Source organism: Streptomyces sp. JK94 (assembly GCF_053613315.1).
Genome location: NZ_JBSICH010000048.1, coordinates 1 through 56,744, shown reverse-complemented (window position 1 = coordinate 56,744; position 56,744 = coordinate 1). Strand labels below are relative to the sequence as shown.

Genomic DNA, 56,744 nt, shown 5'->3' with positions numbered 1-56,744 from the left:
ACCACCGCTCCCCCCCGACGGGCGGGCTGGACACCCTGGCCGGGCCGGTCGCCGCCGACCTCGCCGCGGCCCCCGGCGGGCGGCTCACGACGGTGGTCGGGCGGCTGGCCGCCGGGCTGGCCGCGCGGATGCGCGCGGGCGCGCCCCCGGTCAGCGTCGTGTCCTGCGACAACATGGCGGACAACGGCGCCGTGCTGGGCCGCGTGGTCCGCGATTTCGTCCGTGCCTCGGCCTGGCCGGACCGCGCGGGAATCCTGGACCGGATGGCGGAAGCCGTCCGCTTCCCCGCGACGGTCGTGGACCGGATCGTGCCCGCGACGAGCGAGGCCGACCGGGCGGCGGCCGACGCCGCGCTCCACGTGCGCGACACCCTCCCCGTGACCGGTGAGCCCTACCGGCAGTGGGTGCTGGAGGACTCCTTCGCCGCGCCCCGGCCACGCTGGGAACTGGACGGCGCCCTGTTCGTCCCGGACGTCACGCCCTACCAGCTCACCAAGCTCCGGCTGCTCAACGGCTCCCACTCGGCCCTGGCCCACCTCGGTGCGGCCGCGGGACTCACCACGATCGCCGAGACCATGGCGACCGCCTGGGGCGAGCGTCTCGTACGGGCGTTGTGCGCGGAGATCGCGCCCACCCTCCCGGCGGGCGGCCCCGATCCGGCCGCGTACGCCGACGACCTGGTCGGACGTTTCCGCAATCCCGCCATGCACCACCTGCTGCGGCAGATCGGCACCGACGGATCGCTGAAGATCACGGAGCGCTGGCTGCCGGCCCTGCGCGAACTGCGGGCACGCGGGACGAGCACCCCGGTCCTCGAACTCGCCCTCGCCGCCTGGGTGCACGGCACCGGCACGGCCGACGCGCCCGCCGATCCCGCCGCCGAGGCGCTCTTTGCCTGCTGGCGGCCCACGGCACACCCCGCCGGGACCGTACGGGCGCTGCTGCGCGTGATCGGCGCGGCGGATCTGGCGGACGACGACACGCTCACCGCCGCCGTCGCGCACCGGCTCACCGCCCTGCGCGCCGGACGCGTCGAGGTCTAGCACCCCGCCGGAACCCACCGCACCCGCTCCCCACCAGGACCCACCGTCCCGCTCCCGGTCCGCCGCATCCGAGGCCCCCTCGGTTCCCCGGTTCCCCGAACAACGGAGTTCACGATGAAGGACAGCGTCATAGCCGCTCAGCAGACGCCATCCGCCCAGCGCACCACACGCGATCTCACCCGGGCGGCCGTCTCGGGCTGGCTCGGCACGGCCATGGAGTTCATGGACTTCCAGCTCTACTCGCTGGCCGCCGCGATCGTCTTCAACAAGATCTTCTTCCCGGACGTCAGCCCGGCCGTCGGGCTGATCGCCGCGATGGCCACCTACGGCGTCGGGTACGTCGCCCGGCTCGCCGGCGCCGTCTACTTCGGGCGGATGGGCGACCGGCTCGGCCGGAAGAAGGTCCTGTACCTCACCATCCTGCTGATGGGTGCCTCCACCACCCTCATCGGCGTCCTGCCCACGTACGCCACCATCGGCATCCTCGCGCCGGTGCTCCTGGTCGTGCTGCGCCTGGTCCAGGGCTTCGGCGCGGGCGCCGAGATCGCCGGGGCCACCGTGATGCTGGCCGAGTACGCGCCCGCGCACAGGCGCGGTCTCATCTCCTCGCTGGTGTCGCTCGGCACGAACTCCGGGACGCTCGCCGCCTCCGGTCTGTGGGCCATCCTGCTCGCCGTACTCAGCGAGGAGCAACTGCTCTCCTGGGGCTGGCGGCTGCCCTTCCTGCTGAGCTTCGGACTGATGATCTTCGCGGTCTGGCTGCGCCGGAGCCTCAAGGAGAGCCCGGTCTTCGAGGAGCGGCCCGACGTGGTCGACGGAGTGGCCCTGCACCGCGACGAGGTCGAGTCCGCGATCGCCGCGGCGGACGAGCACGAGGGCGGCGTCCTGGCCGCCGGTGTCCGCCAGCGCAAGGGCAGGGCCTTCTTCCTCGCGCTGGGGCTGCGCTTCGGGCAGGCGGGCAACTCCGGGCTGATCCAGACCTTCCTGGTCGGCTACATCGCCACCAACCTGGCGGTCGGCCGGTCCGTCCCGACGGACGCGATCCTGTACGGCTCGCTGGCGGGGTTCGCCACCGTGCCGTTGATCGGCCTGCTCGGTGACCGGTTCGGGCGCCGCGCGGTGTACCTGGCGCTGTCGCTGCTGACCGTCGTCCTGGCCTTCCCGGTGATGCTCCTGATCACCTCCGGCTCCACCTCGGGCGTGATGATCGGCATGGTCCTCGGCCTGAACGTCGGCGTCCTCGGCCTGTTCTCGCTGGAAAGCGTCACGATGGCCGAACTCTTCGGCTCCCGCACCCGGTTCACCCAGCTCGCCCTCGCCAAGGAGATCGGCGGCATCCTCGCCACGGCGATCGGCCCGGTCCTCGCGGCCACCCTCACGGCCGTCACCGGCAGCTGGTGGCCCATCGCGGCGATGCTCGTCGTCTACTCGCTCATCACCTTCGTCAGCGCGTTCCTCGCGCCCGAGACACGCGGACGCGACCTGGTCCGGCTGGAGGACGCCGTATGAGGGCGGTCGTGGTGCACGGTCCCGGCGACGTACGCGTCGAGGAACGGCCCCGGCCGGTGCCGGGCGCGGGCGAGGTGCTGCTGGCCCTGGAGTGGGGCGGGATCTGCGGATCCGACATCGCCTACTGGAAGAAGGGCGCGTCCGGCACCGCCGCGCTGGCGCATCCCCTCGTGCTCGGGCACGAGTTCGCGGGCCGGATCGCCGCGCTCGGCGCCGGGGTCACCGGTCTGGGCGAAGGGCAGCCGGTCACCGTGCACCCGGCGCAACCGGTCGGTGACACCGTCCTTCCCGAGCGGATCGCCGGACGGACCAACCTCTGCCCGCACCGCTACTTCGGCTCGGCGGCCTTCACCCCGCACACCGACGGAGGGTTCAGCGAGTACCGGACCGTCCCCGCGGCCCAGATCCGGCCGCTGCCGGACGGCGTCGGCACCGAACAGGGCGCTCTCGCCGAACCGCTGGCCGTCGCCCTGCACGCCGTCGGCCGGGCGCCCGAACTGCGCGGCCGCACCGTCCTGGTCAACGGCTGCGGACCGATCGGCTCCCTGGTCGTCGCCGCCGCGCGGTACCGCGGTGCGGGCCGGGTCGTCGCCGCCGACCTGGCGCCGTCCTCCCTCGCCGTCGCCCGCGCCATGGGCGCCGACCAGACGTGCGACCTCGCCGCCGGCGAGGGGCTGCCCGAGGACGTGGAGGTGGTCTTCGAGGCGTCCGGAGCCCCGGCCGCGCTCGGACCGGTGCTGCGGGCCACGGCCCGCGGGGGCACGCTCGTCCAGGTGGGCAACCTGCCCGGTACGGCCGCAGCCGCCGCTCTCGGAGACCTGGTGACCCGGGAGATCACCTGGATCGGTTCCTACCGCTTCGTCGAGGAGATCGACGACGCGCTGCACGCCCTGGGGAACGGCCTGGACCTGACCCCGCTGATCACGCACCGCTTCCCGCTGGACCGGGCGGAGGAGGCGCTCGCCGTCGCCGCCGACCCGGGAAGCGGGAGCAGCAAGGTCATGCTGCGTCTGGGCACCGACGGCACCACCGGGCCCACCGGGCCCACCGGCGTGTGACGCGGGGCGGGGCTCCCGGTCCGAAGCCCCGCCCCGCACCACGCCGGACACCACCCCGCCGTACCCGCCCCCGCTGCACCACGTGTGCAGGCCCGCCCCCGTACCGTCCGCGAGGAGAAGCCCGTGCCCCTGCCGTCCCCTCCCCACGCCGCCGACGGCCGGGAACCGCCGGCCGACATCGTGTGCGTCGGCGAGACGATGGCCGTCCTCAGCCCGCCGGACGCCCGCCCGCTCGCCGAGCAGTCCGCGCTCACCCTGGCCATCGGCGGCGCCGAGTCCAACGTCGCCTGCGCACTGGCCGGGCTCGGGCACCGCGCCGCCTGGCTCAGCCGCCTCGGCGACGACCCCTTCGCCCGCCGCATCCTGGCCGAACTCACCGCGCGGGGCGTGGACGTGAGCGCCGTCGAGACCGATCCGGACCGGCCCACCGGCGTCTACTTCAAGGACCCGGCTCCCCACCGCACCCGCACGCACTACTACCGCGGCGGCTCGGCCGCGTCCCGGATGGGGCCGGAACTGGCCCGGCGGTCCGCGCTCCGCCGGGCGCGCGTCGTGCACGTGTCGGGCGTCGCCGCGGCCCTCTCCGACAGCTGCGCCGCCCTGCTGGACGCGCTGGTCCTGGGGCGCGAGGACGGCGTCACGCGCGCTCCTCTCGTCTCCTTCGACGTGAACCACCGCCCCGCGCTCTGGCGCGGCGGCAGCACGCACGCCGCGCGGAGTCTGCTGGCGCTCGCCCGCGGCGCGGACATCGTCTTCACCGGACGGGACGAGGCCGAGGAACTGTGGGGCACCGCCCGCCCGGACGACATCGCGGCACTGCTCGGGCCCGCGCCCGTCGTGGTCGTGAAGGACGCCGAGCACGGAGCGACCTCGTACGCCCGCGGGGTGCGGACGTTCGTGCCCTCGCTGCCCACCGAGGTGGTCGAACCGGTCGGCGCGGGTGACGCGTTCGCGGCCGGTTACCTGGCCGGCGTCCTGGAGGACCGCGACGAGCGCTCACGGCTGCGCCTGGGCCATCTGGCGGCCGCCGCCGCGCTGCGGACCAGGGACGACGTTCCCGTCATGCCGCCGCGCACGGAGACCGACCGGTTCCTCGCCCTGGACGACGGCGCCTGGTCCGCGACGGCGCCCCGCTGAGCCCTTGCCCTCGAAGCCGGCCGGCCGCAGGACTGGCGCACCGGTCCTTCGAGGTGCTCTGCGCGGGAAGCGGGCAGGGCCCGCCGGCGGCGCCGGTCACCAGGTGGTGCCGGCGGGCTCCTCGATGGTGGCGTTGATGCGGTTGAAGAAGTTGGTGAGGCCGATCATCAGGATGATCGCGGAAAGCTGCTCCTCGTCGAAGTGGTCCGCGGCCTCGTTCCACACCTCGTCGGGGACGGCCTTGCCGCAGCGGTCGGCGATCCGGGTGGCGGCCTCGGTCAGGGCCAGGGCCGCGCGCTCCTCGTCGGTGAAGAACGGTGCCTCGCGCCAGGCGGCCACGGCATGCAGACGTTCGTCGCTCTCTCCGTGCTTCTTCGCGGCCGTCACGCCGGCGAACACGCAGGCGCTGCAGCCGTTGATCTGGCTGGCCCGCAGATGGACCAGTTCCAGGACCTGCGGGGCGGCGCCCCCCTGGTACATGGCCTTGTAGATGTTCTGGATGCCCTTCATCGCGTCCGGCAGGACCAGGGCGGGGCTCTTCATCCGGGCACTGGTGGTGGTCGTGGCGTTCATCTGATGCTCTCCCGGTGATCCGTTAGCGTCTGTCACTGGACCGACGGATCCGGACGCGGGGGTGTGACAGGTGAGCGAGAACTTTTTTCTGGCCGACCGTTTCGAGGCCGAGCGGCCCGGGCTGCGGGCAGTGGCCTACCGGATGCTGGGCTCGCTCGCCGAGGCGGAGGACGCCGTCCAGGAGACGTGGCTGAAGCTCGACCGCACCGACGTGAGCGACGTGAAGAACCTCGGGGCCTGGCTCACCACGGTCGTGGGCCGGACCTGCCTGGACATGCTGCGCTCGCGTACCTCGCGACGCGAGGATCCGCTGCCCGAACAGGACGGGTCGGTCCGGCTGCCGGACCCGGTGGTCACCGCGCTGGCCCGGGTCGACCCCGAGCAGGAGGTCCTGATCGCGGACTCGGTGGGCATCGCCCTCATGATCGTCCTGGACACCCTCTCCCCGGACGAACGGCTCGCCTTCGTCCTCCACGACATGTTCGACGTGCCCTTCGACGACATCGCCCCCACCCTCGGCCGGACCGTGGTCGCCACCCGGCAGCTCGCCAGCCGCGCTCGCCGCCGGGTGCAGGACGCCACCCCGACGGCCGACACCGACAACGCCCGCAAACGCGACGTCGTGGACGCCTTTCTGACCGCTTCCCGCGGTGGCGACTTCGAGGCGCTCCTGGCCGTCCTCCACCCCGACGTGGTCGCGCGTTCCGACGGCGGCACGCTCGTGCCGAGCATCCTGCGGCGCGGCGCGAACGACGTGGCGTCCCAGGCGGTCGTCCTCGCCCGCTTCGCGGCGGAGGCCCGTCTGGTGCTGGTCAACGGCACGCCCGGCGTCGTCTCGTTCGCCGGGGGCCGGCCCTTGTCCGTCATGTCGTTCACCATCCGGGACGGCCGCATCACCGGGTTCGACGTTCTCACCGACCCCGACCGCCTGACCGCACTCGGGCTGACCGTCTGACCGCGTGGCCGCGTGGCCGCGTGGCTCCCTGGCCGCGTGGCCGACGCAGGCCGCTCCGGGGTGCACGTCCTCACGCGGACGACGAGGCACCGGCCAGCCCCGTACCGAGAAGGACGTACGCGGCGAGAGCCAGGAGGGGGATGTGCCCGCCCGCGCGGTCGATGTCGTCGATGAAGTACCCGGAGAGTGCCACCCAGGCCAGCCCGCCGCCGGCCGGCAGCACGGTGGTGCGGGCCTCCCCCATCGCCCGCATGCCGGCCCACAGCAGAAGGGGCATCAGAGCCCAGGAGGCAGCCGTGGTGAGCAGGAACTCGAAGGCGCCGGAGAGCATCGTGTCCCCGCCCGCGGCCGTGCTGTCGCGGGCCCACGCGTAGCCGGCGGACATGAGGGTGTGGCAGGCCGCGGTGGCCGCGGTGACGGTCAGGGCCCCTTTGGCACGTCGTGCGTGTCGCATGGCGGGCGTCCTCGCTCTTCGCAGGGGGCAGGCGCGGGCGCGGAGGCGTCCCGGCCCGCGAAGGGGGCGGACGACGGCCGCGGGCGGCCCGTCCTTCGGGTCCGGGAATCGTCACGGGCCCCCGCCGGGCGGCGGCCGGGCCGGCCGCCTCCGTGGGCTTTGGCGCAGGGCCGGCTGGACGCGCTCCGTTGAGGCGGGGGGGCGTCGTGGGGGCGGGGGCGGCGAGGAAGGGGCCGGCGCCCCGGCGGAGCCGGGCAACCGTTCAGTGCGGCGGCGGTTGGGGGTCCAGGGCGTTGTCGACCGTGCAGCCGCCCTCTCCGGGCATCCGCTGGATCCGGGGCGGCACCCACACGTCGGTGGCGCCGGGTTCCACGCGGGCGAGGAGGCACTCCTGCGCGTCGAAGCCGTCGCCCTTCACCGACAGGAGAACGCCGACCCGCCCGCCGTCCGCCTTCACCTCGGTACGGATCACTGGATGCAGGCTCAGGGCGGCGAGCGCACGGCGCACCTCGGTCTCGTCCACCCGGCCGCCCTCAGGCACCCGGGGAAGTTGCGTGCCGAGTTCCCCGAACGGCAGCCGGGGCGGTTCGGGCGGCGGGGCGAAGGTCGGCGGAGGGCCGTCCGGGCAGTCCACGTCACGGGGGTCCTCACGCCCCTTCGCCTTGGGCGAGACCCGCACCGCGAAACAGCGCCGCACGACGATCTCCTGGAGATCGAACCATGCGTTGTACGCCGAGCCGGATGTGCGGACGACCACGTCGACGCCGTCCCCGTCGTGTGTCGAGGTGCCCGTCACCCGCAGCACCTCCACCCCGTCGATGCCGGAAGCAGAGCGTCCGACCTCTTCCGCCGTACGCGGACGCTGGCTGTGGAGCCGCTCGCCCGCCCTCCTGGCCACCTCCCGTGCGGCGTCCGTCGCCTCGCCATCGGAGGACTGCACCAGCCCGCAGCCGGCGGTGAACAGCAACAGTGGGGCGAGCAGCAGGAGTCGGCGCATGTGTCCACCCTTCCGGCGCCGCGCCGCGGCGGGCAGCCGCTCACATACTCAGACCGGTGCAGGTGAGCGTACTCAGGCCGGTGCGGTGATCAGCCGGGGGCCGCGTGAGGTGACAGCCGAGGCTGCGTGAGTGACGGCCGGGCCGTAGGGGGTGGCGGCCGGGGCGCCGGCAGCAGCGTCCGCAGTGCGGTCACGGGCCGCCGGCGGCCCCGTGCGACAGGCGGCGGGGCCCCGGGGCTGCGGGAAGACTCTTTCCTCAGGCCGCTGCTTCCGCCTCAAGGGCCGCGTCCCCCACCCCGGCCCCGGCTCGCGCCCGGTGCGCCTCGGCCGTGGGGGCCGTTGCCGTTGCCACAGCGGCGACGGCGACGGCGGGGCGTGCGTCACGCCGGCCGCGGCCGGCCAGCCGGCACCCCGTACAGTCCGGATGGCCTTGCGCAGCGGATGCGTCCCGCACGCGCCAGCTCCGCTCGGACAGGGGTCTGGGCCCGCTCGCCTTTCCCCACCCGGCCAGGTGCAGCACCCAAGGTGACGCAGGCTGCGAGCGCGACCAGGCCCGCCCCCAGCGCGACTCCCGGAAGCCAGGCGGCGGCCACCGAGCCGCCGGAGACCACGCTTCCCGCGAGCGCCACACCGGTGCCCGTCCAGCCGGCGACGGTGTGACCGTGGTCGTGGCCGTCATGGGTTCGGTTCATGGCTTTCTCCTCCGACTTTGTATCTTCGGCGCAACAGCAAGCGGCAAGACTCTTAGCTTCTAGGAGGAATCGCTCGACGAGATCCGCAATCCCTCGTCCGCGGAACCGGACGGCCCACGCCCCTGACCTCTGCCTGCCCACCGCCTGCCCACCGCCTGGGGGCGGTCCCCGAGGGCAGCGGGGCGGTGCGGTGCGTCGCAGCGGGTTCCTGGCGCCGGGGGCCGAGGGCGTGCTTGCCGCCCGTGAGAGGGGCGGTGCGGCCGGCCGGCGCGCGCCGCGACCGCCGTCCCTGCCGAGGAGCGTGTCTTCTCGGGCGCACGCGGGGGGCGTGCTTCGGCGTCCCTCATGTGGGTTCTCGCGATCCTGGGCCGACGCCGGAAGGATCTTGCCGTGTGGGTGCCGTCCGACGGAGCGCGTGGTGTCCGGGCCTTGAGGCCCGAGGCCCTTGAAGCCTGCGTGCTCCCAGGCCGGTGTCCGGGTCTGCCGTCCCCGGGGCGGGAGGCGCATGTGTGATCCGTGGACCCGATACGAAGGGGAGGGGGCTGCGATGCTGACAGCCGCCAATGCCGTGGCCGAGATGGAGGCCGCCGGCAAGGTCGGAGACCCGGCCGCCGACCAGCTGGTGTCCGACATGATCGACAACAGGGAGGTCGACGGGGTCAACCACCTGTTCCGCACCGTCAACAAGCTCGGCCCGAACCAGGACCTGGCCGGGCTGCCCGAGCGCCTGGCCCAGTTCCTGCGCGAGGCGCAGGCCGGGCCGCCGGACTGGAGTGACGCCGACGTGCGGGCGGCGGAGGGCTTCTTCGCCCACCACCACGGGGAGGCCTCCATGCTCCAGGGCACGGTCGGCCTCATCGGCACCTACCTCTCCCCCACCGGAGCCTTCACCCTGCGCTCCACCGGACGGCTCGGCGGCGTGGAGGGACCCGGCCGCCGGCTGTCGCAGTCCTCGAGGCTGTTCCTCGACATGGGCAACGAGAACGCCCTGCGGGACGGCAGCCTCGCCGCGACCGTCACCAAGGTGCGCCTGGTCCACGCCTCCGTGCGGCAACTGCACAAGAAGAGCGGCGCGTGGGACTACGCCACGTGGGGTGAGCCGGTCTCCCAGAAGTACACCACCGGCGCCGCCTGCGTCTTCAGCACCCAGATCCTGCAGGGCATGAAGAACCTGGGCCTGCACATCGCCCGGGACGACGCGCACGGCTTCATGTGCGCCTGGCACTACGTCAACCACTATCTCGGCACCCCGGAGAAGTGGCTCCTGCCCAAGGACGCCGATGTCGTCGAAGCGGTCTGGAATGCCCAGCGGGACAAGGAGTGGAAGAAGACCGACGACGGTGTTTACATGACCGCGCAGGCCATCAAGTTCTACCGGGACCTCGTCGGCCCCGGTGCCAGTGACGCGTACATCGCCCTGACCCGTGTCGCGCTCACCGACAAGTACGCCGACATGGCCGGCGTCCCCAAGAGCCCTGTCGACCTCGCCGGCAAGCCCCTCGCCGCCGGCCACGGCCTCGTCGGCAACGCCCTGGGCGGCCTCGCCGGCGGCACCGCCAAGAAGGCGACCGGCGTCAATCCCTACAAGGAGATCCTCGGCACCGCCTCCGCCGCCTTCAACCAGGTCGAGCGCTACGCCCTCACCCACGACCAGGACGACCAGCCGCAGATGCACCAGGAACTCCACGACAACCGCTGACCCTCGCGGTGAGGCGGCCTGACGGCTCCCGTCGCGTCACGGCGGCCGACACCCGGCACACCGGGCGACGACGGGAGGCCCGGGGCACCGGGGGCTGCCGGTGACCGTGCCCCGCAGGGGGCCGGCGCCGGGACGGCGGCCACCGGGGACGGTCGGGTGACGTCCGGCGCTCCGGCCGTACGGCGGGGGACCGGGCGGCGGCGCCGGGCCCCCGCCCGGTCATGCGAGGTTCTTCTCCAGGGCCGTGACGTAGGCGTTGACGAAGTGGTCGCGTACTCCGTCGCCGACCGGGGCCAGGACGTCGGCGGTCAGGCCCCTGGCCCGGTCGGTGAGCGAGCCGAGCAGGGGCATGCTCTCGTGCAGCTTTCCGTGCTAGTCGATGTAGCGCAGGGCGTTGACGTGGGTGAAGACGGGCTCGGGCGGCATCTGGGGCACGATGTCGTTGTTGTTGACGAAGCGGTACATGCGGTTCTTGAAGCCCTTGTTGCAGGTCGCGGCCAGGAGCCGGTCGCAGGTGCGGGGCTGGCCGTAGGTGTACACGCCGTCCGCGGTCAGGCGCGGCTCTTCGAGGTACATGCGGGCTCCGGCCGGCATGGCCAGGGCGCCGCCGAGGCCGTGGCCGGTGAACCACACGCTCTGACCGGTGGTGCGGTACTCCGCGAGCGTGTCCTTGACCGCGGGGTAGATCGACTCCAGGGCCTGGGCGAAGCCGTACCGCCGGGGCCCGGGCGGGGCGGTGTGGTGGCGTCCGAGACGTGGGTCGCACCCGGCTGGGGCGGGCGGCCGGGACTCCGGCAGGTGCCGGGGCCTGCCTCGGCAGGCGGGAAGGGGCGATGGCCCACCACGGACCGAGAAGGCCGCTGCTCCGCTCAGGCGGCAGGCCCGGGAAGGTACCCGGGGTGACCGAGGTGCTCGATGACGCGCTCGCGCAGGAGGAGGTACTCCTCCCAGCGTCGCGGCAGACGGCCCGGCGGGCGGGTGACGGCACGGGCCGCGCTCACGCTCTGGCCGTTCTGGAACTGCTCGCGTGTCAGGTCGAGTTCCACGCCGCTGGGCAGCCGGTTCCACCAGTGGAATCCGTGCTGCTCCCCTGCCTGGTGGACCTCCCCCACCATGAGGTCGCCGCCGAAGACGTCGTTCACGACCAGGGCCGTGATGTCGCAGTGGCCCCACGCCGGGTTCCCGGGCCGCCACCCGGCGCGCGCGAGGTCGTCCGGGGAACAGGTGCCGGCGGCCCAACCGGCGCGCAGAGCCCTGTCGAGTGTCAGCAGGTCCAAAGGGATCACGCCGAAAGCATCGCAGCCGCCACCGACATCGGCGGGTCCTCCCGGGGGCTTCTCCGGCCGGGACGTGCCGGCCCGGCTCGGGCACGGGGCCGCCGCGGCGGTCGCAGCGGCGGCGGCACCGGGAGGCGCGGCCCCGATGGAGGAGTCCAGGAGCACGCGTGCGCGCAAGCCCGCCTGCACGGCGTCCGGCGCGGTCGTCCGGAGGCGGTGGTCGGTGGTGACGCCCAGCGCGTCGGCCTCCCCACGGCGCGGTCGCGCAAGCGGGGCTGCGGGGAAGCGGCCGCCCGGGCCGGTGGCCCGGGGGCCGGGGGTGTCCTGTCCGGCGCGCCGGAAACGTCGGGCCGGCGGATTCACCGAATGGTGTGGGTCCTCCCCGGTCCGGCCCTCCCGGTGCTTTCGCACCGCTGATGATCGGGAAGCGCCCGTCGCCGTCCGGGGAACGTGGTCCGTCCTCCCCGGCGTGTCGGGTCGCACGCACCGTCCGATCAACAGAATTGGCTCATCGTGCATTTGACTCCGCATGAGCAGGAGCGCTTGCTGATCCACGTGGCGGCCGACGTGGCGGAAAAGCGCCGCGACCGGGGGCTGCTTCTCAACTACCCCGAGACCATGGCCCTGCTGACCGCCCACGTCTTCGAGGCGGCACGCGACGGCAGGACCGTCAGCGACATCATGGATTCGGGCCGCCGGGTCCTCACCCGCGACGACGTGATGGACGGCGTCCCGGAGATGATCAGGAACGTCCAGGTGGAGGCGACCTTCCCGGACGGCACCAAGCTGGTCACGGTCCACGACCCCCTCCCGGAGGCCGCGCAGGAGCCCCGGGTCCACCCCGGCAAGGTCGAGCACCCGCAGCCGGCGCGCAGGCCGAAGTGCCCGGTCGACTGCGACGAGGGCGGACCGTCCGCCTGCTGCGAGGCGTGCGAGGACGCCGCCTCCTGGCACGAGGCGATCGTGTTCAACGGGCACCTGCAGGACGACAAGAAGACGATCAAGGTGAGGAACACGGCCGACCGTCCCGTCCAGGTCGGCTCCCACTACCACTTCGCCGAGGTCAACCCCGGCCTCGAAGTGGTCGAGAACCCCGTCGGCACGCCCGTGTCCGGCCGGCCGCTCAAGGACTGCCCCGAGGCGAAGGGGCGACGGCTCAACATCGCCGCGGGCACGTCCGTGAGGTTCGAACCGGGAGATGTGTGCTGCGTGGAGCTGGTACGGATCGAAGGCGACGCCCGCGACGACACCCGCAGGATCCAGGGACTGCGCAAGGGGACCGTCCGATGAGCGGCCGGCCGGGACGGAGGGGCCCGCAGAGGCCGGGCAACATGCTGACCCGGGCGGAGTACGCCACGCTGTACGGGCCCACCACCAAGGACCGGGTCCGCCTCGCCGACACCGGTCTCACCGTCGAGATCGAAGCCGACTGGAGCGGCGGGCCGGAGCACAGCGGCAACGAAATGATCTTCGGTGGCGGGAAGGTGATCCGGGAGTCGATGGGCATGTCCCACATCCCCCGGGACGGCGGCGGCAGCCGGGACCGCCTTCCCGTGGACACGGTCATCACGGGGGCGCTGATCCTCGACTGGTGGGGCGTGCTCAAGGCGGACGTCGGCATCAGGGACGGCAGGGTCCACGCCATCGGCAAGGCCTACAACCCCGAGACGATGGACCCGGTCCCGGAGTTCCAGAAGACCGCCCGCGAACTGGCCGGCGAGCGGCTGCCGGTGACGGCGACGAACTTCGTGGTCGGCCCGAGCACCGAGGTCATCTCCGGCAACGGCCGGATCCTCACCGCGGGCGGGGTGGACACGCACGTGCACTTCATCTGCCCCGGGGAGATCCACGAGGCCCTGGCCTCCGGCGTCACCACCCTCATCGGCGGCGGCACCGGCCCCGCCGAGGGCAGCACGGCCACCACCGTGTCCCCCGGCGCGTGGCACATCACCCGGCTCTTCGAGGCCCTGGACGAGTACCCGGTCAACATCGGTCTGCTCGGCAAGGGCAGCACGATGAGCGCCGAGGCTCTCAACGAGCAGGTGGACGCCGGGGTCATCGGTCTCAAGATCCACGAGGACTGGGGTGCCACGCCCGCGGTGATCGACAGGGCGCTGGCGGTGTGCGAGAAGCGCGGGATCCAGGTCGCCCTGCACGCCGACTCGCTCAACGAGTCCGGCTTCCTGGAAAGCACCCGAGCCGCCTTCAAGAAGCGGTCCATCCACATCTTCCACGTGGAGGGCGCCGGCGGAGGCCACGCCCCGGACATGATCGAGCTGGTCAAGGAGAAGAACGTCCTGCCGGCCTCGACCAACCCCACCCGGCCCTTCACGGTGAACACCGTCAAGGAGCACGTCGACATGATGGTCGTCTGCCACCATCTCAACCCGGACATCGCGGCGGACATGGCCTTCGCGGACTCCCGCATCCGGCCCTCCACCATGGCGGCGGAGGACCTCCTCCACGACATGGGCGCCATCTCGATGATGTCCTCGGACGCCCAGGCGATGGGCCGCATCGGCGAGATGATCATGCGCACCTGGCAGACCGCACACGTCATGAAGTGCCGCTACGGCCCGCTGCCCGAAGACCTGCGCAGCGCGAAGGTCCGCACGATCCGCAAGGACCACAAGAACGACAAGGACGACAAGGACGGCGCGCACTCCTTCAACGAGGACGGACTGACGCCCAACGACAACTACCGGGCGCGCCGGTACGTCGCCAAGTACACGGTCAACCCGTCGATCACGCACGGCATCGCCGCCCACATCGGTTCCGTGGAGCCGGGGAGGCTGGCGGACCTGGTGCTGTGGGAGCCGAAGTTCTTCGGCGTCAGGACGCACATGGTCGTCAAGGGCGGCCAGCTCGCCTATGCGCAGGTCGGTGACGCCAACGCGTCGATCACGACGCCGCAGCCCTACCTGCCGCGGCCCGTGTGGGGGTCCACCGGGCGCGCCCCGGGAAGCAACTCGGTGAACTTCGCCGCACCGGGCGTGGCCGACCGGCTGAACACCCGCTTCGTCATCACCCAGGACCGCAGCAAGAAGGTCACGGAAGCGAAGACGGAGGGGCTCGGACTGCGCAAGAGGTTCGTCGAGATCTCGGACACCCGGGGCGTCAGGAAGAAGGACATGAAGCTCAACGACACGGTGCCCGAGAGCCTCGAAGTCGACCACAACAGCTTCGAGGTCACCATCGGCGGTGCGACGACGAGCGACGCCCGCACCGAACTCAACGGTGTGACGGTACCGCGCTCCTACGTCACCGAAGTCCCGCTGGCGCAGCGGTACTTCCTCTTCTGACCCGATCGCGGTCCGGTCCCGCTCCGATCGCGGGCCACTTCCGGGACCGGTCCGGTCGCGGGCCGATCCCGGGTCCGGTCCGGGTCCGGGTCCGGGTCCGGGTCCGGCACCGATGCCGGCCTCGTTCCGGCACCGGTGCCGGTCCCGGTCGTCGGCGTCGCCCCGGCCGCCGGGGCCGGTGCGCCCGTCCGGACCACCGCGTCCTCCGTCCACTCTGTGAAAGGCAGCCGCTCGCCGATGAGCCGCGCAGCCCTGCTCCTTCTGGCCGACGGCCGCTTCCCCGCCGGTGGGCACGCCCACTCCGGCGGTGTCGAGGCCGCGGTCGCCCACGGAGCCGTCCACGACATCCCCAGCCTGGAGGCGTTCTGCCGCGGGCGCCTGCACACCGCCGGCCTGACGGCGGCCGGGCTGGCCGCGGCCGCCGCCGGCGGGCACGACCCGCTGCTGCTCGACGAGGCCGCCGACGCCCGTACCCCCGTTCCCGCCCTGCGTGCCGTCGCCCGCAGACTCGGCCGGCAGATGATGCGCGCGGCGCGTGCCACCTTTCCCTCGGCCCGGCTGGAGCATCTGGCCGCCGCGCGGCCCCAGGGCGCCCACCAGCCCGTCGTCCTGGGGCTCGCCGCCCGCGCCGCCGGGCTCGGCCCGGTGGACGCCGCCCATGCCGCCGCGTACGAGAACACCGGTGGTCCGGCCACCGCGGCCGTGCGGCTGCTGAGCCTCAACCCGCTCGACGCCTCCGGTCTGCTGGCCCGCCTCGCCGCGGAGACCGACGACGTCGCCGACGCGGCGGCCGACGCCGCGGCCCGCGCCCTGACCGAGGGCGTCGACGCCCTGCCGTCGGCCTCCTCGCCCCTGCTGGACATCACCGCGGAGCAGCACGCCGCCTGGAGAGTCCGGCTCTTCGCCTCCTGACCGCCACCCGACCACCCGCACCAACGCAGGAGCTGCCATGCACCTCGACCACTCGCTGCCCCACCAGCACCTCCCCGGCGCTTCGGCGGTCCGGCCCGACGGCAGCCGCCGCGCCCTGCGCGTCGGCCTGGGCGGGCCCGTCGGCTCCGGCAAGACCGCGACCGTCGCCGCGCTCTGCCGCGCCCTGCGCGACCGCTGGTGCATCGCCGCCGTCACCAACGACATCTACACCCGCGAGGACGCCGAGTACCTGCTGCGCGAAGCCGTCCTGCCGCCCGAGCGGATCGCCGCCGTCGAGACCGGCGCCTGCCCGCACACCGCGATCCGCGACGACATCTCCGCCAACCTGGAAGCCGTCGAGCACCTGGAGGAGACCCTCCACCCCCTCGACCTCGTGCTCGTCGAGTCCGGTGGTGACAACCTGACCGCCACCTTCTCCAAGGGTCTCGTCGATGTGCAGATCTTCGTCATCGACGTGGCCAGCGGTGACGACATCCCCCGCAAGGGCGGCCCCGGCATCACCACCGCCGACCTCCTCCTCGTCAACAAGACCGACCTCGCCCCCTACGTCGGCGCCGACCTGGACGCCATGGCCGGCGACGCGAAACGCCAGCGCGGCGACCTTCCCGTCGTCTTCACCAGCCTCACCCGCGACGACGGCATCCGTGAGGTCGCCGACTGGGTGAGCGGCCACCTCGCCCGGTGGCGCGCCGGGGCGGCCGTATGAGCCCCGCCGCCCCTCCCGCGTCCGCCCCCGCCGCCCGCGGCCCCGGCGGCCTGCCGTGCGGGGCGCGGGAGGCGGCCGGTCACCCGGACGGCGTGTGGGCCACGGCCCGGATCCGGGCCGGGCACAACGGCCGGGTCACCACCCTCCCGCAGCTGCGCAGCGACGGCCCCTTCCACCTGCGGCGCCTGCGCACGGGCGGCAACGCCGCCACGGTGGGGATCATCGGCGCGATGAGCGCCCCGCTCGGGGGCGACCGGCTGTGCCTGGAGATCAGCGCCGAGGAGCGGGCCGAGCTGGAGGTCACCACGGCCGCCGCCACCCTCGCCCTGCGCGGCCCCACCGCCACCGCCGCCACCTACGACGTGCGGCTGACCGTCGGGGAGCACGCCACCCTGCGCTGGCTGCCGCAGCCGCTGATCAGCGCCGCCGGCAGCAACCTGCGCCAGACCTGCACCGTCGAACTCGCCGCCACCGCACGGCTGGTCCTGCGGGAGGAGCAGCTCCTGGGCCGGGCCGGCGAAGAGCCCGGCCGGCTCGTCAGCCGGATCCTGGTCCGCCGCGCCGGACGCACGCTGCTCGACCAGCGCACGGCGTACGGGAACCCGGAGCCGGGCTGGGACGGGCCGGCCGTCCTGAACGGGCACCGCGCCGTCGGCCAGTTGCTGCTCGTGGGCCCGGCGGCGGCCCGCGACGAGCCCGTCCTGCTCCGCAGGGGTGAGGGCGGGTGCGCCGTCCTCTCACCGCTGGCCGGCGGTCCGGCCCTGCTGGCCACCGCCGTGGCGCCGACCTCGTCCGTGCTGCGCGAACTCCTCGACGAGGCGCACGCGTACGCCCTCGGACAGCACCCCGAAGAACCCGGCGTGTGACCGCTCCCCCTCCCCCGCCGGCCGCCGGGCACGGCGGGGGCGGGCGGCCGCGGTGGGAAGCGACGCGCCCGGAAAGCAGCGGGGCCCGTGCACGGTGGGGCCCGTGCGCGGTGGCGGGGTCCGTGCGCGGTGGGGTCCGTGCGCGGTGGCGGGGCCCGTGCGCGGTGGGGTCAAGCGTCGGCCGCTCCGGCGGGGCGGCCCCCGGGGGGCTTGTCCCCCGTGCGAGCTACGGCCAGGTGTCCACCGTGAGGTGACGCTCTTCGGGCGCCGCAACCGTAGCGTCCAAAGCAGCCCGCGGCGCACCGGACGCGGCACGACAAAGGGGTTCCCGTGAGGTTTGTCTGGCAGTTCCTGGCCGTCATGGCGATATACGCCCTGGGCGGCATCGCCGTCAACGCGGTGAAGGACGACGCCTGGCTCACGCTCGTCCTCGGCGTCACGGTCGCCGCCCTGGCCGTGCTCGTGTACGGGTGGGTGGTGCGGGCGACGGAGCACCGGCCCGCCCCGGACGTGGCCCGGGAGGGCGCCGCGGCCCGGACCGGCCGGGGCTTTGCGATCGGCACCGGGATGTTCGCGGCCGTCATCGTGAACCTCTTCGTCTCGGGGCACTACGACGTGGACGGCCTGGGCTCGGTGACCGGCGCGCTGGGGCTGTTCGGTTTCATGGCCGCCGCCGCGGTGACCGAGGAAGTGGTCTACCGCGGGGTGCTGTTCCGGATCATCGAGGAGCACATCGGCACGTACCTCGCCCTGGCGTCGACCGGTCTCCTGTTCGGCTTCTCGCACCTGCTCAACGAGCACGCCACGCTGTGGGGCGGCCTCGCCATCGCGATCGAGGCGGGGTTCATGCTCGCCGCCGCGTACGCCGCCACCCGCAGCCTGTGGCTGCCGATCGGCGTGCACTTCGGCTGGAACTTCGCCGCGGCCGGCGTCTTCAGCACCGAGGTCTCCGGCAACGGCACCGACCAGGGGCTCCTGGACGCCTCGACGTCGGGTCCGGAGCTGCTCACCGGCGGCGACTTCGGGCCGGAGGCCAGTGTGTACGCGGTGGGCTTCGGGGCGCTGCTGACCCTGGTGTTCCTGTGGCTGGCCCACCGGCGCGGGAACATCGTGCCCCGCGGCGCCCGGCGGGCCGCGGGTGCCGGCTCCCCCGCTAAGCTGCCGCGGTGAGCGGTCTTCGGCGTCTTGCGCAGGGGTGGCACCGGCTCGACGTCACGGTCCGGGACCTCCCGCTCGGGGTGCTCCTCCTGGTCGCGTCGGTCCTGCCGGGGTTCCACGGCAACGGCACGGAGGTCGGCGGTCTGCCGACCCGGCCCGCCGACGCGCTGGCCGGTGCGGCGGCCGTCCTGCAGTGCCTTCCGCTCGCCGTGCGCCGGCGGTGGCCGCCGGTCTGCCTCGCCCTGGTCTCGTGCGGCTTCGCCCTCGACCAGCTGCGCGGCTACCACCTCTTCGCGGGCACCGCGCTGCCCATCGCGCTGCTGAGCGCCGGGTCGTACCTGGAGCGGTACCGGCGCGCCGTCCCGGTCGTCTCCTCCGCGGCGTTCGCGGCCGTGGCGGTCGCGCTCCACCGGCGCGGGCCCGGCGAGCCGGTGGCCGAGTTCGTGACGTTCTATCTGGCGCTGGCCCTCGCGTGGGGCATCGGCGCGTGGATGCGTTCCGCCCGGGCCGCGGAGGCCGAACGCCGCGGCCGTGTCGCCGAGGACGCCCGGGGCGCCGAGCGGGCCCGGATCGCCCGTGAGCTCCACGACGTGGTGACCCATCATGTGACGGCGATGGTCGTGCAGGTGGAGGCGGCCCGGTACCTGACCGCCTCGCCCGACCGCCTCGACCGGACCCTGACCGCCGTCGGCGACACCGGCCGGCAGGCCATCACCGATCTGCGGCACCTGCTCGACCTGCTCCATCCCGACCACGGCACCGGTCACGGCGGCGAGGACAGGACGCCGCCCGTCGGCCGGGTGCTCACGCTCGTCGAGCACACGCGGCTGGCCGGGCAGCCGGTGGAGTTCACCGAGGAGGGCACGCCGCCGGCCTCGGCCGGCAGCGCCGGCCTCGTGGCCTACCGGGTCGTGCAGGAGGCCCTGACGAACGCGCTCAAGTACGACCACGGGAGCCGGACCTCGGTCCTGGTGCGCCATGGCGAGAAGGAGATCACCGTGGAGGTCGGCACGGACGGTTCCGGTGCGCGGGCCGCGTCCCCCGGCGGGAGCGGGCGGGGACTGGAGGGGCTGCGCGAACGGGTCGACGTGCTGGGCGGCGACTTCAGTGCGGACCGCCGGGCCGGCGGCGGCTTCCTCGTCCGGGCGCGGATACCCGCGAAGGGCCCGGCGTGAGCGCGCCCCTGCGGGTCCTGGTCTGCGACGACCAGATGCTGATCCGCACCGGGCTGTCGACCATCATCGACGCGCAGCCCGACCTGACGGTGGCGGGCGAGTGCGGTGACGGGCGCACCGCCGTGGAACTGGCCGGCCGGCTGCGCCCGGACGTCGTGGTGATGGACGTGCGCATGCCGGTCCTGGACGGCATCGAGGCCACCCGGCTGCTGGCCGGTGCCGGGGTCGAGCACCCGGTGAAGGTGCTCGTGGTGACCACGTTCAACCTGGACGAGTACGTCTACGAAGCACTGCGGGCCGGAGCGAGCGGGTTCCTGCTCAAGGACGCGCCGCCGGACCGGCTGCTGCACGGGATCCGGACCGTGGCCCTGGGCGCGGCGCTGCTGGACCCCGAGGTGACGCGTCGGCTCGTGGGCCGTTACGCCGCCCGGATCCGGCCCGCCGGGGGCGGTGCGCAGGACGTCCCGCTGACGCCCCGCGAACTGGAGGTCCTCCGCCTCATCGCGGACGGGCGGTCCAACAGTGAGATCGCCGGGGCGCTCGTCATCAGCCACGAGACCGTCAAGACCTTCGTGTCCCGCATCCTGGCCAAGCTCGGGCTGCGCGACCGGGTCCAGGCCGTCGTCTACGCCTACCGCAACGGCCTGGTGACCTGACCGGGCACCGCCGCGACGGCGCCGTGCCGAAGGAGGGTGCGGAGCGGGAAGCCGGCCGTCTCCCGCCGTGGCACGCGGGGCGTCCGCCGGACGCGGGGACGCCTGTTCCGCCGCCCCCCGGGGCGCCATTGACGCGCGTAGCCCGTTGCCGCACGCTGGGCTCCGGTGGTGGTCGACTCAACGGTCGGGAGGCCGGAATGTTCAGACGCGTGTCACGCCCGCTCCTCTCACTTGTCATGCTCATGGCTAGCATGGTGGCCGGGGTGGGCGCCACCGCCGGCACCGCGCACGCCGACTCCTGCTACACCTGGAACCGCACCCTCTCCCAGGGTTCCTCGGGCAGCGACGTGACCCAGCTCCAGATCCGGGTCGCCGGCTGGGTGACCTCCGGCGAGCGGCTCTCCTACGACGGCCAGTACGGCGCGCGGACCGCCGCCGCCGTCAGGAAGTTCCAGGCCGCGTACGGGCTGGGCGCGGACGGGATCGCCGGCCCCGCGACGTTCAGCAGGATCTACGCCCTCCAGGACGCCGACTGCACGCCCGTCCACTTCAGCTACGCCGAACTCAACAAGTGCAACTCCGACTGGTCCGGCGGCGCGGTCTCCGCGGCCACCGCCAGGGCGAACGCGCTCAAGACCATGTGGAAGCTGGAGGCGATGCGGCACGCCCTCGGCGACGTCCCGATCACCATCTCCAGCGGCTTCCGCTCCCGCGCGTGCAACAACGCGGTCGGCGGCTCCGCCACCAGCCGTCACCTCTACGGTGACGCGGCCGACCTCGTCGGCTCGCCGTCGCTGTGCCGGCTCGCCCAGCAGTCCAGGACGCACGGCTTCTCGGAGATCCTCGGCCCGGGCTACCCCGGCCACAACGACCACACCCACGTGGCCTTCGACCCGTCGCCGTACTGGTCGGCTCCCACCTGCGGCGTCTGACCCGCCGGGGACGGACGGGTGCGGGGCCGGGGCCCGGCGCTCCATGGTGACGGCCCGGCCCGGTCCGTCCCGGCCGCGTGGCCCGGCGCTCCCGGACCGGTCCTGCGCCCGCATCCCCGCCCCTCGGTCACCCGCCCTCTTCCCGGGGCACGGGGAAGGCGCCCGCGGCGGCCGCCAGGACCGCCGCCCGCGCGGCCCGTTCGGGCAGTCGCGGGTCCGGCCGGGTACGCAGGAGCACCAGCTGGTGGTAGAGCGGGGCCGTGGCGGCGATCAGCAGGCTCCGCGCGTCGGCGTGCCGCGCGGGCAGTTCACCGCGCCCGACGGCGCGCTCGACGAGGATCTCGCACTGGGCGTACCGGTCCGCCCACAGCCGCGTCTGGGCCCGCGCGGCCTGTTCGGAGTGGAACGAGGCGGCCATCAGGGCGACGGCGAACGAGGGACGCACGACCAGGGACTCCTGGATCTCCTGGTTGAGGGCCGTCAGGTCGCCGCGCAGCGAGCCGGTGTCCGGCGGCTGCCAGCCGGTCTCGCCGGCGGCGGCGATGACGTCGGCGAGCAGGCCGCCGACATCGCGCCACCGCCGGTAGACGGTGGCGCGGTGCACGCCGGACCGCGTCGCGACACCCTCCATCGTGAGTCCTTCGTGGCCGCTTTCAGCGAGTTCGGCGCGCACCGCGTCGAGGACCTGGGCGCGAATGCGGGCGGTGCGGCCGCCCGGACGGCGGTTCGACGTCGTGTCCGGCGGGTTCGTCATCGGCAGTCGGTTTCCGGTTGATCGGGGCGGCAGGGCTGTGCCAGCATCCTAACGCGACAGTTGTCGCTCTAGGTCCCCTGGAGAGGAACCACCTCCGCGATGCCGCCCGTGCCCGCCGACCCCACCGTGCTCCACCCGATGCCCGCGCACCCGCGCGTGGTACTGCTCAAGCCGTTGGTGAAGTCGCCGCTGATCGAGGTGGGCGACTTCTCCTACTACGACGATCCGGACGACCCGACGGCGTTCGAGACGCGCAACGTCCTCCACCACTACGGTCCCGAGCGGCTCGTCATCGGCAGGTACTGCGCGCTGGGAGCCGGCACCCGGTTCCTCATGAACGGCGCCAACCACCGCATGGACGGGCCTTCCACCTTCCCGTTCCCCACCATGGGAGGCTCCTGGGCGGAGCACTTCGACCTGATCACCGGCCTGCCCGGCCGGGGAGACACGGTGGTCGGCAACGACGTGTGGTTCGGCCACGGCGCCACGGTCATGCCCGGTGTGCGCATCGGGCACGGCGCGATCATCGCCGCCGGCGCCGTGGTCACCGGTGACGTCCCCGACTACGGCATCGTCGGCGGCAACCCCGCCCGCCTCGTGCGCACCCGCTACAGCGCAAAGGACGTCACCCGGCTCCTCACCGTGGCGTGGTGGGACTGGCCCGTGCGGCACATCACCGAGCACGTACGGACGATCATGTCGGGGACCGTCGCCGACCTGGAGGAGGCCGCCGCGCGGCTCGGCCGGCCCTGACACCGCACGCCGCCGGCCCCCCGGGAAGACGCCGGGGGTCCGCGTTCCGGGCGCCGCCGCTCTCCCCTCCCCCGGCCGGTGCCGTCCTCGCGCGAGGACCTGCGCCCGCGAGCCGAGTCGGGAGGCACCCGCCGCCGGCGGGCCGGAGGGGCCGGCGCCCTGCCGGCCCCTCGCGCAAGCAGGAGGCTGGCCCGGCTCGCTCAGGGGGAGGTTCTCACTGTGCCTGGGTGCGCAGTTGCTCGTTGATGCGCTGGGCCTCTTCGAGCTGGTCCTCGAGGACGATGATCCGGCAGGCGGCCTCGACGGCGGTGCCGGCGTCGACGAGTTCGCGGGCGCGGGCGGCGACACGCAGTTGGTAGCGGGAGTAGCGGCGGTGGCCGCCTTCGGAGCGCAGGGGGGTGATCAGGCGGTGTTCGCCCAGGGAGCGCAGGAAGGCGGGGGTGGTGCCGAGCATGTCGGCGGCCCGGCCCATGGTGTAGGCGGGATAGTCGTCGTCATCGAGAGGGGTGGCGGGGCGGGTACTGCGAGGGGGCATAGACCTCTTCTTCCGGGGGACGCGTCGAGGGGCCCGGGCGCCGACTGGCGCCCGGGCCCCGAGCTTTCAACACCATCTGCCGGCTGATGTGAGCCGACCTTCTTTTTCCGCTGCGGTCCGCCTGGGAGGGCGGGGCTGCGGGGATCGCGGATGCGTGACCGGGGACCACCTTCCAATCCGGGGCCTTGCGGTACCCGGGCGGTCCTGCTCGGCCCGGGCGATCCTGATGGCGTTCTGCTCCTTATCTGGTGCGGTTGTTCCTTCGGTACTGCTGGGTTACGCGGTACTGCTGTGCGGCCCCTGGGGCCGCCCGGCCCGGCAGCCAGTGGAAGAACCCGTCACTTCCGGCTCCGCCACTCCGCTGCCGTGCCGCTCCTTCGTCTGCACGGCAGTTCGTCTCTGCCGTGCCCGTCGACTTCTTGGCTACGACGACAACACTAGCCTCCGTCGGCAGCAATGTCTACAGCGGACACAACAGGTTTGCTCCAGCCGTGGGCCTCGGGATTCTGTCCCTTCTGCGGCGGGGCGGCCTGATGCCGATGCCCGGGTCGAGGCGCGCTGGAGGAACGGTCGGGACGGGGGCGGGCGGGCGGGGCGGGCGGGCATGCTGGCGGTGGCCGGCGCAGGGCCGGTGGCGGCTCGGGGAAGTTTTCCCGTGCGCCGGTCACATTCACTGCTTCCGGGTCGTCAGTGCAGTGAAGGCATCGCGGCCGCCCGATACCGGTCGCTTATGGATTTCTGGAGGAACCCATGACTGCTCGTATGCCCAACCCCGCGATCGTCGCCGGTCCCGAGGTCATCCCGGCACTGCTGGGCGTGGCCGGGGCGGTGAAGAACACCGGGGTGCCGGAGACCACGATCAACCTGATCTACCTGCGTGCCAGCCAGATCAACGGCTCCAGCTGGAACGTGCACAAGCACGCCGGTGACCTGAAGGCGGCCGGTGAGAGCGACGAGCGGATCAGCACGGTCGCGGCCTGGCGTGAGACGCCGTTCTTCACCCCCGAGGAGCGCGCCGCGCTGGCGCTCGCGGAGGCGGCGACGCGGCTGAGCGACCGTCAGGACGCGGTGTCGGACGAGGTGTGGGCCGAGGCCGCCAAATACTTCAGCGACCAGCAGCTCGCCGGGATCCTGCTCGCCACGGGTCTGAGCAACCTGTGGCACCGGCTGATCCCCACCACCCGCCAGGTCGCGGGACCGGTCGCCGGCTGACCACCGGCGCGGGGCGGGCGGGACGGGGCGGGCGCCGCAGGCGCCCGCCCCGTCCCCTTTTTTTCTCGCCCGTCGCTGCTTCCGGCGCCCCTTCCCGTGCCCGCTGCCCTTCTTGTCCTGCCGCCCTGCTCCTACCGCGTGGCGGGGTCCGTCAGGGAGCGGTCCACCAGGGCTGCCGCCGCGCCCGTGTAGGCGGCCGGGTCCAGGAGGGCGGTCAGTTCGTCGTGGGTGAGGACGTCTTCGAGCGCGGGGTGTTCGGACAGGACGTCGGCCAGCGGGCGGGAGGCCCCGTCCGCCTGGTGGGAGGCCCGGGTCAGCAGTTCCTTCGCCTCCGCTGCGCCGAGCAGGGGGGTGAGGGCGGCGCAGACGCGTTCGGAGACGATCTGCCCGCCGGTCGCCTCGAGGTTGGCGCGCATCCGGCCGGGGTGGACGACGAGCCCACGGGTGAGTTCGGCACCGGTCTGCGCGGCGCCGCCGGTCAGGCGCAGCGCCTCGCGCAGGGGCTGCCACTCGGCGTGCCACAGGCCGGCGGAGCGTTCGTCCTCGGTGGGCAGGCAGTGGGCCAGGACCGAGGCGAGGGCGGGCACCTGGAGGGCGGCCGAGCGGATGAGGGTGGCGAGGACCGGGTTGCGTTTGTGCGGCATCGCCGAGGAGGCGCCGCGGCCGGCGGTGCCGGGTTCGGTGACCTCGCCGATCTCGGTGCGGGTCAGCACCTGCACGTCGGCGGCGATCTTGCCGAGTGCGCCGGTGGTGTGGGCGAGTGCCGCGCCGAGGTCGGCGATGGGGGTGCGCAGGGCGTGCCAGGGCAGGTCGGGGACGGCCAGGCCGGTCTCGTCGGCGTAGGCGGCGCCCAGGTCGTCGAGCAGGGCCTCGGGGGTGGTGCGGGGGCCGGCGTGCTGGAGGTAGCCGGCGAGGGTGCCGGCCGCGCCGCCGAGGGAGACGGGCAGGCCGTGGTCGGCGATGCGGGTCAGGCGTTCGGCGGCGTCCAGGGTGAGCCGGCGCCAGCCGGCCGCCTTCAGGCCGAACGTGGTGGGTACGGCGTGCAGGGTGAGGGTGCGGCCCGCCATGACGGTGTCGCGGTGGCGGGCGGCGAGGCCGGCCGTCGCGTCGGCGACGGTGTGCAGGTCGGCGACGATCAGCCGCAGGGCGCGTGCCGCGACGAGCATGGCGCCGGTGTCGAAGACGTCCTGGCTGGTGGAGCCGCGGTGGACGTACTCGGCGGCCTCGGGCGAGCACTGGGCGACCTCGGCCGTCAGCGCTTTGACCAGGCCGACCACGGGGTTGGCGGTCTCGCGGGCGGCGAGGGCCAGCCGGCGTGCGTCGAGCCGGTCGGCTCGGGCGCAGGCGGTGATGGTGCGGGCCGCCGCCTCGGGGACCGTCCCGCATCGCGCCTGGGCGCGGGCCAGGGCCGCCTCGGCGTCGAGCATCGCCTGCAGCCAGGCGGTGTCGCTGACGGCCGCCTCGACGCGGGTGCCGGCCCGGACCGGGGAGAGCAGGCCGGTGTCCGCCGGGCAGGAGGCGGGGGCGGGCGGGTCGTGGGTCATGAGGCCTTCCTCGCCGCCTGCGGGCCGGCGGCGGTGCCGCGGGCCGGGAACGGTGTGGTGGCGGGCGGGCGGACGGAGGCGGAGGGCGGGGGCAGGGCGAGGACGGCCGCCGCGATGGCGTCGGAGTCCTCCAGGGTGACCGAGCCGACTCCGGGCCGGATGCCGGCGGCGGTCACCCAGTGGACGGACTCGGTGGGCACGCCGTAGGCGAAGCGCCTGGGGTGGGCGGCGCCGGCGGCGTCCACCAGGTGGTACGGGCGGGCGGTGACGGCCAGTCCGCCGGTCTCGTAGTCCTCGCCGTCCGCGCCGGGGATGCGGTAGGGGCGGCACTGGCCGGTGTGCAGCAGGTGGTTCATCAGCGGGTCGGCGGTGCGGCGCAGGTCGATCTCGGGCAGCCGGGACTCGATCAGCGTGGTGGCGTGGACGCGTACGCCGGGGATGTCGCTGGTGCCGGTGAAGCGGGGGCCGTCCGGGGCGTCGGCGTCGGCCTCGACGCGCATGCCGGGTCCGGTGACCTCGAGGATGCCCGCGTCGATGAGGGCGGCCATCTCCTCGATGCGGGAGGCGGGCGGGCCGATGGACAGGTAGGCGTTGAGCGGGGTGTACCAGCGGTCGAGTTCGTCGCGGTGCGAGGACGCGTCGAGCCCGGCGTGGTCGATGGTGAGCCGGATCTCGTTGCGCAGGTCGCGCAGGACGTCGAGGGCCGCCTTGCGGGGTCCGCTGACGTTGCCGAGGCGGGCCTGGTGGACGTCGTCGTCGAGGTGGGCGCGCAGCCAGGTGCGGAAGGCGGCCAGGTCGGCGAAGGTGCGCCCGCCGTAGGGGTGCAGGACGCGGTCCCAGTCCCAGCGCTCGCGGGCGGGGACGGCGTAGGTGTCGAGGAGGTGTTCCTCCGCGGGGCCGGGCGGGGTGTGCAGGTACTGTGCGGCGAACCGGGCCACCTGGGCGCTGTCGTGGCCGCGGGCGGTGAGCAGGGTCTCGTAGTAGACGCTCTGCACCTCCTTGGCGATCAGGGGCCACAGGTCGGCGGTGAAGCGGACCGGGCGGGGCCGGCCGCCGGGGGCCCGCAGGGCTTCGGCGAAGGGGGCGGTGAGCAGTCGGGGGAAGTAGCGGCCGTGGGCGCCCTTCTCGTTCTCGCCGCGCGCGTGGTAGGGCACGCCGCGCCGGGAGCCGGCGTACAGACGTGGTTCGCGGCCCGAGGGGCGGTAGACGAGCCGGCCGTCGGTGCGTGCGAAGGTGCCGCCCCGGCCCTGGGTGAACAGCGCCGTGTAGTCGAAGAAGTTCAGGCCGAGTCCGCGCAGCAGGACCGTCTCGCCGGGGGCGACGCAGGTCAGGTCGGTGTCGGCGGGGTTGGCGGGAGCGAGGTAGGTCAGGCCGTGCCGGTCGGCGAAGTCGGCGAGCCGCTGTTCGGTGCCGGTGGGCCGGGCCGGGACGTGGCCCTGGGCGAGGACCACCGCGGACAGGCCGGTCAGCCGGGTGCCGTCCTCCAGGAGCACGGTCTGGGCCGGGTGGTCCGCCTCGGTGGTGTCCTGGGTCAGGGAGACGGCCCGTGCGGGGTGCACGCGTACGGTGACGTGCGCCGGGGCCTCGGTGGTGACCTGTCGGAACACCCACATCAGGTAGTGGCCGTACAGGGCGCGGGTGGGGTAGGCGTCCGGTCCCAGGGCGCGGGCCTCGGCGAGGGTCTCCTCGTCGTGGGTGAGGCCCGGGCCCGGGGTCAGGGCGCCGGCGCCCACCGCCTTGGCCCACTGGTGGAGGCTGGGGCCTTCCTCCAGGGGGCCTTCGGTGCGGACGCTGGCGTCGGTGAACACCGTGACCTGGGAGGCGACGGTGTTCATCAGCAGGTGCCGGGACTGGGTGGGCCGCCAGACCCGGCCGGAGCCGGGGGGCGAGGGGTCGGCCACGTGCACGGTGACGCGGTCCCAGCGCGGGAACTTGCGTTCGTGGGCGCACAGCCGTTCCAGTACGGACAGTCCGCGCGGTCCGGCACCGACGATGCACAGCTCGGCGTGTCTGCTGTCTGCGGCGGGAATCCTGTGCTCGGCGGCCGGCGTCCGCCGGCCGGTGGTGTCGGGGGGTGCGAGGGGGGATCCGGCGAGCCGGCCCGGGCCATCGTCAGGTGAACGGTCCACAGCGCCTCCTTTGCGCCACCGTCGGCCGCCGCGCTCAAACAGGACTCGGCCCCTGCTCGAGGGTGCCCTCGCCTCGCACGCGGGAGCGGGTGTGCGGTCACATCGGCGTGCTCCCGTACGTCAAGGTGGTGAGCAACCGAGCGGGAGGAGACCTGGCATGGACGAGCAGGAATGGCTGGCCGAGCAGTTCGAGGGTGCCCGTGGGCATCTGCGGGCGGTCGCGTACCGCATGCTGGGCTCGCTCACCGAGGCGGACGACGCCGTGCAGGAGGCGTGGCTGCGGCTGAACCGGGCCTACGACAGCGACATCGAGAACCTGCGGGGATGGCTGACCACGGTGGTGGGCCGGGTGTGCCTGGACATGCTGAAGTCGCGCCGCATCCGCCGGGAGGACCCGTTCGAGTCGGTGGTCCACGTGCCGGACCACGTCCACGAGGAGAAGGGGGACCCCGAGCAGCACGCACTGCTGGCGGACTCGGTGGGGCTGGCGCTGCTGGTGGTGCTGGAAGCGCTGGACCCGGCGGAGCGGCTGGCGTTCGTGCTGCACGACATGTTCGGTGTCCCCTTCGACGAGATCGCGCCGATCGTCGAGCGCACGCCGGCGGCGGCCCGGCAGCTGGCCAGCCGGGCGCGGCGCCGGGTGCGCGGCGGGCCCGCGGTGTCGGACCCCGACCTGGTCAAGCGGCGTGAGGTGGTCGAGGCGTTCTTGTCCGCCGCGCGCGGCGGTGACTTCGAGGCGCTGCTGAACGTGCTGGACCCCGGTGTCGTGGCGCGTTCCGACGGCCGGCTCGGGGCGCGGGGCGCGCCGGCGGTGGCGTCGACGGCGGCGGCGTTCGCGCGGATCGCCGAGGTGGCGCAGCTGGCGCTGATCAACGGCTCGCCCGGTGTGATCGCCGCGCAGGCGGGCGAGGGGTTCCGGGCGATGACGTTCGACGTCCGGGACGGCTGCATCACCGAGATCGACGTCATCACCGAGCCGGACCGGCTGCTGACGCTGGACCTGGCCCTGTTGGACGGCTGAGAGCCGCCGGCGCCCGGCCTGCGTGCCGGCCCGGCGCCCGTGAGGCCCGGCGGGTGACGGCCCGCGCCCGTGGCGCCCCCGGCCCGGCGCCCGTGACGTCCGTGCCGGCCGGTCGTGCCGGTTCCTGGTCCTCGCCCCAGCGCGGTTCGAGCCGTGTGCCGTCTAATCGCCCGCGCAGCGGTGCTCTGTCCCGTCGGCAGAGCACCTCCCCAGGGGCGAGGAGGCTTTCGCGTGGCACACGACGAGATGACGGGTGGCGGTTCTCCGCCCACGGCGGTCGGCGGGCGGGGCCCGGCCGGGCCCGGCGACTCGGCGAAGGCGGCTGCCGGCGGGCAGGACAAGGCGGCGGGACGTGCCCGTTCGGCGCGGCTGGACTCGCTGACGGGGCTGCGGTTCGGTGCGGCGCTGCTGGTGTTCTTCAACCACGTGGGCCTGCCCTTCCCCCATCTGCGGCTGCTCGAGTCGGACTCGGCGGCGATGAACCTCTTCGACGTGACCGGGAACGCGGGCGCGCTGGGCGTGACGTTCTTCTTCGTCCTGAGCGGTTTCGTCCTGACGTGGTCGGCGCGCGACCGGGACACGGCACCGAGGTTCTGGCGCCGCCGGCTGGTGAAGATCTACCCGAACTACGTGGTCACCTGGGCGCTGGCGCTGGTGCTGTTCGCGTCGGCGTACACCACGACGGGGACGGCGGTCGCCAACCTGTTCATGGTGCACGTGTGGGTGCCGGACTTCGACGTGTTCTCCAGCGTGAACCAGCCGAGCTGGTCGCTGGGGTGCGAGGCGTTCTTCTACGCGTGCTTCCCGCTGCTGCACTCGTGGTTCCAGCGGATCCGTGCCGCGCACCTGCCGTACTGGATCGCGGGGGTGACGGCGGGCATCATCGCGACCCCCTGGGCGGCGTACGTGTTCATCGCGGACCGGCCCTACTTCCCCGGTGCCTCGCTGGGGGCGACGGTCTCCGCCGAGCAGTACTGGTTCGCCTACAACCTGCCGGTGACGCGGGTGCTGGACTTCGCGCTCGGCATGCTGGTCGCGCAGGCGGTCGTCCGCGGGCGCTGGTTCAACATCGGCATGGCGTGGTCGGGCGTGCTGCTGGCCGGCAGCTATGTGCTGTGCTCGTACGTGCCGTTCCTGTACTCGCAGCGTTCGGTGACGATCATCCCGATCGCGCTGCTGATCGCGGCCGCCGCGACCGCGGACATCCGGGGCACGAGGAGTTGGTTCCGCGGCCGGACGATGCTCTGGCTGGGCGAGATCTCGTTCGCCTTCTACCTGGTCCACTTCATCGTGCTGACCTACCTGCGCAAGGAGCTCGAGGGCACCTTCTCGATCGCCGAAACCACCGGCCTGGTGGCGCTGGGGCTGGTGATCAGCGTGCTGGCGTCGTGGGCGCTGTACGCGCTGGTGGAGCGGCCGATCACCCGGCGGTTCTCCTCCCCGCGGCGTGCCGGGCGTGTGGGGGCGTCCTGACGGCGTCCGCCGTCCCGGCACGGCGGCCCGGCCCCCGCGAGGGGGTGCCGGGCCGCTGCGGCGCGGTTCACCAGGCCCGGCCGGCCGTCTGACGGGTGGTGGCGTTGAGGCGGTTGAAGAAGTTGGCCACGGCGGTCATCATCACGATCGCCGCGAGGCCCTTCTCGTCGTAGTGGCGGGCGGCCTCGTCCCAGACGGGGTCCGGGACGGCGTCCTCGCGGTCGGCGAGCCGTGTGGCGTGCTCCGCGAGGGCGAGGGCGGCGCGTTCGGCGTCGGTGAAGAAGGGCGCGTCGTGCCAGGCCGCCACGGTGGTGAGGCGTTCCTCGCTCTCCCCGGCCTCGCGGGCGCTGCGGCAGGAGGCGTCGACGCAGGCGCTGCAGCCGTTGATCTGGCTGACGCGCAGGTGGACGAGTTCCAGCGTGAGATGCGGGACGCCGCCCTGTCGGGTCGCCTTCAGCAGGGCGCCGATCGCCTGCGTGGCGCCGGGAAGGACACCGGCCGGGTTGGTCATCCGTGCTTCCATGAGCGAACTCCGCTTTCGGTGGGTGCGGACGGGACATCCGGTGCGCGGCGGGCGGCCGCGGGGGCGCCGGGCAGGTGTTCCGGCGTGCCGTACGGCTGCCGCGCCCGCGGCGCGCCGCGGGCGCGGGGCTCCTCCGCGTGCCGCGGGGGCGTCGGCCGTCGTCCCGGCGGGGTCCGGCGCGTGCCGGGCCGTGCCGGGTGGGGCCGGTGCCTCACCGGTGGTGTTGCGCGGGGGGACCAGGAGGGGTCCGCTCAGCGTGCGGGTGCCGCTGCGCCGCGGTGGAGCGGGAGGTGGTGCGGCGGCCCGCCCGGCTGCGGCGGATCCGGGAACTCACCAGGGCAGCGGGCCCTCGTTCCCGAAGAACTGGGCGGTGGGGCCGTCGGCGTCCAGCGTCGCCAGGCGTACGGCGATCCGGGCGCCCTCGGCGGCCGTGATGTAGCCCATGCCGTTGTTGATGTCGGTGACGCAGTAGCCGGGATCGCAGGCGTTGACCTTGGCCGGGGTGCCCCACAGTTCCTTGGCGTAGGTCACGGTGATCATGTTGAGGGCGGCCTTGGAGGAGTTGTACGGCATGTTGTTCAGCGGCCACAGGGGGCTGTCCTCGGTCATCACCCGGGTCATGGAGGCGAGTTCGCTGGACTGGTTGACGATGCGGGCGGCCGGCGACCTGCGCAGCAGCGGCAGCATCGCGTTGGTCACCGTGACGACGCCGAACACGTTGGTCTCGTAGATCCGGCGCAGTGTCCCGGTGGTGGTGGCGCTGGGCAGGCCCAGGGGCGGCGCGACGGTGACGCCGGCGTTGTTCACCAGGATGTCCAGCCGGCCGTACTCCGTCTCGATCCACCGGGCGGCGGCGGCGACGCTGTCCGGGTCGGTCACGTCGAGCTGGACGTGGGGGCGGCCGAGTTCCCGTGCCGCCTCCTTGCCGCGCAGTTCGTCGCGGGCGCCGATGACGGCGGTGATGCCCCGTTCGCCGAGCTGGCGCACGATTTCGAAACCGATTCCCTTGTTTGCTCCCGTGACGAGAGCGATCTTGTCGGTCATCCCTGCCTCTCCAGTGCAGCATCCGGAAGGTGGTCTTCGGGTCTCCTGCCAGCGTGGACGAGGCCGTTCATAGGTACGCGATGCGTTCGCTATAGGTGCCTGGCCGGTGGGTCCGGGCCGGTGCCGGGAGAGGGTCTGCGGCAGTCATGACGGTGCGTTTTTCGATCCTGGGTCCGGTGGAGGTGTCGGTGGCGGGGCGGTCTCTGCCGGGGCTGGCGCCCCGTCACCGGGGGGTGCTGGCCTATTTGCTGCTGAACGCGCGGACCGTGCTCGGCGCGGAGCAGATCATCGACGCGATGTGGGGGCCGGCGCCGCCGGACACGGCCCGGGCGCAGATCCACGCGGCCGTCGCGGCGCTGCGCCGGGTGCTGCGCACCGCGGGCGCGGACCGGCTGCTGGAGACCCGGCCGGCCGGGTACGTGATCACGGTGCGGGCCGGGCAGCTGGACCTGGAGGACTTCACCGACCGGCTCCGCGCGGCGGATGAGGCGGACGATCCGGCGAGGGCGGCGGCCGGGATCAGGCGGGGGCTGTCGCTGTGGCGGGGGCGGCCGCTGGCGGACGTGCGGGCCGACTACGCCGACAGTGCGCGAGCCCGTCTCCAGGAGCGGCGGCTGAGCGCCTACGAGCACCTGGCGGAGCTGGAGCTGTCGTTGGGCCGGCACGAGCAGCTCGTCGACGAGCTGGCCGCGCTGGTGGCCGCGCATCCGCTGCGGGAGCGGCTGTCGGGCCGGCTGATGCTGGCCCTGCACCGGGCGGGCCGGCAGGCCGATGCCCTGGCGGTGGCCCGCGGGCTGCGGCGCACGCTCACCGAGCAGCAGGGGCTGGACCCCGGCCGGGCGTTCGTCGCGCTGGAACGGGCCATCCTGCACGACGACCCCGCGCTGGCGGCCCCGGCCCGGCCGGCCACGAGCCGGGGGCCGTCCGCCGCCGGGGCCCTCCTGCCCGCTGCCGCGCCGGCGCGGGAGCGGGCGCGGGCGGGCCGGCCGCGGCAGGCGAACTTCCTGCCGTACGACGTGCCGGACTTCTGCGGGCGCGCCGCCGAGCTGGCGTGTCTGCTGGCCGAGCGGTCCGGTGCGCAGGCGGCCGTGACGGTGTCGGTGATCGACGGCATGGCGGGCATCGGCAAGACGGCCCTGGCCGTGCACGCCGGTCACCGGCTCGCCGAGCGGTACCCGGACGGGCGGCTCTTCGTGGACCTGCAGGGGCACGCGGCCGGCCGAGCGCCCCTGGACGCGGGCGGCGCGCTGGGGGTGCTGCTGCGGCAGCTCGGGGTCCCGGCCGAGCGGATCCCGGTGTCCGCGGCGGAGCGGGCCGGGCTGTGGCGGGCCGAGCTGGCCGGCCGGCGGGTGCTGGTGGTCCTGGACAACGTGGCCGGCACCGAGCAGGTGCGGCCGTTCTTGCCGGGCGCGACCCGTAGTCTGCTGCTGGTCACCAGCCGGCGGCGGTTGACGGACCTGGACGGGGCGGCGTGCCTGTCGCTGGATCCGCTGCCGGCGGCGGACGCGATCGAGCTGTTCGCCAGGATCGTCGGCAAGCGGGTGGACGACGAGCCGCTGGCCGCGCTGGACATCCTGCACCTGTGCGGCTTCCTGCCGCTCGCGGTGCGCATCGCCGCCGGCCGGCTGCGTCACCGGCCGCGGTGGAGTGCGGCCCATCTGGCCGACCGGCTGCGCGACCAGCGCCGCCGCCTGGCCGAACTGTCCACGTCCGAGCGGGGTGTGGCCGCCGCGTTCGCCATGTCGTACCAGCAGCTGGACGCCGAGCAGCGGCGTATGTTCCGGCTGCTCGGGCTGCACCCGGGGCCCGACGCGGGCGTCCGTGCGGCGGCGGCCCTCGCGGGGATCGCGCCCGAGCGGGCCGGGCGGCTGCTGGAGGACCTGCTGGACGCGCACATGGTGCGCCAGCACCAGGCGGACCGCTACACCTTCCACGATCTGCTGCGCCAGTACGCGCACGCCATCGCCGAGGACGAGGAGGCCCCCGCCGCGCGGCGGGCCGCGCTGCACCGGCTCTTCGACCACTGCGTGGCGGGTGCGTCGGCCGCCGCCGCGCTGCTGTTCCCCCAGGGCCGCGGCGCGCACCGGCACACGCTGCCGCCCGCCGACCGGCCCGGTGCGCCGGTGGTGCTGCGCGACGCGCAGGAGGCCGAGGCGTGGCTGGAGGCCGAGCGCCCCGGCCTGGTCGCGGCCGGCGCGTACACGGCCGCGCACGGGTGGCCCGCGCACACCCTCCGGCTGGCGTCCGCCCTGCACCGCTACCTGTTCGACCGGGCGCTGCACGCCGAGGCGCTCGCGCTGGCCGAGCAGGCGCTGCACGTCAGCGCGGTCAGCGGCGACCACAGCGCGCAGGGCCGGTTCCTGACCGATCTGGCGTGGCTGGACTGGCGCCGGGGCCGTGACGAGCGGGCGGCCCGGCTCGCGGCGCGGGCGGTGCGGCTGGCCCGGCAGACCGGTGACCGGTTCGGTGAGGCACGGGCGCGGGACTGCCTGGGCCATCTGTTCCTGCGCGGCCACGACCAGGAGCAGGCCCACCACTGCTTCCTGACGGCCCTGCGGCTGTTCAGGTCCGTCGGGGACCGGTGCGGTGAGGCCCGCGGCCAGATGGGCCTCGGTCTGGTGTACGAGCGCCTGGGCCGTCTCGAGGCCGCCCGGGGCCATCACCACCGGGCCCTGGAGCTGTACCGGGAGCTGGGTGACCGGGGCGGTGAGGCCGTGGCGCTGATGGGCCTGGGGGCGGTGCACGGGCGGCAGGGGCGGTACGGGAGGGCGCACGGTCTGGCACTGCGTGCCCTGCGGGCGCAGCGTGCGCTGGGCAACCGGGGGCACGAGACGGAGGCGCTGAACGCGCTGGGCGAGGCGGCCCTGGCGCTGGGGGCGCCCCGGCAGGCGGCGGAGCAGCACGAGGCGGCGCTCGCGCTCGCCTGCGAGGTGGGGTTCCGTCATGAGCAGGCGCGTGCTTTGCAGGGGCTGGCGCGGGCCCACGACGCGCTCGGCCGTCCCGATCTCGCGCAGGGCTACGCGCGCCGTGCCCTGTCGCTGTGCGCGGTGCGTGCGGTGGCGCCGGCCGCGCGGGCGGCGGGCGCGGCGGCCGTCGGCGGCGCGGGGTGAGGGGCCGGCCGCCGGGCCCTCACCCCCGGCCGGGCTCGACCCCTTGTCCAGTGGGCTGCGATGCACTGGTCGTCCGGCCGGACGGGCCGGTTCTTCGAGGGAGAGGGACGGCAGCACGATGACGCGACCCGTGGTGGCGGTGACCGCCGACGCGACGACAGTGGACTGGAACATCTGGGGCGAGGTGGCGGTCTCGCTGCTGCCGCAACCGTATCTGGACAAGGTGGCACAGGCGGGCGGCGCACCCGTGCTGCTGCCTCCGCTGGTGGAGGCGGTGGAGGCGGTGGTGGAACGCGCGGACGCCTTGCTGATGAGCGGGGGCGCGGACCTCGACCCGGCCCTGTACGGGGCCGAGCGGAGCAGGTTCACCTTCCCGCCGCACCCGGCGCGGGACGCGGCGGAGCTGGCCGCGCTGGCCGTGGCGGAGCGGCGGGGCATTCCCGTCCTCGCGGTGTGCCGGGGTCTGCAGCTGATCTCCGTCTCCCGTGGCGGCACGCTCGATCAGCATCTGCCCGAGCACTCCCCCGCCGTGCCCGGCCGTTACGAGCCGCGCACGATCCGGGTGAAGCCCGATTCGGTGCTGGGCGGTGCGCTCGGCACGTCGCCGACCGTGTACTGCCACCACCACCAGGGCATCGACAGGCTCGGGGCCGGGCTGGTGGCCACCGCCTGGTCGGACGACGGTGTCATCGAGGGGGCGGAGGCCGAGGACCCGTCGGCGCCGTTCCTGGCGGGTCTGCAGGCGCACGGCGAACTGGGCGAGGACACGGTGCCGTTGTTCGAGGCGTTCGTCGAGGCGGCGAAGGTTCGAGCGCGCGCCTGACCGGTCCTGGGGCAGGTGAACGGCCGCCGCCCGCGGTCCCGCTCGATGCGGGGCCGCGGGCGGCGGCCGTCCGTGGCCGTCCGCGCCCCCCGGAGGGGGTGGTGAAGGCCGGTTCCCAGTGAGCCACCGCACCGCGCCGGCGGCGCGGGGGAATTGACCGCCGGGCGGTGCGGTGGCGGCACCGGATGGGACCCGACCCTCACCTGTCTGACGACGCGCGGGCCGCGTGTGTGACAGGGTCGGGAAAAGCCGGTGGGGAAACGCGGTGTGCTCCGGTGCGTCAGACGCTCGCCGCGCCGACGGCCTGCGCCCGGCCGGCCGTGTCCCGGCCCCTGCCGAACCAGCGCTCCAGCGCCTGCCCGAGCAGGTCCGCGCCGTCCGGGGCGGCCCAGGCGACGTGGCCGTCGGGGCGCAGCAGCAGCGCGGCGGGACGGTCCTGGGCGGGGGGTTCGGCCCAGTCCGCCTCGACCGTGCGGACCCGGTCGCTCCAGCCGGCGGCGGTTTGCCGGAGGCGGGCGGCGTCGTCCGCCGCGCCGGTGACCAGGAGCACGCCGCGTGCGGGGTGGAGCAGTTCGGCCACCCGGGTGCGGCCCCCGTCCGGGAGCAGCAGGGCGTGGCCGGGGGCCAGGCGCAGGCCGAGCAGCGGGTGGGTGCCGGGGCCCATGTCGTAGCGGATGTCGATGCCGCTGACGATTCCGGCCAGGTGGCGGGCGGCTTCGGGCAGGGCCACCAGTTCGCGCATGACGGCGCGCAGCGGCTCCATCTCGTCGCCGGTGAGGTAGAGCCGGGTCTGGGCGCGGGTGTTGCGCATCAGTTTCTCGCCGACGGGGTGCCGCTCGCTCTCGAAGGTGTCGAGCAGGTCCTTCGGTGCCCAGCCGTTGATGGCCGCGGCCAGCTTCCAGCCGAGGTTCGCGGCGTCCTGGACGCCGACGCTCATGCCCTGGGCGCCGGCCGGCATGTGGATGTGGGTGGCGTCGCCGGCGAGGAAGACGCGGCCGCTGCGGTAGTGCTCGGCCTGGCGGGTGGTGTCGGTGAAGGAGCTGATCCAGCGGACCTCCGCGTGGTGCAGCGACTCGCCGGTCATGCGCTGCCAGGCGTCGGCGATGTCGCCGAACCTCAGGGCGCTCTTGTCCTCCGGCGGGCGCAGGGTCTCGTCGTGGATGACGATGCGGTCGACGCCGTTCTCCAGGTTGAACGCCATCACCATGCCGCCCGGCACCTTCTCGCCGATGGGCCGCTGCCGTACTCCGGCGCCGACCAGGTCGGCCATGTACATCCCGCGGGTGGCGCCCCAGCCGCGGAAGTCGATGCCCGCCAGGGTCCGCACGAGGCTGCGTGCCCCGTCGCAGCCCACGAGGTACTGCGCGGTGTCCTCGCCGTGGCCGTCCGGGCCCTCGTACTCGACGACGACGCCGTCGGGTGTCTCCCGGTAGCCGGTCACCTCGTGGCGGCGCAGCACGGGCACGCCCAGTTCCTTCAGCCAGTCCTCGAGGATCTCCTCGGTGCGGAACTGGGGGACGCCGCGGACGCTGAAGTGGTTGTCGTCCAGTGTGCTGAAGTCGATGCGTACGCCGCCGAAGTGGCCCTGGGCCCATTCGACGTCGCCGAAGCGTTCCAGCAGACCGCGCTGTTCGAACACCTCGGCCGCCCGGCGGGTGAAGCCGACGCCGCGGGACTCCCCGCTGGGGGCGGGCAGCTTGTCGTAGACGGCGACGTCCACACCGCCCAGCCGCAGTTCACCGGCGAGCATGAGCCCGACCGGGCCGGCGCCGACGACTATCGCGCCCTTTGCCATTTCGTACTCCTCATGCAGATGGATGGCGTGCGCTGCACACCGCGGTGCGGGCGGGACCGCACCGGTGGTGTGCGGCGCGGGTCCGGGGCTTGGGCGGGTGCCGTCAGCCGAAGAAGTCCTGCAGGGCCCCGGCGACGACGTCGGGTTCCTCCTCGGGCAGGTAGTGCACCGACTTCGATGCCCGCACCATGCGGACGTCGGTGCCCTGCGCGGTCAGTTTCCGTTCCAGGTCCTCGTAGGTGAAGGTGCCGCCGATGCCGAGCACGGGCATGGTGAGCGGGCCGTACCCGGCCAGGTCGGTGATGTCCTGGTGGCAGGCCTGGTACCAGCGGGTGGCGGCCCGCACGGCCTGCGGGCTGTTGTAGGCGTGCGCGTAGATCTCGCGGTCGAGGTCGCCGACCAGGCTCTGGTCGGCGAGGGAGTGGGCGTACAGCCAGTCCACGACGTGCCGCATGCGGCCGCACATCAGCTGTTCCGGCAGGTGCTGGAGCTGGTTGACCGCCCACCACCACAGGGCCGTTCCGGTCCCGGGCCGGTACAGCAGCCGCATCTCGTATTCGCTCTGGTCGGGGTGCGGGGTGTCCAGCAGCGCCACCTTGCGGGTGGCCTCGGGGTGGTTGGCGGCGAAGCTGAAGGCCACCATGGACCCGATGTCGTGTCCGGCGATGTTCACCTGGCGGTGGCCCAGCCGGCGCACCAGGGCGTGCAGGTCGGCCGCCATCGTCTTCTTGTCGTAGCCGCCGGCGGGCTTGTCCGAGCCGCCCATTCCGCGCAGGTCGACGGCGATGACGTGGTGGCGGCGGGCGAGCTGGGGCATGACCTTGCGGTAGGCCCACCAGGTCTGGGGCCAGCCGGGGACGAGCAGCAGGGGCTGTCCGTGTCCGCCGCTCACGTAGTGCAGGCGTACGCCGTTGACCGTCGCGTACCGGCTGCGGAAGCCGCCGGGCAGGGAGCGGGCCAGCTCCCTGTCGGAGGGCACGGGGCCGGTGGGGCGGGGGCGGGCGTCGGCGGGGGTGCCCGTCAGGGCGAGGGCCGTCGCTCCGGTGCCCAGGGCGAGCATCGTGCGTCTGTTCAGCGTCATCTACCCATGTCCTCGTGGCGTCGTGGCCGGTGGGTCCGGCTAGGCGCGGAAGGCGTCCGCGTGCTGGGCGGCCCATTCGGTGAAGGGGCGGGCCGGGTGGCCGGTGAGCTGTTCGACGTGGTCGGTGAGCGGGACCGGTGCCGTGCTGGCGGCCCACAGCGTGAGCAGCGCGTCGGCGATGTCGTCCGGCATGAAGCCGGGCTTGTTCGCCCGCCACACCTGCGGTGGGATCCGCTCGACGGGGATGTCCCGGCCGGCCGCGGCCGCGATGATCCCGACGTGCTCGGCGAAGGTGAGGGACTGCGGTCCGGTGAGGTGGTAGGACCGGCCCCGCAGCGCGGGGTCGGTGAGGACCGCGTACGCCGCCTCGGCGATGTCGCGCTCGTTGACCGGGTCGGCGTGGCTGTCCGGGTAGGGCAGGCCCACCGTGCCGCGTGCCTTGAGCGACCACGCCCAGGGCAGCGCGTTGGAGGCCAGTGCGCCGCAGTTCAGGGGGGTGGAGGTGAGGGGTGAGGCGGCCAGGGCCTGCTCGACGGCGAGGTGCGGGGCGGCGATCGGGTCGTCGGCGGCGCCGGGGCGCAGTACGGCGTCGGCGGACATGATCACGACGTGTCGCACCCCCGCCTTCCCGGCCTGTTCGACGAAGGCGTCGACCGCCGCCGGTTCGGCGTACAGGAAGACGGAGTCGACACCGTCGAGGGCGGCCGCGAAGTGGGCCGGGGTGTCGAGTGCGAGGCGTACGGACTCGGTGCCCGCGGGCAGGGACAGCTTCTCGGGGGTGCTGGAGGCGGCGCGGACGGCGACGCCGTGCTCGTGCAGGACCTGCACGAGCAGGGAGCCGACCTTGCCTCGGCTGCCGGTGACGAGGACGGTCATGACAGTGGCCTTTCGGGGGTCGGGGGCGTGGGCCGGGCGGTCCGGCACCGCGGGTGCGGCGGCGTGCGGGCGGGGCCGCCGTGCGGCCGGCCCGCGGGGTGCGGCCATCCCGTGGCGGGACGGCCGGACCCCGCGGGCCCGCGCGTGTCATGCCGTGGCGGCGCCGAACCAGCGGGTGAGGGCGTCGTGCAGTTCGCCGCCGTCCGGTGCGGTCCACACGACGTGGCCGTCGGGGCGCAGCAGCACCGCCTCGGGTCCGCCGTCCTCGGTCCAGGTGCCGGTGACGACGTCGACGCGGTCGGACCAGTCGGCGGCACTCTTGCGGGCGGTGTCCGGGTCGCCGGTGGTGATGAACACGCCGCGTGCGCGGTGCAGCAGTTCGGCGACCCGGGTGCGGGCGCCGTCGGGGTGCTCCAGCTCGCGCTGCGGCGGCAGGCGCAGGCCCAGCAGCGGGTGTTCGCCTGCTCCGACGTCGTAGCGGATGTGCAGGCCGCTGACCTGGCCGGCCAGGTACCGGGCCGCGTCGGGGATCCGCACGAGTTCGCGCATGACGGCGCGCAGCGGTTCCATCTCCTCGCCGCTGAGGTAGAGCAGCGACTGGGCGTGGACGTTGCGCAGCAGTCGTTCGCCCAGCGGGTGCCGTTCGGCGTGGTAGGTGTCGAGGAGGTCCTCGGGGGCCCAGCCGTTGATCGTCGCGGCCAGTTTCCAGCCGAGGTTCACGGCGTCCTGGAGGCCGACGCTGACGCCCTGCGCGCCCAGCGGGGCGTGGTCGTGGGCGGCGTCGCCGGCGAGCAGGACACGGCCGCTGCGGTAGTGCTCGGCGAGGCCGGTGGCGTTGGTGAGGGCGGTCATCCAGCGGGTCCGGCCGTGGTGGATGGACTCGCCGGTCATGCGCTGCCAGGCGTCGGCGACCTCGGCGAAGGTCAGTTCGCCCTCGCCGTGGTGCGGGCGGACGCCGGGCTCGTGGATGACGATCCGGTCGTAGCCGTCGCCGAGGCCGACCGACAGGACCATGCCGCCGCCCTCGACACGTTCGCCGATGGGCCGCGGGCGGATGTCGGCGCCGGTGACGTCCGCCAGGTACATGCCGCGGGTCGCCTCGTCGCCGGGGAAGGCGATGCCGGCCAGGCGGCGTACGGTGCTGCGGCCGCCGTCGCAGCCGACGAGGTACTGGGCGTGGTCCTCGCCGGGGCCGTCGGGGCCGTCGTAGCGCACGACGACGCCGTCCTCGGTCTCCTCGAAGCCGGTGACCTCGTGGCCGTGGCGCACGGGCACGCCCAGTCGGGCCGTCCAGTCGCCGAGCAGCTGCTCGGTGCGGGACTGGGCCAGGCCCATCACTCCGAAGTGGCTCTCCTCCAGCAGGGTGAAGTCGATGCGTACGCCGCCGAAGTGGCCGTGCTGGCCCCAGCGGAAGTCGCCCAGCTCGGTGAGCAGGCCGCGCTGGTCGAGGACTTCGGCGGTGCGGCTGGTGAAGCCGAGGCCGCGCGATTCCCCGCTGGGCGCGGGCAGTTTGTCGTAGACCACCACGTCCACGCCACCGAGCCGCAGCTCGCCGGCGAGCATCAGGCCGACCGGCCCGGCGCCGACGACTATCGCGCCCTTTGCCATGAAGTACTCCTCACGCAGATCGTTTGGGGACCGCTCCCGTGTGCGCGGCGGCAGCCAGGCACCAGGAAAGACCGTGCCGATCGAGCGGCGCTGCAGGCGGAGTGCAGGGCGTCTCAAAAGGGGCCCGGCGCGCTGCGGGGCAGGCTCACGGGCGAGGCGACGCGGGGCGGCCGGGGGGGGCGGGTGCGGGGCGGAGGAGGTGCGGGGCCGGGGGCCCCGGCGGTGCCGCGCGCCCTCGCGCGGGCGTGCGGGACGCGGGCGGGAAGGGGCCGCGACGGCCGGCGGGCGGGGCTGTTCCGGGCCCGGCGGACGGCCGGAGGGGCGGGGCGACGCCGCCAAAGGGGCGGGCGCACGGCGGCCTCCGGCCCCGACGGTCCGACGGCTGGGCGGGCGGCGCGGGGGCCTGGCGGGTCGGCAGCCACCCAGGGCGCGGGGCGGTCCCCGGCGGGCGCGGACGTACGGCGGACTCCCTGGCCCCGGCAAAGGCCCACCGGCCGGACGGGCGGCCCGGGGCCGACCCGGCGGGCAGCGGCCCGGCCGACGACCGCCCCGGAGGCGACGGGCACGGGCGTACGGCAGGCACCCCGGCCCCGACGGAAGCCGTCGGCCGGACGGGCGGCCCGGGGGCGGGCCCGGCGGGCAGCCGCTCCGGGGTGACGGGTGCGGGGGGGCGTGGGCGTACGGCGGGCTTTCCGGCCTCGGCGCAAGTCGCCGCGGGTGGCGGGCCGGTGGCGGTGGGAGTTCGCTCGGCAGCCGCCGGGAGCGGGCGTACGGCGGCCCTCTGGCCCCGGCGGGAGCTGTGGGCCGGGCGGGCCCCGCCCGGGGCGGGCGGCGGGTGGTTCGGCCGGCAGCCGTCGGGGGTGCCGGGGTTCGCCGGAGGTGGGGGTGGCCGGGGGCGGGGGTGGCCGGGGTGCGGGCGCGGAACGGCCCCGCCGGTTCGGGGGATGGCCGGCGGGGCCGTGGACTGTGGGTCCGGGTGCCGCCCGGGGTTCCGGGCGGGCGCTGTTACTTCTCCGCGTCGGCCTTCACCAGGGCGGGGCCGTCACCGGCCTCGGCCGGGATGGAGCTCATGGACTGCTTGCCGCGGGGCATCATGAAGGTGACCACCAGCAGCGCGACCGTGCCGAGCAGGGCGCCCGACAGGAACGCGTCGTGGTTGGCCGCCTCGTGGACCTCGGCGACCAGCTCGGGGTTGCCGCCGGTCGCGGCCATCTCGGAGCTGATGCCGCTGTAGGCGATGGTCGCCACGACGGCCAGGCCGAGCGCGCCGCCGGCTTCCTGGCTGGTGTTGATCAGGCCGGCCCCCACGCCGGCGTCCTCGTCGGTGACTCCGACGAACGCGGCGATCTGCAGGGTCACGAAGACCATGCCGCAGCCGAGGCCGAGCAGGATGAACGGGGCCAGCAGGTCGACGACGTAGCTGCCGTCGGCGGGGGCCCGCCACAGCAGCAGCAGACCGGCGACGGTGAGCGTGAGGCCCATCATCACGACCGGGCGCGCCGCCATCTTGGTGACCAGGCCCGAGGCGATGCCCGCGCCGGCCGCGACGGAGAACGCGAGCGGCACGTAGGCGAAGCCCGCCTTGAGGGGCGAGTAGCCGAACGCCTGCTGCATGAAGAGGCTGGCGAAGAAGAACAGCGAGCCGAAGGTGCCGAAGACGAGCACGGCGGAGAGGTTCGCGACCCGCATGGTCTTCAGCCGGAAGATGCGCAGCGGCATCATCGGCGAGGCGACCTTGGCCTCGATGACGATGAAGGCCGTCAGCAGCACGGCCACGCCGGCCAGCGAGCCGATGGTGCGGAAGGTGTCCCAGCCGACGGTGGTGGCCTCACCGAGCGTGAAGATCAGCAGGAGCAGGCCCGCGGTGAGGGTGACCGCTCCGACGGTGTCGAACTTGCCGCGCTCCTCGGCCTTGCTCTCGGGCAGGATGCGCGGCGCCAGCACGGCGGCGGTCAGGCCGATGGGCACGTTGATCCAGAAGATCCACTCCCAGCCCCAGGTGTCGGCGAGCACGCCGCCGAGGATCACGCCGACGATGGAGGCGATACCGGACAGCGAGCCCCACACCCCCAGGGCCTTGTTGCGTTCGGCGCCCTCGGCGAAGGTGTTGGTCAGGATCGCCAGGGCGGCGGGGGTGATCAGGGCGGCGCCGAAGCCCTGGACGGCGCGCGAGGCGATGAGCATCGTGCCGCTCTCGGCGAGGCCGGAGGTCAGCGACGCGAGGGCGAAGATGACGAAGCCGACCTGGATGAGCCGGCGGCGGCCGAAGGTGTCCGCCAGGCGTCCGCCCAGCAGCAGGAAGCCGCCGAGGACGGTCGCGTAGGCCGTGACGATGTAGTTCAGGCTGACCTCGGACATGCCGAGGCCCTCCTGGATGGACGGCAGGGCGAGGTTCACGATCGACACATCGGTGAAGACCATGAACTGGCCCATGCAGACGAATGCCAGGATCAGCCCGGGGCTGAGGCCCGCCCCTGGTGCTGACCGGGCCGTGGTGGCGTCGGAGGCAGCCATCGATTACTCCTCAGAAGGTGCAGGATCGGGTCATCGAACGCGGTTCCACCCGCCAGAGCGGTGCTGGTGGGAGCCGCTGGGACAGCCGCCGGGAGAGGCCTCGGCGGCCGGAGTGGGCGTCCGTCGGTGCTATGACGAACGGGGACCGGGGAATGTGACCGGTCAGCGGGAAATCTCTCGCGGCCCACCCCGCAGTCCCTGCTTGCTGTCCTCGTATCGGCTGGTCATCTGGGGCCCGGCGGCTTGCAGCTGCGGCGGGAAGTTCTCCCACAGCAGGTCCCGGCCGTGGGCCGGGGCGGGGTCGTCGAGCAACCCGAACAGGAAGTGCAGGCCGAATCGGGGGGACCCCTGGATGAACGCCTCGCGCAGCCGGTCGATGTCGGGTGCGGGGACCTGCGGGAACAGGTCCTCCACCACGGCCTCCTCGGCCGTGAGGTGTGCGTCGAGCACCTGGTGGACCTGCCGGGCGGCCTCGGCGCCCGCCCGGGCGCCGTCCGTCCCGCCGGTGGCCCGGCCGGCCGTCGTGGCCCCGTCGAGGTCGCCGATCGCCCTTTCCAGGGCGTTCAGCCTCCCGTCGAGGACCACGTGGTCGTCCGACAGTTCCTTGAGCTGTGCCTGTGCGTCGGGGTGGAGTTCCTGGAGCACGGGCCAGAACAGGTCGTCCTCCGCCTTGTGGTGGGCGTGGGTGAAGGCGAGCAGCCACCTGGCCGCGTCGGTCAGCGTGGCGGTGTCGACGGCGTGGCCGTCGGCCAGCCGCTCGTACGCGTCCACCACCAGGCGCGTTCCGCGCCGCAACACCGTGTGGATCGCGACGAACTCCTCGTACATGCGGGCGCCCGGGTTCTGAGCCGGATCGCTCATGGAAACTCCCGTTTCGCAGTGGCAGGGCCGTGGCCGGACACGGATTCCGGTGGGGGTCCCGTGGGCCGCGGCCAGTACACAGGAGCGTGGACGAAGCGGCCTCGAGGAATGCTGGAGGGCCGTCGTCGGCAGGGCGGGGGTGCTCGAGAACCGCTTGAGGAAACGGTCCCGCTCAGCGGTTGCCGCCCGTCAGCGGGTGGGCGGGGCGTGCGGGGCCCGGTGCGGTCCTGCGCAGGGCGACCTGACGCACGAGGAGCCCCGCGGCGCACACGGCGCCTCCGACGGCCGCGCTGAGCAGGAACGCGGTGTGGGTGCCGGCGGCGGTGGCGTGGCGGTAGGCCTCGTACAGGGCGGGTTCCAGGTGGGCCAGGCTCGCCGCGTCCAGCTGGGCGTTGTCCAGGGCGGAGCGGCCGGGGGCGCGTTCGGCCATCACCCGCTGGACCTCGCGGTTGAACAGGGTGCCGGAGACCGCCGCGCCGAAGCAGCTGCCCAGGGTGCGGAAGAGGGTGATCGCCGCGGACGCGGCGCCGATGTCGCTCTGCTCGACGCTGTTCTGCGCGACCACGGTGACGATCTGTGTCAAGAAGCCCAGGCCCGCGCCGAGCACGGCCATGCAGAGGGCGGCCGTGGGGCGTGAGGTGGTGGTGTCCATCCGCGACAGCAGCCAGGTGCCGGCGCACAGCAGGGCGCCGCCGGTCACCGGGAACATCTTGTAGCGGCCGCTCACCGTGGTGACCCGGCCCGCCACCAGTGACGTCAGGATCATCGCGGCCAGCATCGGCAGGAGCAGCAGGCCGGAGTTGGTGGCCGAGGCGCCCTGTACGGCCTGCTGGTACAGCGGCAGGAAGAGCAGCGCGCCGAACAGGACGAAGCCGGTCAGGAAGCCGATCACGGACATGAGGGTGAAGTTGCGGTGGCGGAACATGTGCGGCGGCATGATCGGGTGGGCGGTGCGCCGCTGGCGGCGTGTGAAGGCCCACAGGGCCGCGGCGGCCGTCACGCCGAGGGCGGCGACGGGGCCCGAGTTCCAGGCGTGGCGGGTGCCGCCCCAGGTGGTGAGCAGGACGGTGGCGGTGATGCCGGTCATCAGCAGCGCCGCGCCCAGGTGGTCCACGCGGGCGGTGGAGTGCCGTTCGGGCAGTTTCAGCAGCAGCCAGATCATCGCCAGGGCGAGTACGCCGAGGGGCAGGTTGAGGTAGAAGGCCCAGCGCCAGCCGAGGTGGTCGGTGACCGCGCCTCCGGCCAGCGGGCCGCCGATCATCGCGATCGCCATCGCGGCGGAGATCATGCCCTGGTAGCGGCCGCGTTCGCGGGGCGGGACCAGTTCTCCCACGGTCGCCATGACGCCGGCCATCAGGCCGCCCGCGCCGATTCCCTGCACGGCTCTGAAGCCGATCAGCTGGCCCATGGTGTGGGCCGCTCCGCTGAGCGCCGATCCGATGAGGAAGACCACGATGGCGGTGAGCAGGACGCCCTTGCGGCCCCGGGTGTCCCCGAGCCGGCCCCACAGGGGGGTGGAGGCGGCCATGGCCAGGGTGTAGGCGGTGACGACCCACGACACGTGTTCGAGGCCGCCGAGTTCGGCGGTGACGGTGGGCATGGCGGTGGCGACGATCATGTTGTCGAGCTGGGAGAGCATCATCGCCAGGACCAGCGGGATGAGCAGCACGCGCACGGAGTGGCGGCCGGCGGGCCGGCTGTCCGCCGCGGCGGACGCGTCCTCGAGGGTCGTCACCGCGCCTCCCGGTCCGGGGTGCCGGGGCGGGCCGCGGCGGTTATCCGGCGCCCAGTTTGAATCCCACGCCGCGGACCGTGACGATCCATCCGCTGCCGCCGAGTTTGCCGCGCAGGCTGCTGACGTGGGTGTCCACCGTGCGCTGGGACCAGGAGTCGCCCCAGACCTGCTTGAGGAGTTGTTTGCGCGGGATGACGGTGTCGGGGTGCGAGGCGAGCAGACACAGCAGATCGAACTCCTTGCGGGTCAGCGGTATCCCGCTGCCGTCCACGGTGACCTCGCGGGAGTTGACGTCGATGTGCAGGCGTCCGCGGCGGATGTACCGGCGGGCGGCCGGCTGCCAGTGGGCGCGGCGCAGGACGGCCTCGATGCGGGCCATCAGCTCGCGCAGTCCGTAGGGCTTGGTCACGTAGTCGTCGGCGCCCGCCTGCAGGCCCAGGACGCAGTCCAGTTCGGACTGGCGGGCGGTGACGATGAGGACGGGGACCCGGCTGACGGCGCGGATGGCCCGGCACACCTCCAGCCCGTCCAGGTCGGGCAGTTCCAGTGCGAGCAGTACCAGGTCGGCGTCCGCGTGGGCCTGCAGGGCCTGGCCGCCGCACTGCACGGCGACGGGTTCGTGGCCGTAGCGCCGCAGCTGGGTCACCAGGGAGTCGGCGGGGTCGACGTCGGCGTCCACGACGAGGATGCGGCGGCCGGCCGGGGCCGGTGCGGTGGGCACCGCGCCGTCCTGGACCAGCCGGATGAGCTGGGATGCGGGTGTCCGCAGGTCCGGCATCGTCTGTGCCGACATCTGGCTCATGCCTCCCCCAAAGGTCATGCACGGTCCGTGGGCGGGGGTGCGGGGACCGGGCCTGGGGGCCCGGTCCCTGTCGTACACCCCACCTGGACGTTACAAACCGGTGGTCGAGCCGCGGTACAGGGCCGGGCCGGGGCGCGTGGAGGTGCGGCCGGGGTGGCGTCGGGTCCCGGTCAGGGGTTGAGGACCCAGGCCGAGTCGTGCCGGGTGAAGCCGATGTGGGGGTAGTAGGCGGTGGCCGCGGGCGCCGACAGCAGCACGATCTTCGCCGTGGGGGCTTCCTTGCGGGTGGCGTCGATCAGGGCGCGGCCGATGCCGGAGCGCTGCAGCCGGCCGGTCACGGCGATGTCGGACAGGTAGGTGACGTAGGAGAAGTCGGAGACGCTGCGTGCGATGCCGATGAGGGTTCCGTCGTCGTCGCGGGCGGCCAGGACCAGGTTGGCGCCGGTGAGCATGGCGCCCATGCGGTCGCGGTCCTCGACGGGCCGGCGTTCCCCCAGTCCGGACGAGCGGTAGAGGGCGAGTACCTCGTCCAGGTCCAGGTCCTTGCCTTCGGCCCGCTCAATCGTCCAGTTCACGGAGGGTCTCCAATCGCGTGCGGATCACGTCGTGTCGGGTGAGGAAGCGTTCGGGTTCGAGGCGTCCCGGGTCGATGCCCTGCCGGGCCAGGCCGGTGGCGAAGTGTTCGCCGGTGGTGAGGGTGTGGTCGGCGGCGGCCTGTACCGAGCGGTAGGCGTGTTCGCGTTCCACCCCTTGGGCGAGCAGGTCGGCCAGGACCCGGGAGCTGTGGACGAGGCCGTCGGTGGCGTCGATGTGGGCGCGCATCCGGTCGGGGTGCACGGTGAGGGAGTCGACGAGGTCGGTGGCCGCGGTCGTCTGGAAGTGTCCCACGGACAGGCTGTCGGGCAGGATGACCCGTTCCACGGACTGGTGGGCGAGGTCGCGTTCGTGCCACAGGGCCACGTTCTCCAGGGCGGTGTCGGCGTAGCCGCGCAGCAGCCGGGCCAGTCCGCACAGCCGCTCGCTGGTGGTGGGGTTGCGTTTGTGCGGCATGGCGCTGGAGCCCTGGTAGGCGCCGGTGCGGTGTTCTTCGACCTCACGGACCTCGGTGCGCTGCAGCAGCCGCAGTTCGAGGGCGATCTGCTCGATGCAGGCGCCCAGGGCGGCGACGGCCTGCATGAGCTGGGCGTGCCGGTCGCGGGCGACGACCTGGCTGGGCACGGGTTCGACGCCGAGGCCGAGGGCGTCGCAGACGTGGCGTTCGACGGCGGGGTCGATGAGCGCGTAGGTGCCCACGGAGCCGGAGACGGTGCCGACGGCGACGGCGTGACGGGCGGCGGTGAGGCGGGTGATGGAGCGGTCGACGGCGAAGGCGTGGACGCCGAGCTTGTGGCCGAAGGTGGTGGGTTCGGCGTGCACGCCGTGGGTGCGGCCCACCATGACGGTGTCCCAGTGGCGCAGTGCCGTGCCGACCAGGGTGGCGCGCAGGCGGCGGGCGGCCGTCAGGAGCAGGTCGGTGGCGCGGGCCAGGGTGTGGCCCAGGGCGGTGTCGACGAGGTCGTAGCTGGTCATGCCGTGGTGGACCCAGCGTGCGGAGTCCTCGGGGATGTCCTCGCAGTACGCGGCGAGGAAGGACAGTACCTCGTGGTCGCGTTCCTTCTCGATCTCGGCGACGCGTGCGGCGAGCGGTACCCGGGCGCGGCGCATGTCCTCGACCGCCCGGGCGGGTACCAGGCCGAGGCGGGCCTGTGCCTCGGAGGCGAGGATCTCGACCTTCACCCAGGTCGCGTAGCGGGACTGGTCCGCGAACAGGTCCGCCATCTCGGGCAGCGTGTAGCGAGGAATCATCGGTCGGCCTTCGTCGAGGGAGCGGGGTGGGGCGGGGCGGGCGCGGGGGCGTCACGCGGGTGGTGCCGCCCGGGCCGGGGGCGTCAGTAGGCGCCGAAGTACTCGCGCTGTTCCCAGTCGGTGACCTGGCCGGGCGGGGGTGCGGTCTGGGAGCTCCAGGCGGTGAAGCGTGCCAGTTCGCTCTCCTTGAGCTTGGTCATGCAGGCGGTGAGGGGGGTGCCGAGCAGGTGGCCGGCGCGGCCGGTGCGGAAGGCGTCCAGGGCCTCGCCCAGGGACTGGGGCACGGTCTGCGGCTGTGCCTGGCCGGTGGGGCGGGCGGGCCGGGTCGTCTCGCCGTCCAGGCCCTCCAGGCCGGCGAACAGCTGGGCGGCGATGTTCAGGTAGGGGTTGGCGCAGGGTTCGCCCATCCGGTTTTCGATGTGGGCGCCGGCTCCGTTGCCGACGACCCGCAGCATCGCCGTGCGGTCCTCGAAGCTCCAGCCCAGGCGGGTGGGGGCGAGTGCGTGTTCGGCGGCCAGGCGCCGGTAGCCGTTGAGGGTGGGCACGGACAGCAGGAACAGCTCGCGTGCCCAGGTCAGCAGTCCTTCCGCGTACGCCTTTCCGCTGGGTGACAGTCCGCCGGACAGGCCTTCGGCGCTGAAGAGGTTGCGGCCGGTGGTGGTGTCCACGACGGACTGGTTCAGGTGCCAGCCGCTGGGGTCGGCGGCGTCCAGCTGCGGCTGCGACATGAAGGAGGCGTGGTGGCCGCGGCGGGCGCAGAACCGTTTGGTGGCGGTGCGGAACAGCAGCATCGCGTCGGCCGTGTCCAGGGCCGACATCGGGCTGAAGGTGGTCTCGACCTGGCCGGGTCCGGACTCGTGCTCCATCGACCGCAGGGGCAGCCCGAGCCGTTGCAGGTACAGGCCGAGCGGGCCGGTGATCGGGGCGACGGTGTCGTAGGCGGCGTCGAGGTTGAACTGGTAGCCGGCGTTGACGGCGCTCACGCGCGGCGCCTGGCCCTGGAGGCCGAAGCCGTTGCCCTTGTTGCCGGCCTCGTCGTCGAGGCGGCGGGTGAGGTACCACTCGACCTCCAGGCCCAGTACGGGCTGGAGGCGGTGCTCGGCGTAGCGTGCCAGGACCCGGCGCAGTACGGCCCGGGAGGACAGCGGGTGGGGGGTGCCGTCGCGCAGGTACTCGTCGCCGAGGACCCAGGCGGTGCGCGGGCCGCGGTCGGGCAGCACCTGGAAGGTGACCGGGTCGGGTACGAGGACGAAGTTGCCCGCGCCGGAGATCTCGTCGACGCCGATGCCGTGGGCGCCGAGGAAGTCGACGGCGACGGCGTGTCCGGTGTCGAACAGGAACGGGCCGGGGCTGAAGTTCATGCCGTTGCGCAGCACGGTGCGGAAGGCGTCGGTGGTGAGGGTCTTGGAGCGGGCCAGGCCGTGCGGGTCGCCGAAGACGAGGCGGACGAAGTCGACTTCGTCCAGGGCGGCTTCGACGCGTTCGGCGGCGGCGGTGCGCTCCTCGTCCCACAGTGCGTGGTCGGTGACGAAGGACGGACGTCCGACGCTGCCTTCGCTGGCGGGCGTGGACCATGACCGGGCATACATGGTTCAGAACGTCCTTTCGCCGGTGGTGCCGGTGGGCACGGGGGTGAGGTGGGCTGCGGGCGGGTGCGGCAGCGGTGCCAGCATCGCCTCCAGGCGGCGGGCCACCGTCAGGACGAGGTCGTCGGCGCCGACCGGGCCGACGAGCTGCACTCCGGCCGGGAGTCCGCAGGAGGTCAGGCCGGCGGGCAGGGACGCCGCGGGCTGGCCGGTCATGTTGTACGGGTAGGAGGCGGGCGCCCAGGCGAGCCACAGCAGGTCGCGGGCGTCGGCGGCCCAGTGGGGGCCGATGGCGTCGGCGGCGAACGGCTCGACGGGCACGGTGGCCATGGCGAGCAGGTCGTAGTCGTCCATGACCGAGCGCAGCGTGGCGCGCAGGTTCTGGCGGATCTCCTCGGCCTGGATCACGGCGACGCCGCTGAGGGTGCGCCCGTGCCGTACGACGTGCAGGCGGCCGGGGTCGATGAGTTCCTCGTCCTCGGGGCGGGTGCCGGCCGCCTCGGTGGCGGCGAGGATGTCGACGACGGCCGGGTAGAGGTTGTTGCAGCGCACCTCGACCTCGTCGACGTGGTGGCCCTCGTCGACGAGGACGTCGCGGGCCGTCTCGGTGACGCGGCGGATCTCGGGGTCGGTGCCCTCGTACTCGATCCAGCCGATGCGCAGGGAGCGCATGTCGCGCGGGGAGTCCAGCGAGCCGAGGCCGGAGTCGGGGTCGGTGGGGTGGGGGCCGGCGATGACCTGGCCGAGCAGCGCGGCGTCGGCGACGGACGCGGCGAGGGGCCCCTGATGGGCGAGGCGGTCGGCGCCGTTGGGGTAGTAGGGCACGCGGCCGTAGGAGGGTTTGTAGCCGACGACGCCGCAGAACGCGGCGGGGATGCGGATGGATCCGGAGCCGTCGGTGCCCAGCGCGCCCTCGCACAGGCCGGCCGCGACGGCGGCGGCGGCTCCGCCGCTGGAGCCGCCGGCGGTGAGCCGGGGGTCGTAGGGGTTGCGGGTGGGCGGGGCCGCCCGGCCCACGGTGGAGGCGCTCCAGCCGAACTCGGAGGTGCTGGTCTTGCCGACGACGATCGCGCCGGCCGCGCGCAGCCGGGCCACGGCCGGGGCGTCCTGGGCGGGCCGGGCGTTGGGCAGCAGGGAGCCTCGTGTGGTGGGCAGGTCGCGGGTCTGCAGCAGGTCCTTGACGGAGACCGTCACGCCCAGCAGGGGCAGGTCCCACCAGGCCTCGCGGCCGCGTTCGCGGATCAGGGCGTCCGCCTGCCGGGCGGCTTGGAGCGCCTCGTCGCCCGCGACCGCGACGTACGCGTCCAGGTGGTCCCGCTCGCGTACGGCGGACAGGACGTCCTGGACGTGTTCGACGACGGTGAGCTCCCGGCGGGACAGCAGTTCCTTGGTCCGGCGGATGCCGCGGGCGGTCATCGCTCACTCCTTCTGCTCCTGTACTGCCTCGGGGCGTTCAGGGGCGCTGCGGACGGTACGGGGGGGGCGGGTGCCCGGCGGGGCGGGGGGCCCGCCGGGCGGTCGGAGGGCGCGCAGCGGTCAGGACGCGCGGCTGGCGGGTGTGTCCTGGCCGGTGACGGCCGACCAGTGCCACGGGGAGTCGAAGGCGGTGACCGCCGTCCGCTCTCCCGCCGCGGCCAGTTCGGCGGCCAGGCCGGTGGCCCGTGCGGTGAACGCGGACACCCGGTGCGCGGCGAGCAGGTCCTGCTCGTCGAAGGGGTCGCCGTCGCACCGCAGCAGCCGCAGGTCGACGAAGCCGTTGAAGCGGCGTCCGTCCACCACGACGGACTGCGGCGAACGGATGGAGAACCGCACGTTGTTGTTGACGTGCCCGTGGTGGTGCTGGTCGGAGTAGAGGGCGACGTCCGGGATGGTGGGCGGCACGAAGTGGTCGCGGTCGGCCACCTCGGGGCCCTTGGGCAGGTTCCCGGCGATGAAGTGCCAGGAGTTGTACTGCATGCGCGAGGACATCGCCCAGGCGGCGTCGGCGAGGGCGGCGGTGGAGCCGCCGAAGTGCCGGGCGGCGGACGGGTCGGGGACCACGCAGCAGAAGAAGCGGGTGATCTCCCAGTCGCAGATCTCCGCCCAGCGTTCCTCGCGCAGGGCGCTGATCAGGTCGGGCAGGGACCGCATGCCGCGGCTCATCGCGAAGTCGGCCTCGAACGCCTCGGTGGCGGCGGCGGCCGACTCGTACACCAGGGACTCCAGTCCGGTGCCGAAGGCGCCGTGCGGGGCGGCGAGCCAGTCCGGGGCGGCGTCGAGCGCCCGCCCCAGGTCTTCGAGGGTCCGGCCGCTCAGCGGGAGCCGGGAGGTCAGCCGGGCCACCACCTTGTCCTCGCGGGCCCGTGCGGCGTCGGCGTAGGGCCGGGCCACCTTCTCGATCTTGTGCATGAGGGCGCCGTGGATCTCGCGGTAGAGCTGGGCGGCGCTGCCGGCCTGCGCGCGGTGGGAGCGCAGGGACAGGGCCAGGGTGTTCAGGTCGGCCACCGTCGTGGAGGCGGCGGGCGGCACCTGCTCGCGGCCCAGGGCGGTGTTGTAGCCGAGCCGGATGCGCTCCAGCATGTGGGCGAGGTGGTCGACGGTGAGCTGGGTGCCGTTGGCCTCCTCGACGCGGCCGGGGCCGGCCGAGCGGATGAGCAGGGTGAGGCAGACCAGCAGTTGCACGTCGTGGTCGGACCACAGTTCCAGCGGCAGGCCCTGCAGGCTGCTGAGGGCGCAGTCGGGGTGGCCCGGCCACAGGGTCTTGCCGGTGAGGGTGTTGTGGTCGCGGAAGTTCGTGTACTGCCTGCCCTGCTGGTAGAGCACGAAGGGCGCGGTGCGCAGCGCCGCCTCCTTGGCCTGTTCCAGCAGTTCCTCACGGCCGCCGGGGCCCTGTTCGTCCAGCCAGCGGCGGCAGTCGGCGACGGTCTGGGCGGTGCGTGCCTCGGCGCGGCGCAGGTGCGCGCGGTAGGCGTCGAGGTCGGCTTGTGTCCAGGGCACGCGGCGTATGCCGCCGACCAGTGTGTCAGGCTCGAGCGGTGCCTGTGACGGCACGCGCAGGACGACCCGTCCGCTGGTGGCCAGGGCGATCTCCCCCAGGAAGACGGGCTCGTGCGCGCTGCCGGCACCGGGGGCGGGGGCGGGGGTTTCCTGCGTGCGCCATGTCAGGCCGCACAGGGTGGCCAGCGCCGCCTCCTCGGGGGCGCTGAGCGCGCGCAGCTGGACGTCGGCCGGCACGTGGCCGTCCAGGGTGAGCAGCACCTCGGTGAACGACGTGAGGTCGTCGCTCTCCTCGGCGCGCTGCCAGGCCCGCTTGAGCAGGCCCGGGAAGCCGGCGTCGGCCTCCCGTACCCGGTCGGGCTTGAGGGTGGCGCCCGCGACCAGGCCGAGGCGGCTGGGGCGGCGGCTGATCCGCTTCCGGGCGTTGGCGGCGCGGCGGGACTCCCCGCGTTCGGGCACGGTACTCATCACGCACCCTTTGCGGTGAGTTCGATGTGGTTCCACATGGCGTCGTCGGTCGGCGTCCAGTCCTCGTCGACGTAGATGCAGTCGACGGGGCACTCCAGCACGCATGCCGGGCAGCCCGAGCACAGCTCGGGGATGATCACTACGTCCAGGCCGCGGTCGAAGATGGCGCCGAACTCCGCGGGGCAGCTGCGCAGGCACGTGTCGCACGTGATGCACTCGGACTTCTCGATGCGCCGCGGCGGCTTCTTCCAGGCGTCGGAGCGGTCGCGCTGGGCGATCCGCTCGGCGCGCCCGGACAGCGCGGCCGGCGAAGCGATTTTTTTCATGGGCTCGAACCCCTTTGGGTGAGTCTTCTGGCCACAACCGGGATGCCTCAGATGGTCGGTCGGCCCTCTCGACCGGCCCCTGAGCGGTGATGGGAGCCGGGTGGAGCCCTTCGGGCCGCAGGTGGTGCCGCGTCAGGCGATTCCGGCGAGTTGGAGGAGGAGTTGTTTGACGTCGGTGGCCGCGATGTGGTCGGGGAGGGTGTGGGGGGTGGAGCAGATGAACAGGGGGCCGTCGTCGTCGCCGGCGGGCAGGCGGCCGTGGCTGCCGCGGACGGGTGAGGGGTCCAGGGGGACGACGGCCATGCGGTAGCGCAGGCCGAGTTTCTTGCGGGCCAGGGCGCCGGCGGCTTTGAGCGTGACGTAGGGGTCGCGGGGGTCCGTGAACAGTTCGGCCGGGTCGTAGCCGGGTTTGCGGTGGATCTCGACGAGCTGCGCGAAGTCGGGCGCGCGGTCGTCGTCGAGCCAGTAGTAGTAGGTGAACCAGGCGTCCGGCTGGGCGAGGGCGACGAGTTCGCCGGCGCGGGGGTGGTCGAGGTGGTGGGCTTTTTTGCCCTCCTCGTCGAGGAGCTGGTCGAGGCCGGGCAGGGCGGTGAGGGCTTCTCGGGTGGCGTCGAGGTCTTCGGGGCGGCGGACGTAGACGTGGGCGATCTGGTGGTCGGCGACGGCGAAGGCGCGGGAGGTCATCGGGTCGAGGTATTCCATGCCGTCCTGGGTGTGGACTTCGAGCAGGCCGGCGCGGCGCAGGGCGCGGTTGATGTCGACGGGCCGGTTCACCGGGGTGATGCCGTACTCGGACAGTGCGACGACGGTGCGGCCTTCGGTGCGGGCGTCGTCCAGGAGCGGGGCGAGTGCCGCGTCGAGGTCGGTGGCGGCCTGCAGGGAGCGGGGGTCGTGGGGGCCGTGGCGCTGGAGGTCGTAGTCGAGGTGGGGCAGGTAGCAGAGGGTGAGGTCGGGGTGGCGGGTGGCGTTGATGTGCCGGGTGGCGTCGATGATCCACTGGCTGGAGACGAGGTCGGCGCCCGGTCCCCAGAAGTGGAAGAGGGGGAAGGTGCCGAGGGTGTCGGTGAGTTCGTCGTGCAGGGCGGGGGGCCGGGTGTAGCAGTCGGGTTCCTTGCGGCCGTCGGCGTAGTAGACGGGGCGGGGGGTGACGGTGATGTCGGTGTCGGCGCCCATGGCGTACCACCAGCAGATGTTGGCGACGCTGTAGCCGGGGTGGGCGCGGCGGGCGGCGTCCCAGAGTCTGTCGCCGGTGACCAGGCCGTTGTGCTGGCGCCACAGCAGGACCTCGCCCAGTTCGCGGAAGTACCAGCCGTTGGCGACGATGCCGTGCTGGGCCGGGTGGGTGCCGGTCAGGAACGTCGACTGGGCGGCGCAGGTCACCGCGGGCAGGACGGTGCCCAGGGGGGCGTGGGAGCCGTGCTGGGCGAGCCGTTTGAGGTGGGGCATGTGGTCCAGCAGGCGGGGGGTGAGGCCCACCACGTCCAGGACCAGCAAAGGCGTGGGCTGTGCGGGAGGGGACACGGGGTGGGTCATGGCAGTTCCTTCAGGCCGAGGTCGGTCAGCAGGTCGCGGGCCAGGGCCAGTTCGGCGGCGATGCCGTCGGTGAGCTGTGCCCGGGCCCGGGGCCGCAGGGCGGGCGGCAGGGCCTGCCAGGTGTAGGTCTCCACCTCCAGATGCCGGGTGAGGGGGCGCGGGCCGCCCACCAGGCGGGCCAGCGCGGCCTTGAGGACATCCATCGTCGAGGCCAGCGGCGGGGCCGGGGCCGCGTGCAGGGGCACATGGAAGTGCGCCCGCCAGGGCCCGCTGCCGGGCAGCGCGTCACCCGCCAGGGCCTGGTCGAGGTCGTCGGTGCCGTGCAGAGCGCCGTTGGGGGTACTGGTGCGGGTCTGGTGCAGGAAGCGGGGCTCGGCGAACGCGGCAAGAGCCCGCCGGACACCGGGAAGAGCGGGGTGTTCGGCGTGCAGGGCGGCCGACAGCTGCGCCTTGACGACCGGGACACCCGCCGCGGCCAGCGCGTCCAGAGCGGTGTGCGGGTCCTCGAAGGAGGTGGCGAGGTGACAGGTGTCGACACACACCCCGATACGGTCGTGACCGACCGCGGTCAGCGGGGCGATCGCGTCCCCGGTGGTCTCCACGACACAGCCGGGCTCGGGCTCCAGACCGATACGCAGGCAGCGGCCGGTCAGCTCCTCCAGGGTGTCGAGCTGTCCGGCGAGGGTGACCAGCGC

General features: G+C 73.8%; 47 protein-coding genes and 3 pseudogenes (1 of these 50 running past the window's edge). 22 read left to right on the top strand and 28 right to left on the bottom strand.

The window, feature by feature from the left end:
- From ACVV2G_RS31415 to ACVV2G_RS31400, 4 genes are all read left to right on the top strand, one after another.
- Positions 1-1,043 carry the 3' portion of a mannitol dehydrogenase family protein gene (locus ACVV2G_RS31415; protein WP_453846188.1) on the top strand. Its footprint begins 433 nt before the window's first position, so only the last 1,043 of its 1,476 coding nucleotides appear in the window; its start codon lies off the left edge, out of view; its stop codon occupies positions 1,041-1,043.
- Positions 1,044-1,157: 114 nt separating this feature from the next.
- A complete protein-coding gene (locus ACVV2G_RS31410; protein WP_453846187.1) occupies positions 1,158-2,552 on the top strand; it encodes an MFS transporter in 1,395 nt (464 codons plus the stop codon).
- Positions 2,549-3,610: an L-idonate 5-dehydrogenase gene (locus ACVV2G_RS31405; RefSeq protein ID WP_453846186.1), complete on the top strand. Its 1,062-nt coding sequence runs from the start codon at positions 2,549-2,551 to the stop codon at positions 3,608-3,610. Before ACVV2G_RS31410 ends, ACVV2G_RS31405 begins: the two co-directional genes overlap by 4 nt.
- Positions 3,611-3,733: 123 nt before the next feature.
- A complete protein-coding gene (locus ACVV2G_RS31400; RefSeq protein ID WP_453846185.1) occupies positions 3,734-4,747 on the top strand; it encodes a sugar kinase in 1,014 nt (337 codons plus the stop codon).
- A 96-nt stretch (positions 4,748-4,843) separates the two neighbouring features.
- Here ACVV2G_RS31400 and ACVV2G_RS31395 read toward each other — a convergent pair whose 3' ends face one another.
- Positions 4,844-5,320, bottom strand: a complete 477-nt coding sequence (locus ACVV2G_RS31395; RefSeq protein WP_453846184.1) for a carboxymuconolactone decarboxylase family protein — start codon at positions 5,318-5,320, stop codon at positions 4,844-4,846.
- 70 nt (positions 5,321-5,390) lie between these two features.
- On the opposite strand from ACVV2G_RS31395, the gene sigJ reads away from it, so the two are divergent.
- Positions 5,391-6,275, top strand: a complete 885-nt coding sequence (gene sigJ, locus ACVV2G_RS31390) for an RNA polymerase sigma factor SigJ (RefSeq protein WP_453846183.1) — start codon at positions 5,391-5,393, stop codon at positions 6,273-6,275.
- 70 nt (positions 6,276-6,345) lie between these two features.
- Here sigJ and ACVV2G_RS31385 read toward each other — a convergent pair whose 3' ends face one another.
- From ACVV2G_RS31385 to ACVV2G_RS31375, 3 genes and pseudogenes are all read right to left on the bottom strand, one after another.
- On the bottom strand, positions 6,346-6,729 hold the full coding sequence (locus tag ACVV2G_RS31385) for a hypothetical protein (protein WP_453846182.1): 384 nt from the start codon (positions 6,727-6,729) through the stop codon (positions 6,346-6,348).
- Between the two features lie 262 nt (positions 6,730-6,991).
- Positions 6,992-7,726: a translation initiation factor IF-2 gene (locus ACVV2G_RS31380; protein WP_453846181.1), complete on the bottom strand. Its 735-nt coding sequence runs from the start codon at positions 7,724-7,726 to the stop codon at positions 6,992-6,994.
- A gap of 256 nt (positions 7,727-7,982) precedes the next feature.
- Positions 7,983-8,418: pseudogene (locus tag ACVV2G_RS31375) on the bottom strand (HGxxPAAW family protein).
- A gap of 547 nt (positions 8,419-8,965) precedes the next feature.
- On the opposite strand from ACVV2G_RS31375, the gene ACVV2G_RS31370 reads away from it, so the two are divergent.
- Positions 8,966-10,117: an oxygenase MpaB family protein gene (locus ACVV2G_RS31370; protein ID WP_453846180.1), complete on the top strand. Its 1,152-nt coding sequence runs from the start codon at positions 8,966-8,968 to the stop codon at positions 10,115-10,117.
- Between the two features lie 219 nt (positions 10,118-10,336).
- Here ACVV2G_RS31370 and ACVV2G_RS31365 read toward each other — a convergent pair.
- Both ACVV2G_RS31365 and ACVV2G_RS31360 read right to left on the bottom strand, forming a co-directional pair.
- Positions 10,337-10,872: pseudogene (locus tag ACVV2G_RS31365) on the bottom strand (lipase family protein); the annotation flags it as partial.
- A gap of 114 nt (positions 10,873-10,986) precedes the next feature.
- Positions 10,987-11,403, bottom strand: a complete 417-nt coding sequence (locus tag ACVV2G_RS31360) for a YunG family protein (protein ID WP_453846179.1) — start codon at positions 11,401-11,403, stop codon at positions 10,987-10,989.
- A gap of 504 nt (positions 11,404-11,907) precedes the next feature.
- Here ACVV2G_RS31360 and ACVV2G_RS31355 point away from each other — a divergent pair.
- The 10 genes and pseudogenes from ACVV2G_RS31355 to ACVV2G_RS31310 all read left to right on the top strand — a co-directional run.
- Positions 11,908-12,204 (top strand): annotated as a pseudogene (locus ACVV2G_RS31355) (urease subunit gamma); the annotation flags it as partial.
- A gap of 153 nt (positions 12,205-12,357) precedes the next feature.
- Positions 12,358-12,684, top strand: a complete 327-nt coding sequence (locus ACVV2G_RS31350) for an urease subunit beta (protein WP_453846201.1) — start codon at positions 12,358-12,360, stop codon at positions 12,682-12,684.
- 41 nt (positions 12,685-12,725) lie between these two features.
- Complete coding sequence (locus tag ACVV2G_RS31345) at positions 12,726-14,696, top strand: urease subunit alpha (protein WP_453846178.1); 1,971 nt, start codon at positions 12,726-12,728, stop codon at positions 14,694-14,696.
- A 237-nt stretch (positions 14,697-14,933) separates the two neighbouring features.
- The gene (locus ACVV2G_RS31340; RefSeq protein ID WP_453846177.1) at positions 14,934-15,608 is read left to right on the top strand and encodes an urease accessory protein UreF; all 675 of its coding nucleotides are present in this window, start codon (positions 14,934-14,936) and stop codon (positions 15,606-15,608) included.
- A gap of 37 nt (positions 15,609-15,645) precedes the next feature.
- Complete coding sequence (gene ureG, locus ACVV2G_RS31335) at positions 15,646-16,335, top strand: urease accessory protein UreG (protein WP_453846176.1); 690 nt, start codon at positions 15,646-15,648, stop codon at positions 16,333-16,335.
- Complete coding sequence (locus ACVV2G_RS31330; RefSeq protein ID WP_453846175.1) at positions 16,332-17,201, top strand: urease accessory protein UreD; 870 nt, start codon at positions 16,332-16,334, stop codon at positions 17,199-17,201. The genes ureG and ACVV2G_RS31330 overlap by 4 nt, the downstream gene beginning before the upstream one ends.
- Positions 17,202-17,531: 330 nt before the next feature.
- The gene (locus ACVV2G_RS31325; protein ID WP_453846174.1) at positions 17,532-18,371 is read left to right on the top strand and encodes a CPBP family intramembrane glutamic endopeptidase; all 840 of its coding nucleotides are present in this window, start codon (positions 17,532-17,534) and stop codon (positions 18,369-18,371) included.
- Positions 18,368-19,534 (top strand): sensor histidine kinase, encoded by a 1,167-nt coding sequence (locus ACVV2G_RS31320; RefSeq protein WP_453846173.1) that lies wholly within the window; start codon positions 18,368-18,370, stop codon positions 19,532-19,534. The genes ACVV2G_RS31325 and ACVV2G_RS31320 overlap by 4 nt, the downstream gene beginning before the upstream one ends.
- Positions 19,531-20,190, top strand: a complete 660-nt coding sequence (locus tag ACVV2G_RS31315) for a response regulator (protein WP_453846172.1) — start codon at positions 19,531-19,533, stop codon at positions 20,188-20,190. Before ACVV2G_RS31320 ends, ACVV2G_RS31315 begins: the two co-directional genes overlap by 4 nt.
- Positions 20,191-20,387: 197 nt before the next feature.
- Positions 20,388-21,122 carry a D-Ala-D-Ala carboxypeptidase family metallohydrolase gene (locus tag ACVV2G_RS31310; protein WP_453846171.1) on the top strand — a complete coding sequence of 245 codons (735 nt, stop codon included), beginning with the start codon at positions 20,388-20,390 and terminating at the stop codon, positions 21,120-21,122.
- Positions 21,123-21,249: 127 nt separating this feature from the next.
- Here the strand turns inward: ACVV2G_RS31310 and ACVV2G_RS31305 are convergent, their stop codons facing one another.
- Positions 21,250-21,876 (bottom strand): TetR/AcrR family transcriptional regulator, encoded by a 627-nt coding sequence (locus tag ACVV2G_RS31305; protein WP_453846170.1) that lies wholly within the window; start codon positions 21,874-21,876, stop codon positions 21,250-21,252.
- 99 nt (positions 21,877-21,975) lie between these two features.
- Between ACVV2G_RS31305 and ACVV2G_RS31300 the strand changes: the two genes are divergently transcribed.
- On the top strand, positions 21,976-22,629 hold the full coding sequence (locus ACVV2G_RS31300; protein WP_453846169.1) for a CatB-related O-acetyltransferase: 654 nt from the start codon (positions 21,976-21,978) through the stop codon (positions 22,627-22,629).
- 214 nt (positions 22,630-22,843) lie between these two features.
- On the opposite strand, the gene ACVV2G_RS31295 is transcribed toward ACVV2G_RS31300, so the two are convergent.
- On the bottom strand, positions 22,844-23,164 hold the full coding sequence (locus ACVV2G_RS31295; RefSeq protein WP_453846168.1) for a MerR family transcriptional regulator: 321 nt from the start codon (positions 23,162-23,164) through the stop codon (positions 22,844-22,846).
- Positions 23,165-23,914: 750 nt separating this feature from the next.
- Here ACVV2G_RS31295 and ACVV2G_RS31290 point away from each other — a divergent pair.
- Complete coding sequence (locus tag ACVV2G_RS31290) at positions 23,915-24,376, top strand: carboxymuconolactone decarboxylase family protein (RefSeq protein ID WP_453846167.1); 462 nt, start codon at positions 23,915-23,917, stop codon at positions 24,374-24,376.
- A gap of 131 nt (positions 24,377-24,507) precedes the next feature.
- On the opposite strand, the gene ACVV2G_RS31285 is transcribed toward ACVV2G_RS31290, so the two are convergent.
- Positions 24,508-25,920, bottom strand: a complete 1,413-nt coding sequence (locus ACVV2G_RS31285) for a nitrosuccinate lyase (protein ID WP_453846166.1) — start codon at positions 25,918-25,920, stop codon at positions 24,508-24,510.
- Entirely contained in the window at positions 25,917-27,950 is a 2,034-nt protein-coding gene (locus ACVV2G_RS31280) for an FAD/NAD(P)-binding protein (RefSeq protein ID WP_453846200.1), read from the bottom strand. Before ACVV2G_RS31280 ends, ACVV2G_RS31285 begins: the two co-directional genes overlap by 4 nt.
- Before the next feature lie 256 nt (positions 27,951-28,206).
- On the opposite strand from ACVV2G_RS31280, the gene ACVV2G_RS31275 reads away from it, so the two are divergent.
- On the top strand, positions 28,207-29,070 hold the full coding sequence (locus ACVV2G_RS31275) for a sigma-70 family RNA polymerase sigma factor (RefSeq protein WP_453846165.1): 864 nt from the start codon (positions 28,207-28,209) through the stop codon (positions 29,068-29,070).
- 231 nt (positions 29,071-29,301) lie between these two features.
- Positions 29,302-30,543, top strand: a complete 1,242-nt coding sequence (locus ACVV2G_RS31270) for an acyltransferase family protein (RefSeq protein WP_453846164.1) — start codon at positions 29,302-29,304, stop codon at positions 30,541-30,543.
- A 67-nt stretch (positions 30,544-30,610) separates the two neighbouring features.
- Here ACVV2G_RS31270 and ACVV2G_RS31265 read toward each other — a convergent pair whose 3' ends face one another.
- The gene (locus ACVV2G_RS31265; protein WP_453846163.1) at positions 30,611-31,066 is read right to left on the bottom strand and encodes a carboxymuconolactone decarboxylase family protein; all 456 of its coding nucleotides are present in this window, start codon (positions 31,064-31,066) and stop codon (positions 30,611-30,613) included.
- A 330-nt stretch (positions 31,067-31,396) separates the two neighbouring features.
- On the bottom strand, positions 31,397-32,110 hold the full coding sequence (locus ACVV2G_RS31260) for an SDR family oxidoreductase (protein WP_453846162.1): 714 nt from the start codon (positions 32,108-32,110) through the stop codon (positions 31,397-31,399).
- A 146-nt stretch (positions 32,111-32,256) separates the two neighbouring features.
- Here ACVV2G_RS31260 and ACVV2G_RS31255 point away from each other — a divergent pair, with 146 nt between their 5' ends.
- On the top strand, positions 32,257-35,220 hold the full coding sequence (locus ACVV2G_RS31255) for an AfsR/SARP family transcriptional regulator (RefSeq protein ID WP_453846161.1): 2,964 nt from the start codon (positions 32,257-32,259) through the stop codon (positions 35,218-35,220).
- A gap of 118 nt (positions 35,221-35,338) precedes the next feature.
- A complete protein-coding gene (locus tag ACVV2G_RS31250) occupies positions 35,339-36,043 on the top strand; it encodes a gamma-glutamyl-gamma-aminobutyrate hydrolase family protein (RefSeq protein ID WP_453846160.1) in 705 nt (234 codons plus the stop codon).
- Positions 36,044-36,323: 280 nt separating this feature from the next.
- On the opposite strand, the gene ACVV2G_RS31245 is transcribed toward ACVV2G_RS31250, so the two are convergent.
- From ACVV2G_RS31245 to ACVV2G_RS31170, 16 genes are all read right to left on the bottom strand, one after another.
- Positions 36,324-37,838, bottom strand: a complete 1,515-nt coding sequence (locus tag ACVV2G_RS31245) for an FAD-dependent monooxygenase (protein WP_453846159.1) — start codon at positions 37,836-37,838, stop codon at positions 36,324-36,326.
- A 103-nt stretch (positions 37,839-37,941) separates the two neighbouring features.
- Positions 37,942-38,919 (bottom strand): alpha/beta fold hydrolase, encoded by a 978-nt coding sequence (locus tag ACVV2G_RS31240; protein ID WP_453846158.1) that lies wholly within the window; start codon positions 38,917-38,919, stop codon positions 37,942-37,944.
- Between the two features lie 39 nt (positions 38,920-38,958).
- A complete protein-coding gene (locus tag ACVV2G_RS31235) occupies positions 38,959-39,795 on the bottom strand; it encodes an NAD(P)H-binding protein (protein ID WP_453846157.1) in 837 nt (278 codons plus the stop codon).
- Positions 39,796-39,942: 147 nt separating this feature from the next.
- The gene (locus ACVV2G_RS31230) at positions 39,943-41,403 is read right to left on the bottom strand and encodes an FAD-dependent monooxygenase (protein WP_453846156.1); all 1,461 of its coding nucleotides are present in this window, start codon (positions 41,401-41,403) and stop codon (positions 39,943-39,945) included.
- 1,005 nt (positions 41,404-42,408) lie between these two features.
- A complete protein-coding gene (locus ACVV2G_RS31225; protein ID WP_453846155.1) occupies positions 42,409-43,917 on the bottom strand; it encodes an MFS transporter in 1,509 nt (502 codons plus the stop codon).
- 162 nt (positions 43,918-44,079) lie between these two features.
- Positions 44,080-44,778, bottom strand: a complete 699-nt coding sequence (locus ACVV2G_RS31220; protein WP_453846154.1) for a hemerythrin domain-containing protein — start codon at positions 44,776-44,778, stop codon at positions 44,080-44,082.
- A gap of 172 nt (positions 44,779-44,950) precedes the next feature.
- Positions 44,951-46,513 carry an MDR family MFS transporter gene (locus ACVV2G_RS31215; protein ID WP_453846153.1) on the bottom strand — a complete coding sequence of 521 codons (1,563 nt, stop codon included), beginning with the start codon at positions 46,511-46,513 and terminating at the stop codon, positions 44,951-44,953.
- Between the two features lie 40 nt (positions 46,514-46,553).
- Entirely contained in the window at positions 46,554-47,306 is a 753-nt protein-coding gene (locus tag ACVV2G_RS31210) for a response regulator transcription factor (RefSeq protein WP_453846199.1), read from the bottom strand.
- Positions 47,307-47,485: 179 nt separating this feature from the next.
- Positions 47,486-47,890, bottom strand: a complete 405-nt coding sequence (locus ACVV2G_RS31205; RefSeq protein WP_453846152.1) for a GNAT family N-acetyltransferase — start codon at positions 47,888-47,890, stop codon at positions 47,486-47,488.
- Entirely contained in the window at positions 47,874-49,160 is a 1,287-nt protein-coding gene (gene purB / locus ACVV2G_RS31200; RefSeq protein ID WP_453846151.1) for an adenylosuccinate lyase, read from the bottom strand. The genes ACVV2G_RS31205 and purB overlap by 17 nt, the downstream gene beginning before the upstream one ends.
- A gap of 83 nt (positions 49,161-49,243) precedes the next feature.
- On the bottom strand, positions 49,244-50,749 hold the full coding sequence (locus ACVV2G_RS31195) for a glutamine synthetase family protein (RefSeq protein ID WP_453846150.1): 1,506 nt from the start codon (positions 50,747-50,749) through the stop codon (positions 49,244-49,246).
- Positions 50,750-50,752: 3 nt separating this feature from the next.
- Positions 50,753-52,162 carry an amidase gene (locus ACVV2G_RS31190; protein ID WP_453846149.1) on the bottom strand — a complete coding sequence of 470 codons (1,410 nt, stop codon included), beginning with the start codon at positions 52,160-52,162 and terminating at the stop codon, positions 50,753-50,755.
- A 120-nt stretch (positions 52,163-52,282) separates the two neighbouring features.
- Positions 52,283-54,190: a hypothetical protein gene (locus tag ACVV2G_RS31185; RefSeq protein WP_453846148.1), complete on the bottom strand. Its 1,908-nt coding sequence runs from the start codon at positions 54,188-54,190 to the stop codon at positions 52,283-52,285.
- Complete coding sequence (locus tag ACVV2G_RS31180; protein ID WP_053125832.1) at positions 54,190-54,516, bottom strand: 4Fe-4S dicluster-binding protein; 327 nt, start codon at positions 54,514-54,516, stop codon at positions 54,190-54,192. The genes ACVV2G_RS31185 and ACVV2G_RS31180 overlap by 1 nt, the downstream gene beginning before the upstream one ends.
- Before the next feature lie 132 nt (positions 54,517-54,648).
- Positions 54,649-56,049 (bottom strand): alkaline phosphatase family protein, encoded by a 1,401-nt coding sequence (locus ACVV2G_RS31175; RefSeq protein WP_453846147.1) that lies wholly within the window; start codon positions 56,047-56,049, stop codon positions 54,649-54,651.
- Positions 56,046-56,744 (bottom strand): TIM barrel protein (locus ACVV2G_RS31170; protein WP_453846146.1); only part of this gene is annotated, 699 nt, incomplete at its 5' end. The genes ACVV2G_RS31175 and ACVV2G_RS31170, both read right to left, overlap by 4 nt.

What these genes read in the sequence shown, in the direction of transcription:
- ACVV2G_RS31410 (WP_453846187.1), top strand. Translation starts at nt 1,158, where the DNA reads ATGAAGGACAGCGTCATAGCCGCTCAGCAGACGCCATCCGCCCAGCGC.
- ACVV2G_RS31405 (WP_453846186.1), top strand. Translation starts at nt 2,549, where the DNA reads ATGAGGGCGGTCGTGGTGCACGGTCCCGGCGACGTACGCGTCGAGGAA.
- ACVV2G_RS31395 (WP_453846184.1), bottom strand. Translation starts at nt 5,320, where the DNA reads ATGAACGCCACGACCACCACCAGTGCCCGGATGAAGAGCCCCGCCCTG.
- ACVV2G_RS31385 (WP_453846182.1), bottom strand. Translation starts at nt 6,729, where the DNA reads ATGCGACACGCACGACGTGCCAAAGGGGCCCTGACCGTCACCGCGGCC.
- ACVV2G_RS31380 (WP_453846181.1), bottom strand. Translation starts at nt 7,726, where the DNA reads ATGCGCCGACTCCTGCTGCTCGCCCCACTGTTGCTGTTCACCGCCGGC.
- ACVV2G_RS31370 (WP_453846180.1), top strand. Translation starts at nt 8,966, where the DNA reads ATGCTGACAGCCGCCAATGCCGTGGCCGAGATGGAGGCCGCCGGCAAG.
- ACVV2G_RS31345 (WP_453846178.1), top strand. Translation starts at nt 12,726, where the DNA reads ATGCTGACCCGGGCGGAGTACGCCACGCTGTACGGGCCCACCACCAAG.
- ACVV2G_RS31340 (WP_453846177.1), top strand. Translation starts at nt 14,934, where the DNA reads ATGAGCCGCGCAGCCCTGCTCCTTCTGGCCGACGGCCGCTTCCCCGCC.
- ureG (WP_453846176.1), top strand. Translation starts at nt 15,646, where the DNA reads ATGCACCTCGACCACTCGCTGCCCCACCAGCACCTCCCCGGCGCTTCG.
- ACVV2G_RS31330 (WP_453846175.1), top strand. Translation starts at nt 16,332, where the DNA reads ATGAGCCCCGCCGCCCCTCCCGCGTCCGCCCCCGCCGCCCGCGGCCCC.
- ACVV2G_RS31310 (WP_453846171.1), top strand. Translation starts at nt 20,388, where the DNA reads ATGTTCAGACGCGTGTCACGCCCGCTCCTCTCACTTGTCATGCTCATG.
- ACVV2G_RS31305 (WP_453846170.1), bottom strand. Translation starts at nt 21,876, where the DNA reads ATGACGAACCCGCCGGACACGACGTCGAACCGCCGTCCGGGCGGCCGC.
- ACVV2G_RS31300 (WP_453846169.1), top strand. Translation starts at nt 21,976, where the DNA reads ATGCCGCCCGTGCCCGCCGACCCCACCGTGCTCCACCCGATGCCCGCG.
- ACVV2G_RS31295 (WP_453846168.1), bottom strand. Translation starts at nt 23,164, where the DNA reads ATGCCCCCTCGCAGTACCCGCCCCGCCACCCCTCTCGATGACGACGAC.
- ACVV2G_RS31290 (WP_453846167.1), top strand. Translation starts at nt 23,915, where the DNA reads ATGACTGCTCGTATGCCCAACCCCGCGATCGTCGCCGGTCCCGAGGTC.
- ACVV2G_RS31285 (WP_453846166.1), bottom strand. Translation starts at nt 25,920, where the DNA reads ATGACCCACGACCCGCCCGCCCCCGCCTCCTGCCCGGCGGACACCGGC.
- ACVV2G_RS31275 (WP_453846165.1), top strand. Translation starts at nt 28,207, where the DNA reads ATGGACGAGCAGGAATGGCTGGCCGAGCAGTTCGAGGGTGCCCGTGGG.
- ACVV2G_RS31265 (WP_453846163.1), bottom strand. Translation starts at nt 31,066, where the DNA reads ATGGAAGCACGGATGACCAACCCGGCCGGTGTCCTTCCCGGCGCCACG.
- ACVV2G_RS31260 (WP_453846162.1), bottom strand. Translation starts at nt 32,110, where the DNA reads ATGACCGACAAGATCGCTCTCGTCACGGGAGCAAACAAGGGAATCGGT.
- ACVV2G_RS31255 (WP_453846161.1), top strand. Translation starts at nt 32,257, where the DNA reads ATGACGGTGCGTTTTTCGATCCTGGGTCCGGTGGAGGTGTCGGTGGCG.
- ACVV2G_RS31250 (WP_453846160.1), top strand. Translation starts at nt 35,339, where the DNA reads ATGACGCGACCCGTGGTGGCGGTGACCGCCGACGCGACGACAGTGGAC.
- ACVV2G_RS31245 (WP_453846159.1), bottom strand. Translation starts at nt 37,838, where the DNA reads ATGGCAAAGGGCGCGATAGTCGTCGGCGCCGGCCCGGTCGGGCTCATG.
- ACVV2G_RS31240 (WP_453846158.1), bottom strand. Translation starts at nt 38,919, where the DNA reads ATGACGCTGAACAGACGCACGATGCTCGCCCTGGGCACCGGAGCGACG.
- ACVV2G_RS31235 (WP_453846157.1), bottom strand. Translation starts at nt 39,795, where the DNA reads ATGACCGTCCTCGTCACCGGCAGCCGAGGCAAGGTCGGCTCCCTGCTC.
- ACVV2G_RS31230 (WP_453846156.1), bottom strand. Translation starts at nt 41,403, where the DNA reads ATGGCAAAGGGCGCGATAGTCGTCGGCGCCGGGCCGGTCGGCCTGATG.
- ACVV2G_RS31225 (WP_453846155.1), bottom strand. Translation starts at nt 43,917, where the DNA reads ATGGCTGCCTCCGACGCCACCACGGCCCGGTCAGCACCAGGGGCGGGC.
- ACVV2G_RS31220 (WP_453846154.1), bottom strand. Translation starts at nt 44,778, where the DNA reads ATGAGCGATCCGGCTCAGAACCCGGGCGCCCGCATGTACGAGGAGTTC.
- ACVV2G_RS31210 (WP_453846199.1), bottom strand. Translation starts at nt 47,306, where the DNA reads ATGTCGGCACAGACGATGCCGGACCTGCGGACACCCGCATCCCAGCTC.
- purB (WP_453846151.1), bottom strand. Translation starts at nt 49,160, where the DNA reads ATGATTCCTCGCTACACGCTGCCCGAGATGGCGGACCTGTTCGCGGAC.
- ACVV2G_RS31195 (WP_453846150.1), bottom strand. Translation starts at nt 50,749, where the DNA reads ATGTATGCCCGGTCATGGTCCACGCCCGCCAGCGAAGGCAGCGTCGGA.
- ACVV2G_RS31190 (WP_453846149.1), bottom strand. Translation starts at nt 52,162, where the DNA reads ATGACCGCCCGCGGCATCCGCCGGACCAAGGAACTGCTGTCCCGCCGG.
- ACVV2G_RS31185 (WP_453846148.1), bottom strand. Translation starts at nt 54,190, where the DNA reads ATGAGTACCGTGCCCGAACGCGGGGAGTCCCGCCGCGCCGCCAACGCC.
- ACVV2G_RS31180 (WP_053125832.1), bottom strand. Translation starts at nt 54,516, where the DNA reads ATGAAAAAAATCGCTTCGCCGGCCGCGCTGTCCGGGCGCGCCGAGCGG.
- ACVV2G_RS31175 (WP_453846147.1), bottom strand. Translation starts at nt 56,049, where the DNA reads ATGACCCACCCCGTGTCCCCTCCCGCACAGCCCACGCCTTTGCTGGTC.